General features: G+C 67.4%; 51 protein-coding genes and 1 tRNA gene (1 of these 52 only partly in view). 12 read left to right on the top strand and 40 right to left on the bottom strand.

The annotated features are described in order from the left end of the window. The 4 genes from AC3WQZ_RS08900 to AC3WQZ_RS08885 all read right to left on the bottom strand — a co-directional run. Positions 1 to 643: the 5' portion of a S49 family peptidase gene (locus AC3WQZ_RS08900; RefSeq protein WP_010814671.1), read on the bottom strand. 542 nt of this gene lie to the left of the window's left edge; only the first 643 of its 1,185 coding nucleotides appear in the window; the start codon lies at positions 641 to 643; its stop codon lies off the left edge, out of view. A gap of 79 nt (positions 644 to 722) precedes the next feature. Beyond that, positions 723 to 1,121, bottom strand: coding sequence for a Rieske (2Fe-2S) protein (locus AC3WQZ_RS08895; RefSeq protein WP_011615727.1), 399 nt, complete (start codon positions 1,119 to 1,121; stop codon positions 723 to 725). Next, positions 1,114 to 1,773, bottom strand: a complete 660-nt coding sequence (locus AC3WQZ_RS08890; protein WP_058698464.1) for an HAD-IA family hydrolase — start codon at positions 1,771 to 1,773, stop codon at positions 1,114 to 1,116. Before AC3WQZ_RS08890 ends, AC3WQZ_RS08895 begins: the two co-directional genes overlap by 8 nt. 30 nt (positions 1,774 to 1,803) lie before the next feature. Further along, complete coding sequence (locus AC3WQZ_RS08885) at positions 1,804 to 2,808, bottom strand: RluA family pseudouridine synthase (RefSeq protein ID WP_058698465.1); 1,005 nt, start codon at positions 2,806 to 2,808, stop codon at positions 1,804 to 1,806. A gap of 793 nt (positions 2,809 to 3,601) precedes the next feature. Here AC3WQZ_RS08885 and AC3WQZ_RS08880 point away from each other — a divergent pair. The 5 genes from AC3WQZ_RS08880 (at position 3,602) to AC3WQZ_RS08860 (ending at position 10,412) form a co-directional block, all read left to right on the top strand. Beyond that, the gene (locus AC3WQZ_RS08880; protein ID WP_492300358.1) at positions 3,602 to 6,676 is read left to right on the top strand and encodes an Rne/Rng family ribonuclease; all 3,075 of its coding nucleotides are present in this window, start codon (positions 3,602 to 3,604) and stop codon (positions 6,674 to 6,676) included. A gap of 220 nt (positions 6,677 to 6,896) precedes the next feature. Next, the gene (moaA, locus tag AC3WQZ_RS08875; protein ID WP_010814666.1) at positions 6,897 to 8,021 is read left to right on the top strand and encodes a GTP 3',8-cyclase MoaA; all 1,125 of its coding nucleotides are present in this window, start codon (positions 6,897 to 6,899) and stop codon (positions 8,019 to 8,021) included. 20 nt (positions 8,022 to 8,041) lie between these two features. Beyond that, the gene (mobA, locus tag AC3WQZ_RS08870) at positions 8,042 to 8,641 is read left to right on the top strand and encodes a molybdenum cofactor guanylyltransferase MobA (RefSeq protein WP_010814665.1); all 600 of its coding nucleotides are present in this window, start codon (positions 8,042 to 8,044) and stop codon (positions 8,639 to 8,641) included. 6 nt (positions 8,642 to 8,647) lie between these two features. Continuing rightward, positions 8,648 to 9,937, top strand: a complete 1,290-nt coding sequence (gene moeA, locus AC3WQZ_RS08865) for a molybdopterin molybdotransferase MoeA (RefSeq protein WP_058698467.1) — start codon at positions 8,648 to 8,650, stop codon at positions 9,935 to 9,937. Between the two features lie 193 nt (positions 9,938 to 10,130). Continuing rightward, positions 10,131 to 10,412: a hypothetical protein gene (locus AC3WQZ_RS08860; RefSeq protein WP_010814663.1), complete on the top strand. Its 282-nt coding sequence runs from the start codon at positions 10,131 to 10,133 to the stop codon at positions 10,410 to 10,412. A 78-nt stretch (positions 10,413 to 10,490) separates the two neighbouring features. Here the strand turns inward: AC3WQZ_RS08860 and AC3WQZ_RS08855 are convergent, their stop codons facing one another. The 6 genes from AC3WQZ_RS08855 to AC3WQZ_RS08830 form a co-directional block, all read right to left on the bottom strand. Continuing rightward, positions 10,491 to 11,978: a DNA recombination protein RmuC gene (locus AC3WQZ_RS08855; protein ID WP_010814662.1), complete on the bottom strand. Its 1,488-nt coding sequence runs from the start codon at positions 11,976 to 11,978 to the stop codon at positions 10,491 to 10,493. A gap of 27 nt (positions 11,979 to 12,005) precedes the next feature. Then, on the bottom strand, positions 12,006 to 13,001 hold the full coding sequence (locus AC3WQZ_RS08850) for a 2-hydroxyacid dehydrogenase (RefSeq protein ID WP_492300356.1): 996 nt from the start codon (positions 12,999 to 13,001) through the stop codon (positions 12,006 to 12,008). 4 nt (positions 13,002 to 13,005) lie between these two features. Beyond that, entirely contained in the window at positions 13,006 to 14,430 is a 1,425-nt protein-coding gene (locus AC3WQZ_RS08845; RefSeq protein ID WP_492300355.1) for a sodium:proton antiporter, read from the bottom strand. 157 nt (positions 14,431 to 14,587) lie between these two features. Next, positions 14,588 to 15,274 carry a LutC/YkgG family protein gene (locus tag AC3WQZ_RS08840; RefSeq protein ID WP_010814659.1) on the bottom strand — a complete coding sequence of 229 codons (687 nt, stop codon included), beginning with the start codon at positions 15,272 to 15,274 and terminating at the stop codon, positions 14,588 to 14,590. A 109-nt stretch (positions 15,275 to 15,383) separates the two neighbouring features. Continuing rightward, positions 15,384 to 16,562 carry a nicotinate phosphoribosyltransferase gene (gene pncB, locus AC3WQZ_RS08835; RefSeq protein ID WP_010814658.1) on the bottom strand — a complete coding sequence of 393 codons (1,179 nt, stop codon included), beginning with the start codon at positions 16,560 to 16,562 and terminating at the stop codon, positions 15,384 to 15,386. 75 nt (positions 16,563 to 16,637) lie between these two features. Then, complete coding sequence (locus AC3WQZ_RS08830; RefSeq protein ID WP_010814657.1) at positions 16,638 to 17,201, bottom strand: hypothetical protein; 564 nt, start codon at positions 17,199 to 17,201, stop codon at positions 16,638 to 16,640. Positions 17,202 to 17,513: 312 nt separating this feature from the next. Between AC3WQZ_RS08830 and fdxA the strand changes: the two genes are divergently transcribed. The 3 genes from fdxA to AC3WQZ_RS08815 all read left to right on the top strand — a co-directional run bounded on the left by fdxA (position 17,514) and on the right by AC3WQZ_RS08815 (position 19,342). After that, positions 17,514 to 17,837: a ferredoxin FdxA gene (gene fdxA / locus AC3WQZ_RS08825; protein WP_010814656.1), complete on the top strand. Its 324-nt coding sequence runs from the start codon at positions 17,514 to 17,516 to the stop codon at positions 17,835 to 17,837. A gap of 77 nt (positions 17,838 to 17,914) precedes the next feature. After that, a complete protein-coding gene (locus tag AC3WQZ_RS08820; protein ID WP_010814655.1) occupies positions 17,915 to 19,024 on the top strand; it encodes an NAD(P)/FAD-dependent oxidoreductase in 1,110 nt (369 codons plus the stop codon). Between the two features lie 242 nt (positions 19,025 to 19,266). Next, positions 19,267 to 19,342: transfer RNA gene (locus AC3WQZ_RS08815), tRNA-Asn, on the top strand. Between the two features lie 138 nt (positions 19,343 to 19,480). Here AC3WQZ_RS08815 and AC3WQZ_RS08810 read toward each other — a convergent pair. From AC3WQZ_RS08810 to AC3WQZ_RS08780, 7 genes are all read right to left on the bottom strand, one after another. Beyond that, positions 19,481 to 20,248, bottom strand: coding sequence for an IclR family transcriptional regulator (locus tag AC3WQZ_RS08810; protein WP_010814654.1), 768 nt, complete (start codon positions 20,246 to 20,248; stop codon positions 19,481 to 19,483). A 68-nt stretch (positions 20,249 to 20,316) separates the two neighbouring features. Then, positions 20,317 to 21,480, bottom strand: a complete 1,164-nt coding sequence (locus AC3WQZ_RS08805; protein WP_010814653.1) for a CaiB/BaiF CoA transferase family protein — start codon at positions 21,478 to 21,480, stop codon at positions 20,317 to 20,319. A gap of 12 nt (positions 21,481 to 21,492) precedes the next feature. After that, positions 21,493 to 22,659 carry an acyl-CoA dehydrogenase family protein gene (locus AC3WQZ_RS08800; protein ID WP_010814652.1) on the bottom strand — a complete coding sequence of 389 codons (1,167 nt, stop codon included), beginning with the start codon at positions 22,657 to 22,659 and terminating at the stop codon, positions 21,493 to 21,495. 59 nt (positions 22,660 to 22,718) lie between these two features. Continuing rightward, positions 22,719 to 23,696 carry a Bug family tripartite tricarboxylate transporter substrate binding protein gene (locus AC3WQZ_RS08795; RefSeq protein WP_010814651.1) on the bottom strand — a complete coding sequence of 326 codons (978 nt, stop codon included), beginning with the start codon at positions 23,694 to 23,696 and terminating at the stop codon, positions 22,719 to 22,721. A 50-nt stretch (positions 23,697 to 23,746) separates the two neighbouring features. After that, positions 23,747 to 24,136, bottom strand: coding sequence for a cupin domain-containing protein (locus AC3WQZ_RS08790; RefSeq protein ID WP_010814650.1), 390 nt, complete (start codon positions 24,134 to 24,136; stop codon positions 23,747 to 23,749). Positions 24,137 to 24,303: 167 nt separating this feature from the next. Further along, complete coding sequence (gene kdpE / locus AC3WQZ_RS08785; protein ID WP_010814649.1) at positions 24,304 to 24,999, bottom strand: two-component system response regulator KdpE; 696 nt, start codon at positions 24,997 to 24,999, stop codon at positions 24,304 to 24,306. 31 nt (positions 25,000 to 25,030) lie between these two features. Beyond that, positions 25,031 to 27,880, bottom strand: coding sequence for a DUF4118 domain-containing protein (locus AC3WQZ_RS08780; protein WP_492300353.1), 2,850 nt, complete (start codon positions 27,878 to 27,880; stop codon positions 25,031 to 25,033). Between the two features lie 388 nt (positions 27,881 to 28,268). Here AC3WQZ_RS08780 and rpsU point away from each other — a divergent pair, with 388 nt between their 5' ends. From rpsU to AC3WQZ_RS08765, 3 genes are all read left to right on the top strand, one after another. Further along, entirely contained in the window at positions 28,269 to 28,481 is a 213-nt protein-coding gene (rpsU, locus tag AC3WQZ_RS08775; RefSeq protein ID WP_010814647.1) for a 30S ribosomal protein S21, read from the top strand. A gap of 206 nt (positions 28,482 to 28,687) precedes the next feature. Continuing rightward, entirely contained in the window at positions 28,688 to 29,599 is a 912-nt protein-coding gene (gene nodI / locus AC3WQZ_RS08770; RefSeq protein ID WP_026200447.1) for a nodulation factor ABC transporter ATP-binding protein NodI, read from the top strand. Positions 29,600 to 29,613: 14 nt separating this feature from the next. Then, complete coding sequence (locus AC3WQZ_RS08765; protein ID WP_492300351.1) at positions 29,614 to 30,477, top strand: ABC transporter permease; 864 nt, start codon at positions 29,614 to 29,616, stop codon at positions 30,475 to 30,477. 19 nt (positions 30,478 to 30,496) lie between these two features. On the opposite strand, the gene sugE is transcribed toward AC3WQZ_RS08765, so the two are convergent. Then, a complete protein-coding gene (gene sugE / locus AC3WQZ_RS08760; protein ID WP_492300350.1) occupies positions 30,497 to 30,817 on the bottom strand; it encodes a quaternary ammonium compound efflux SMR transporter SugE in 321 nt (106 codons plus the stop codon). Here sugE and AC3WQZ_RS08755 point away from each other — a divergent pair. Next, positions 30,811 to 31,128: a hypothetical protein gene (locus AC3WQZ_RS08755; protein WP_414220945.1), complete on the top strand. Its 318-nt coding sequence runs from the start codon at positions 30,811 to 30,813 to the stop codon at positions 31,126 to 31,128. The two genes, sugE and AC3WQZ_RS08755, sit on opposite strands and share 7 nt — an antisense overlap. Positions 31,129 to 31,132: 4 nt before the next feature. Here AC3WQZ_RS08755 and AC3WQZ_RS08750 read toward each other — a convergent pair whose 3' ends face one another. The 22 genes from AC3WQZ_RS08750 to AC3WQZ_RS08645 form a co-directional block, all read right to left on the bottom strand. After that, positions 31,133 to 32,338: an O-succinylhomoserine sulfhydrylase gene (locus AC3WQZ_RS08750; RefSeq protein WP_492300348.1), complete on the bottom strand. Its 1,206-nt coding sequence runs from the start codon at positions 32,336 to 32,338 to the stop codon at positions 31,133 to 31,135. A gap of 340 nt (positions 32,339 to 32,678) precedes the next feature. Continuing rightward, complete coding sequence (gene purF / locus AC3WQZ_RS08745; RefSeq protein WP_010814641.1) at positions 32,679 to 34,208, bottom strand: amidophosphoribosyltransferase; 1,530 nt, start codon at positions 34,206 to 34,208, stop codon at positions 32,679 to 32,681. 104 nt (positions 34,209 to 34,312) lie between these two features. Further along, positions 34,313 to 34,810 (bottom strand): CvpA family protein, encoded by a 498-nt coding sequence (locus tag AC3WQZ_RS08740; RefSeq protein ID WP_010814640.1) that lies wholly within the window; start codon positions 34,808 to 34,810, stop codon positions 34,313 to 34,315. 42 nt (positions 34,811 to 34,852) lie between these two features. Then, the gene (locus AC3WQZ_RS08735; RefSeq protein WP_010814639.1) at positions 34,853 to 35,584 is read right to left on the bottom strand and encodes an SPOR domain-containing protein; all 732 of its coding nucleotides are present in this window, start codon (positions 35,582 to 35,584) and stop codon (positions 34,853 to 34,855) included. 108 nt (positions 35,585 to 35,692) lie between these two features. Then, the gene (gene folC / locus AC3WQZ_RS08730; protein ID WP_010814638.1) at positions 35,693 to 37,003 is read right to left on the bottom strand and encodes a bifunctional tetrahydrofolate synthase/dihydrofolate synthase; all 1,311 of its coding nucleotides are present in this window, start codon (positions 37,001 to 37,003) and stop codon (positions 35,693 to 35,695) included. Positions 37,004 to 37,159: 156 nt separating this feature from the next. Further along, positions 37,160 to 38,032, bottom strand: coding sequence for an acetyl-CoA carboxylase, carboxyltransferase subunit beta (accD, locus tag AC3WQZ_RS08725; protein WP_010814637.1), 873 nt, complete (start codon positions 38,030 to 38,032; stop codon positions 37,160 to 37,162). Between the two features lie 180 nt (positions 38,033 to 38,212). Continuing rightward, positions 38,213 to 39,010 (bottom strand): tryptophan synthase subunit alpha, encoded by a 798-nt coding sequence (gene trpA, locus AC3WQZ_RS08720; protein WP_492300346.1) that lies wholly within the window; start codon positions 39,008 to 39,010, stop codon positions 38,213 to 38,215. Position 39,011: 1 nt separating this feature from the next. Beyond that, on the bottom strand, positions 39,012 to 39,938 hold the full coding sequence (locus AC3WQZ_RS08715) for a DNA-methyltransferase (RefSeq protein WP_010814635.1): 927 nt from the start codon (positions 39,936 to 39,938) through the stop codon (positions 39,012 to 39,014). Then, on the bottom strand, positions 39,938 to 41,131 hold the full coding sequence (gene trpB / locus AC3WQZ_RS08710) for a tryptophan synthase subunit beta (RefSeq protein ID WP_010814634.1): 1,194 nt from the start codon (positions 41,129 to 41,131) through the stop codon (positions 39,938 to 39,940). The genes AC3WQZ_RS08715 and trpB overlap by 1 nt, the downstream gene beginning before the upstream one ends. A 124-nt stretch (positions 41,132 to 41,255) precedes the next feature. Then, positions 41,256 to 41,999, bottom strand: coding sequence for a phosphoribosylanthranilate isomerase (locus AC3WQZ_RS08705; RefSeq protein ID WP_010814633.1), 744 nt, complete (start codon positions 41,997 to 41,999; stop codon positions 41,256 to 41,258). Continuing rightward, the gene (gene truA, locus AC3WQZ_RS08700) at positions 41,986 to 42,804 is read right to left on the bottom strand and encodes a tRNA pseudouridine(38-40) synthase TruA (RefSeq protein ID WP_011615742.1); all 819 of its coding nucleotides are present in this window, start codon (positions 42,802 to 42,804) and stop codon (positions 41,986 to 41,988) included. Before truA ends, AC3WQZ_RS08705 begins: the two co-directional genes overlap by 14 nt. A 149-nt stretch (positions 42,805 to 42,953) precedes the next feature. Then, positions 42,954 to 45,809 carry a motility hub landmark protein FimV gene (locus tag AC3WQZ_RS08695; RefSeq protein WP_492300345.1) on the bottom strand — a complete coding sequence of 952 codons (2,856 nt, stop codon included), beginning with the start codon at positions 45,807 to 45,809 and terminating at the stop codon, positions 42,954 to 42,956. A 286-nt stretch (positions 45,810 to 46,095) separates the two neighbouring features. Beyond that, complete coding sequence (gene asd, locus AC3WQZ_RS08690; RefSeq protein ID WP_492300343.1) at positions 46,096 to 47,232, bottom strand: aspartate-semialdehyde dehydrogenase; 1,137 nt, start codon at positions 47,230 to 47,232, stop codon at positions 46,096 to 46,098. A gap of 90 nt (positions 47,233 to 47,322) precedes the next feature. Next, positions 47,323 to 47,454 (bottom strand): hypothetical protein, encoded by a 132-nt coding sequence (locus AC3WQZ_RS08685; protein ID WP_013957414.1) that lies wholly within the window; start codon positions 47,452 to 47,454, stop codon positions 47,323 to 47,325. A 114-nt stretch (positions 47,455 to 47,568) separates the two neighbouring features. Further along, the gene (gene leuB, locus AC3WQZ_RS08680; RefSeq protein ID WP_058698476.1) at positions 47,569 to 48,636 is read right to left on the bottom strand and encodes a 3-isopropylmalate dehydrogenase; all 1,068 of its coding nucleotides are present in this window, start codon (positions 48,634 to 48,636) and stop codon (positions 47,569 to 47,571) included. A 22-nt stretch (positions 48,637 to 48,658) separates the two neighbouring features. Next, positions 48,659 to 49,309, bottom strand: coding sequence for a 3-isopropylmalate dehydratase small subunit (gene leuD / locus AC3WQZ_RS08675; RefSeq protein WP_010814628.1), 651 nt, complete (start codon positions 49,307 to 49,309; stop codon positions 48,659 to 48,661). 19 nt (positions 49,310 to 49,328) lie between these two features. Continuing rightward, positions 49,329 to 50,738, bottom strand: coding sequence for a 3-isopropylmalate dehydratase large subunit (leuC, locus tag AC3WQZ_RS08670; protein ID WP_010814627.1), 1,410 nt, complete (start codon positions 50,736 to 50,738; stop codon positions 49,329 to 49,331). Between the two features lie 332 nt (positions 50,739 to 51,070). After that, positions 51,071 to 51,772 (bottom strand): ABC transporter ATP-binding protein, encoded by a 702-nt coding sequence (locus tag AC3WQZ_RS08665; protein WP_010814626.1) that lies wholly within the window; start codon positions 51,770 to 51,772, stop codon positions 51,071 to 51,073. Continuing rightward, positions 51,772 to 52,539, bottom strand: a complete 768-nt coding sequence (livG, locus tag AC3WQZ_RS08660; RefSeq protein WP_010814625.1) for a high-affinity branched-chain amino acid ABC transporter ATP-binding protein LivG — start codon at positions 52,537 to 52,539, stop codon at positions 51,772 to 51,774. The genes AC3WQZ_RS08665 and livG overlap by 1 nt, the downstream gene beginning before the upstream one ends. Further along, positions 52,536 to 53,819, bottom strand: a complete 1,284-nt coding sequence (locus AC3WQZ_RS08655; RefSeq protein WP_492300341.1) for a high-affinity branched-chain amino acid ABC transporter permease LivM — start codon at positions 53,817 to 53,819, stop codon at positions 52,536 to 52,538. The genes livG and AC3WQZ_RS08655 overlap by 4 nt, the downstream gene beginning before the upstream one ends. Positions 53,820 to 53,832: 13 nt before the next feature. Then, positions 53,833 to 54,759, bottom strand: coding sequence for a high-affinity branched-chain amino acid ABC transporter permease LivH (gene livH, locus AC3WQZ_RS08650; RefSeq protein WP_010814623.1), 927 nt, complete (start codon positions 54,757 to 54,759; stop codon positions 53,833 to 53,835). An 85-nt stretch (positions 54,760 to 54,844) separates the two neighbouring features. After that, a complete protein-coding gene (locus AC3WQZ_RS08645) occupies positions 54,845 to 55,960 on the bottom strand; it encodes a branched-chain amino acid ABC transporter substrate-binding protein (RefSeq protein ID WP_439668076.1) in 1,116 nt (371 codons plus the stop codon). Between the last annotated feature and the right edge of the window lie 266 nt (positions 55,961 to 56,226).

The raw sequence follows: 56,226 nt of genomic DNA, 5'->3' as shown, positions 1-56,226 counted from the left end.
CCACCACATAGAACGGCTTGGACGGATAAAGCGTGCGCAGCCGCTGGATCTCGTCGTTGATGATGCCCGCCTGCACCGGCGAGCCACCCGGAGAATTGATCTTCAGGATCACGCCGGCGGCATTGCCGTCAGCGAACGCCGCCTGCAACGAGGCATTGATCGATTCCGCGCTGGCCGGGGTGCCGGCGGCGATTTCGCCCTCCAGCGTGACCATGGCCGTATGGCGGCCCGAGGTGCTGATGGCGCCATCGCCCTTGAAGTCGAACAGCGTGACCAGGATCAGCGCCAGCAAAGCCAGTCCGACAAAGCGGAAGAAGATGCGCCAGCGCCGTGCCGCGCGCTGCTCGCGCAGCGATGCGGTCAGCACTTTTTCCAGCAGATCGCGCTCCCAGCCCGCGCCGCCGCCAACCGGGGGCCCCGCCGTGGCTCCAGCCATGCGCGCCTTGCGCTCGCGCGCTTCACGCCTTGCGGCGTCGTCGCCGGCGCGCAATTCGTCTTCCAGCGGGTAGTCGGCGCGCGGTGCGGTGACCAGGCGCTCGGACTCCGCCTGGGGCGCCCCTTCGCCCGGCGCACCGTCGCCGGCTGGCTTGTGCTCGTCCGGCTGACCCGATTCACCCGATGGCGGCTTCTGTTGTTCTGTCATGCAAATTGCTCGTGGAAACGCCTGGAACCCCAGGCCTGGAAATACAACGGCCGGCCTGACTGCCGGCTCTGCCCGTCATTCAGGCACCGCCCATGCGCGCAGCAATCCGGTATGGCGCTTCCGGTAGCCAGTAGACCTGGCCGTCGCGCTCCTCGATGCGCAGCTTGGCCAGCGATGCGCCGCGGCAGGGACCGCCGACGCACTCGCCGCTGTCCGGCGCATAAACCGCGCCATGTGTGGCGCACATCAAGTATAGGCCCGAGGCATCGAAGAACCGGCCTTCCTGCCAGTCCAGTTCCATCGGCACATGGGCGCACTGGTTCAGGTAGCCGTGCGCGGCGCCGTCGAAACGCACCACGAAGGCGCCGATCTCGCGCTGGTCCAGCGCCACCGAGAAGCGCACGCCCAGGCCGCCTTCCTCCAGGTCCTCGGCGGCGCACAGCCGCACCGGCGCCTGGCCGGCCGCTGCCTCAGGCATGGGCCAGCAGCCAGTCGGTCAGGTCGGGGATGGAAGTCGCGCAATGCACCGGCGCCATCGCGCGCAGCGAATCTGCGGGATGTGCGCCATAGCACACACCAATCCCCTTGGCGCCGGCATTGGCCGCCATCTGCAGGTCATGGGTGGTGTCGCCGACCATCACCGTGCGCTCAACGTCCTGGCCCAGTTCGCGGGTCAGTTCGTGCAGCATGGCCGGGTGCGGCTTGGAGAAGGTCTCGTCGGCACAGCGCGTGGCGTCGAACAGGCGGGTCAGACCGCTCGCGGCCAGCGCGCGCTGCAGGCCGACGCGGGTCTTGCCGGTGGCCACGCCAAGAAAATAATGTTCGCCGCGCAGGGCCTCCAGCATTTCGCGCACGCCGTCGAACAGCACCAGGTCGGCGTCGCGAGCGAGGAAGTGGTAGCGGTAGCGTTCGGCCAGGCGCGGGTAGTCGGCGGGGTCCAGCGTCGGCACCGCGTAAGACAGCGCATCCTTCAGGCCCAGCCCGATCACGTGGCTGGCGGCGCTGTCATCCGGCACCGGCAGGCCCAGGTCGCGGCTGGCAAGCTGGATGCACTTCGCGATGGTCGGGGTCGAGTCCATCAACGTCCCGTCCCAGTCGAAAACGATCAGGTCAAATTGTTGCCTGGCCATGGAAATCCTTGTGGCGTTTGATGCACTACCCTACTCCGGGGCATGCAGTTCACGCAATTGTTGCAGGAATCCGACGCACTCGTCGGGCAGCGGCGCTTCCACCGCCAGCGGCTCGCCCGTGGCCGGGTGGATAAACACCAGCCGGTGGGCATGCAGGAACATGCGCTTGAGGCCCGGCCTGGCGCCGGAACGCGCCAGTGCCTTGTTCAGCGAGAAGTCACCATATTTTTCGTCGCCGACGATCGGGAAACCCGAGTGGGCCAGGTGGACGCGGATCTGGTGGGTACGGCCGGTCTTCAGCTCGGCCTCCAGCAGGGTGAAGCCCTGGAAGGCCTCGACCCGGTTGAACACGGTGTGCGAGGCCAGCCCGTCGGCCTGCACCCGCACCCGGCGCTCGCCGTCCGGCGTGCTGTATTTATATAGCGGCAGCTTCACGTGCTGGCGCGCGTTCGGGAATTCGCCGGCCACGCAGGCGAAATAGCGCTTGTCCATCACGCTGCCGCGAATCTGCTCGTGCAGGTGGACCAGCGCCGAGCGCTTCTTGGCCAGCACCAGGATGCCGGAGGTCTCGCGGTCGAGCCGGTGTACCAGCTCCAGGAAGTTGGCCTCGGGCCGCGACCGGCGCAATTGCTCGATCACGCCGAAGGCCACGCCCGAGCCGCCGTGCACGGCCACGCCGGCCGGCTTGTTGATCACCAGCAGCTGGGCATCCTCAAACAGCACCGGGAACTCCCCCGCCGGCACATGCTGGGCATTGTCCGATTGCGCCGAATTCGCCACCCGCATTGGCGGAATGCGCACTACATCACCCGACTGCAGGCGATAAGTGGCATCGATCCGGCCCTTATTGACGCGAACTTCCCCCGAACGCAGCACCCGGTAGATATGGCTCTTGGGCACGCCCTTGGCCACCTTCAGCAGGAAGTTGTCAATGCGCTGACCTTCCGAGCCTTCGTCAATCGTGACATACGCCACCTGTGGGCTGGCCGGCGCAGCTTCGGCAGCCTTTTCAATTTGATGGCGTAACTCATTCATTTTCAATATAATTTCCTCGCTGTCCCGGCTTGTGGCCGGCAGCGCAAGACCTGTGTAAGCGATTAATCTTCGAGTTTTCCTGGATTTTTCGCATTCTACACTTGGGGTTGCCGCCAACCCCGCCCGTCTCCCGCAACTTTGCGTTCCGCCAAGCGCCAGACGGGCAAATGGCAGTAAAAAGCAGCACGCACGGTGCCGCCGGCATGCAGGAAGTCGCCCAAAGGAGGCTTCGGCGAGGCAGGCGGTGACGTGGGAACTGAGTGTTCAGGTAAAACAGAATTTAAAGGCGGATGCCACTGCCGGCATCCGCTTCGGTGAGAGAAGTCCTGCCCGCACCGGGAAACGGTGCCGGCCGGCAGGTTAGCCTGCCGCCTGACTGGAAATACCGGCGCCCGGTCGCAGAATTCCAAGAAGTAGTAGGTGCGCCCGCCAGGAGTAGTCAGGCAGCAACGGCAACCATGCCGTGTCCGAAAAATTTGCTCTTTGACGCGTCTAGGCCTTCCGCGGCCGGCCGCGATGCCGCCGGCGCCGGTTGCGCCGGCGTTCAGCATCGCCTCCGGCACGGGAACGCGCCGGATGTCTGCGCAAGAGCAGCCTCCGGTGTTCTCTCCTGCCCCGCGGACGTTACCCCGACGTCATCGCTCTCTTTCACCCGCGCCCAGCCGCTCGCCTATCCCGCGCAGCGGCGCTTTCCGGCAATTCTCGCGCCTCGCTCGCTCCCTCGCGTGCTCCATGGATCGCCGCGGACACCGCCCAGACGGTGCCACCCGCGACACTGGAGTGAGGTATTGCGATGAAACGCATGCTGTTCAACGCGACGCAACAGGAGGAATTGCGCGTCGCCATCGTCGACGGTCAGAAACTGATCGATATCGACATCGAGACTGCCGGGCGCGAACAGCGCAAGGGCAACATCTACAAGGGTGTCATCACCCGCATCGAACCCTCGCTGGAAGCCTGCTTCGTCAACTACGGCGAAGAGCGCCACGGCTTCCTGCCGTTCAAGGAAGTAGCCCGCGCCTTCTTCAAGGAAGGCATCGACGTGCGCAACGCGCGCATCCAGGATGCCCTGCATGAAGGCCAGGAACTGATCGTCCAGGTCGAGAAGGAAGAACGCGGCAACAAGGGCGCGGCCCTGACCACCTTCATCTCGCTGGCCGGCCGCTACCTGGTGCTGATGCCCAACAACCCGCGCGGCGGCGGCGTGTCGCGCCGCATCGAGGGCGAGGACCGCCAGGAACTGCGCGAGACCATGGCGCAGCTGACCGTGCCGGAAGGCATGAGCATCATCGCCCGGACTGCCGGCATCGGCCGCTCGGCCGAGGAACTGCAGTGGGACCTGAACTACCTGCTGCAACTGTGGAAGGCCATCGACGGCGCCGCCGGCGACAACAAGGCCCCGCTGCTGATCTACCTGGAATCGAGCCTGGTCATCCGCGCCATCCGCGACTACTTCCAGCCGGATATCGGCGAGATCCTGATCGACACCGACGAGATCTACGAACAGGCCCGCGCCTTCATGAGCGTGGTGATGCCTGACAACATGAACCGCGTGAAGAAGTACCGGGACGACGTGCCGCTCTTCTCGCGTTTCCAGATCGAGCACCAGATCGAGTCGGCCTACTCGCGCATGGTGATGCTGCCCTCGGGCGGCGCCATCGTGATCGACCACACCGAGGCGCTGGTCTCCGTGGACGTGAACTCGGCCCGCGCCACCAAGGGCGCCGACATCGAGGAAACCGCGCTGCGCACCAACCTCGAGGCCGCCGACGAGATCGCGCGCCAGCTGCGCCTGCGCGACCTGGGCGGCCTGATCGTGATCGACTTCATCGACATGGAGTCGGGCAAGGCCCAGAAGGACGTGGAAACGCGCCTGAAGGACGCGCTGCGCCACGACCGCGCGCGCGTGCAGATGGGCAAGATCAGCCGCTTCGGCCTGATGGAGCTGTCGCGCCAGCGCCTGCGGCCGTCGCTGTCGGAGGGCTCGCACATCACTTGCCCGCGCTGCAACGGCACCGGCCATATCCGCGATACGGAATCGTCCGCCCTGCAGGTGCTGCGCATCATCCAGGAAGAGGCGATGAAGGAAAACACCGCCGCCATCCACTGCCAGGTGCCGGTGGAAGTGGCCGCCTTCCTGCTGAACGAGAAGCGCCAGGAAATCAACCTGATCGAGCTGCGCTTCAAGGTCAATGTGCTGCTGATCCCCAACAAGCACCTGGAAACGCCGCATTACAAGCTGGAGCGCCTGCGCCACGACGACCCGCGCCTGGAAGAAAGCACCGCCAGCTATCGCATGGCCGAGGCCGCCGCCAAGGAACTGGAAGCCGACACCAGCTACAGCAGCCGCCGCAAGGAAGAAGCCAAGCCGCGCCAGGAAGCCGCGGTCAAGGGCATCACCCCGGAACAACCGGCCCCGGTGTCGGTGCCGCGCCCCGAGCGCGCACCCAAGCCGGAAGCCCCGGTCGCCCCGCCCGTGCCGGCCACCCAGCCGGTGGTCAGCGGCGGTTTTATCGCCTGGCTGAAGGGCCTGTTCGGTGCCCGTCCGGCAACCCCGCCGGTGGTGGAACCGGCCAAGCCGGCGGTTGCCACTGAGGCCCGCAGCGCCGAAGGCCGGCGCGAGCGCGGCCAGCGCGGCGAAGGCCGTGGCCTGCGTGGTGAGCGTGGCGACCGCGCCGAGCGTGGTGAGCGCGCGGAGCGTGTCGAGCGCCAGGGCCGCGGCCAGCGCGGCGACCGTGCCGAGCGCGCGGAACGTGGTGAACGCCAGGGTGCCGAGCGCGGCGAGCAACGCGAGGGCCGTGGCGAACGCCAGGGCCGCCAGCCGCGCCAGCAAGGTGAAGGCCAGGCCACCCCGGCCCTGGCACGCCAGGGCGAGGCGGTGCAAGCCGAGCGCGCCCAGGGCGAGCGCGTCGAGGGCCGTCAGGAAGGCCGCCGCGACCGCAACCAGGAACGCCGCGAGCGCCAGCGTGAACGCCAGCGCGAACGCAGCGAACTGCGCGAAGCCGAAGCCGGTGAAGCACCGCGGCCGGAAGCCGTCGCCGCCGCCCAGGCTCTGGGCGTGCTGCCGCAGGCCGTGACCGAAGAGACGCAAGCCGTCCGCGCCGAGTTGCCGGAAGGTGCCGAAAGCACCGCCGAGACCGCTGAGGGCGAAGAGCGCCGCCGCCGCAACCGCCGTGGCCGCAACCGCTATCGCCGCGAGCGCGACGAGTCGGTGCAAGTTGCCCAGGGCGAAGGCGACGAAGAGGCCGCCGCTGCTGAAGCCGTTGCCCCGGTACGTGCTGAAGCCCCCGTGCCGGCCGAGCCCGCACCGCAAGCTGCCGTGGCCGTGGCCGCTGCGGCCGAGGCCGTCGAAGCGATCCGCATCGCCGTGCCGGAAGATGTGACGCCCGCGCCGGTCGCCGAGGCAGCCCCGGTGACCGCGCCGGTTGCCGAGCCCGCGCCCCAGCAAGCTGCGCCGGTAGCCGTTGCCGTCACGGAAGCCATTGCCGCCGAAGCGATCGTCGAGACCACCGCAAGCGTGGCCGTCGAAGCGGCTCCGGTGGTGGCGGCACCTGCCGCTGCACCGGTCGCCGCCCCTGTCGCCGAGGCCGCACCGGCCGAAGTGTTCGCCCCGGCAGCCCCGGTCGTTGCTGCAGCGCCGGCCACCCCGGCAGCGCTGGAAAACCTGGAATCGATGCTGGCCACCGCCGGCCTTCAATGGGTCCATACCGACAGCGACAAGCTGCGTTCGGCCCAGGAAGCCGCCGCCCGCATCGCGCCCGCCCCGCGCGTGCAGCGCGAGCGCAAGGCGCTGCCGCCACTGCCCCACGGTCCGATGATCCTGGTGGAAACCGGTGGCCGCGAAGTGCAGATGGCATCGCAGCAGTAAGCGTTGCCGCTGCACCGCAGCCAAAGCAAGAAGGGGACGGCCACGCCGTCCCCTTTTTTCATGGGCAGCCGGCCGGATGAATCCCCGCCATCTCCGGGGGATGCGGGTGCCCCGCCCCCGCCTCGGCTAGAATGGCAGCAGAAGGCATCCGGCCCTCGAGCGCCCCTGATTTGGCCACGCCGCCAGGCCGCTCCCCGGACGCCGTGCCCACCCACAGGCCATGACCGAATCCGTCATTCCGATTTTCGACCTGCGCGACCATCGCTACCGCTCGATGACGCCCAGCATTCCCGGCAAGCTGGCTGCCCCCACCGGCCTGGTGGCCGACACCCGCGGCCGGCCGCTGCATGACCTGCGCATCTCGGTGACGGACCGCTGCAACTTCCGCTGCGTCTACTGCATGCCGAAGGAAGTCTTCGACAAGGACTACACCTTCCTGCCGCACTCCGAGCTGCTGAGCTTCGAGGAGATCGAGCGCACCGCGCGCCTGTTCGTCGCCCACGGCGTCGAGAAAATCCGCCTGACCGGCGGCGAGCCGCTGCTGCGCAAGAATATCGAGCACCTGGTGGAGATGCTGGCGAAGATCGAGACGGTCTCGGGCAAGCCGCTGGACCTGACGCTCACCACCAACGCCTCGCTGCTGGCGCGCAAGGCGCGCGCGCTGCGCGACGCGGGGCTGACTCGGGTCAGCGTCAGCCTGGACGCGATCGACGACGCCACCTTCCGCCGCATGAACGACGTGGACTTCGCCGTCGCCGACGTGCTGCACGGCATCGAGACCGCGCAGGCCGTGGGGCTGGCGCCGATCAAGGTCAACATGGTGGTCAAGCGCGGCACCAATGACCAGGAAATCGTGCCGATGGCGCGCCACTTCCGCAATAGCGGCATCATCCTGCGCTTTATCGAGTTCATGGACGTGGGCGCCAGCAACCACTGGCAGATGGATGAAGTGCTGCCGTCCGCCGAGGTGGTGAAGCGCATCGATGCGGAATTCCCGCTCGAACCGGTGCAGGCCAACTACTCCGGCGAAACCGCCGAGCGCTGGCGCTACCGCGACGGCAGCGGCGAGGTCGGCGTGATCTCCAGCGTCACCCACGCCTTCTGCGGCGACTGCAGCCGCATCCGGCTGTCCACCGAAGGCCGGCTCTACCTGTGCCTGTTCGCCACCGAGGGCTTCGACCTGCGCGCGCTGCTGCGCGGCGGCTACAGCGACCTGGAAATCTCCAATGCGATTGCGCAGGTGTGGCAGGGCCGCACCGACAATTATTCCGAGCAGCGCAGCGACCCGACGGTGCGCGCCAGGCGTGCCGAGCGCAAGATCGAGATGTCCTATATCGGCGGCTGACCCCGCCGCACACACAATCCATGATTGCACGCGACGACATCACCGGCCTGATCCTCGCAGGCGGCAGGGGCAGCCGCATGGGCGGCACCGACAAGGGCCTGCAGCCGCTGCACGGCACACCGATGGCCATGCACACGATGATGCGGCTTACCCCCCAGGTGGGCGGGCTGATGATCAATGCCAACCGCAACCTGGCCGCCTATGAGTCGTTCGGCGTACCGGTCTACACCGATACCGTGCCCGACTTCGCCGGTCCGCTGGCGGGGATGCTGGCCGGCCTGGAGCAATGCGCCACGCCGTGGATGGTGACCGCCCCTTGCGATTCGCCGTTCCTGCCGACCGACCTGGTGGCGCGCCTGGCGCAGGCGATCGAGGCCGAAGGCGCGGACCTGGCGATCCCCGTCACGCTGGACGAAGACGGCCGGCGCCAGACCCAACCTGTGTTCTGCCTGATGCCGGTCAGTGCGCTCGACAGCCTGGTGGCTTATCTTTCCGGCGGCGGCCGCAAGATCGAGACCTGGGCCGCCTCGCACCGCCTGGCCGAAGTGCTGTTCGACGACGCCGCGGCCTTTGCCAATATCAACACCCTGGACGAACTGCGCACGCACGAAACGCGCTGAGCCACCATGCCCACCCTGCAATCCGTCATCTCCTGCCTTTCCGACTACGACCCCACCGCCCTGCCGGTGGACCAGGCCAACCGCATCATCGGCGAGGTAGTCGAGCCGGTGCGCGGCGTCGAGCAGTTGCCGATCCGCAGCGCCCTGGACCGCGTGCTGGCCGAGGACATCGTCTCGCCCATCGACGTGCCGGCGCATGACAACTCGGCGATGGACGGCTATGCCTTCCAGGGTGCCGCGCTGGCAGCCGCGCAGACCGCCACGGTCGAGCTGGAAGTCATCGGCAGCGCCTTCGCCGGCGGCGCCCGCGCGCTGGCGCCCACGGCGGCGCAGGCGGTGCGCATCATGACCGGCGCGGTGATGCCGGCCGGCTGCGACACCGTGGTGCCGCAGGAGTTCGTGGAAGCCGTGGACGACGGCGCGCGCATCCGCTTTGCCGCCGACTGCGTGCGCACCGGCGACAACCGGCGCCTGCGCGGCGAAGACCTGGCGCGCGGCCAGGCCGCGCTGCAGGCCGGACGCATCCTCCAGCCGGCCGACCTGGGCCTGCTGGCTTCGCTGGGCGTGGCCGAGGTGCGCGTGCGCCGGCGCCTGCGCGTGGCGTTCTTCTCCACCGGAGACGAGCTGCGCTCGATCGGCGAGCCGCTCGATCCCGGCTGCGTCTACGACTCCAACCGCTACACGCTGCACGGCATGCTGCGCCGGATGAACGTCGACCTGCTCGACATGGGCGTGGTGCGCGACGACCCCGAGGCGCTCGAAGCCGCCTTCCGCACCGCCTGCGAGACCGCCGACGCGGTCATCACCTCCGGCGGCGTCTCGGTCGGCGAGGCCGACTACACCAAGCAGATCATGGCGCGCCTGGGCGATGTCACGTTCTGGAAGATCGCGATGCGCCCGGGCCGGCCGATGGCCTTCGGCCGCATCAATTCCAACGGCCGCGACGCGCTCCTGTTCGGCCTGCCGGGCAACCCGGTGGCGGTGATGGTCACCTTCTACCACTTCGTGCGCGCCGCGCTGCAGCGGCTGATGGGCGCCAGCGTGGCACCGCTGCCGCTGCTGCGCGTGCGCAGCGCGCAAGCCATCCGCAAGAAGCCCGGCCGCACCGAGTACCAGCGCGGCATCCTGGCGCGCGCCGGCGACGGCCAGTGGGAAGTGCGCATCACCGGCCAGCAGGGCTCGGGCGTGCTGCGCTCGATGAGCGAGGCCAACTGCTTTATCGTGCTCGGTCATGAACAGGACTCGGTCAAGGCCGGCGATGCGGTCGAGGTGATGCTGTTCGACGGACTGGTCTAGCCGGACCGGCAGGCGCTACACGCAAGCGCTTGCCACACGCCGGAGCAATGTGTCGTTTTTGTGCCGCACATTTGCGGCCATAGCACAGCCGGCACGGGGCTTTCGCCTGCCCCCGCCGCCGGCGGGCTATGCTTGGCATCGGCCAATCGCTACACTTGGCGCACGATTCAGAACCATTCGAGTATCCCCCGTCATGAATCAGGAGATCGCCTACCTCCACCCCGTCAAGACCGCCCGCGCGCTGGTGCTGGTCTACTTGTGCTTCTCGCTGCCGATCGTGTCGCTGGGCCTGTTTGTCACCTTCGTCCGCTACGGTGACCTGCCCGCCATCACGGTCTTCAGCGCAATCATCCTGAATGCGCTGATCGGCTTTGGCCTGCTGTGGCTGGCCTGCAAGGCCTACAACTGGGTGGCCGCCCGCTTCGGCGGCATTGAAGTCCACGTGCGCGAACTGGCGCCCGAAGACGAGCGCTGAGCAGCGCGCCGGCGCCCAGGCCGGCAGCAATCCGCAAGCCCCCGCGGCGGCTTGCCCTGACCCTTCCCTGCCGCGCGTTCAGCCGCCGTTGTCTTCGGCGGCCTCCGGCGCGTCCGCCGCTGCTGCCGCATTGAGGCCAAGCACCTGCTGCGCGGCCTCGCCCGGCAGCGCTTCCACCGTGCGCAGCTTGCGCGCCATCTGGCGCGTGCGCACTTCGGCCTGCTCGATATTGCGCGCGGCGCGCTCCAGCGTATCGCGGGTCTTGGCCAGCACGTCGCCGAACTTGCCGAACTCGGTCTTGACCGCGCCCAGCACCTCCCACACCTCGCTTGAGCGCTTTTCCAGCGCCAGCGTGCGGAAACCCATCTGCAGGCTGTTCAGCAACGCGGTCAGCGTGGTCGGCCCGGCCACGGTCACACGGTAGTCGCGCTGCATCAGGTCGGTCAGGCCCGGGCGCCGCAGCACCTCGGCGTACAACCCCTCGGTCGGCAGGAACAGGATGGCGAAATCCGTGGTCTGGGGCGGCGACAGGTATTTCTCGGCAATGGTCTGGGCCTCGCGCCGCAGCGCCACTTCCAGTTCGCGGCCAAAAGCGAGCACGCCATCCGGGTCGCCCCGCTCCTGCGCGTCCACCAGGCGCTCGTACTGTTCCTTGGGAAACTTGGCGTCGACCGGCAGCCAGACCGGCGCATTGTCGCCACCCGCGGCCTTGCCCGGCAGCCGGATCGCGAACTCCACCCGCGCGCCCGAGTTGCGCACGGTCTCGACATTCTTGCCGTACTGCTCCGGCGTCAGCATCTGCTCCAGCAGCATTTCCAGCTGGACTTCGCCCCAGGTGCCACGCGACTTCACATTGGTCAGCACCTTTTTCAGGTCGCCCACGCCCTGCGCCAGCACCTGCATCTCGCCCAGCCCCCGGTGCACCTGCTCGAGCCGGTCCGACACCAGCCGGAAGGACTCGCCCAGGCGCTGCTCCAGCGTGGCATGCAGCTTCTCGTCGACAGTGCGGCGCATTTCCTCCAGCTTGGCGGCGTTGTTGGCCTCGATGTCCTGCAGCTTCTTCTCCAGCGTGGCGCGCACTTCGGCCAGGCGCCGCTCGTTGGCTTCGGACATCTGCGCCAGCTGCTGCTGCAGCCCGTCGCCGAAGCGGCGCAGCGTGCCGGCCTGCTCGTCGCGCGCCTGCTGGCCCTGCAGCATCAGGTGCTGGCGCACCTGCTCGAGCTGCTGGGTGTTGGTCTCGGTCAGCTTGGCCAGTTGCTGCGCGAAGGTGTCGATCTGGTTGTTCTGCAGCGTGGCGATGCCCGTCAGCTGCGACGACAGCGCCTGCTGGAAGCGCAGCATCTGCTGGGCCGACTCGTCGCGGCTGCCGCGCGCGGCGTCGGCCACGTCGGTGCGCAACTCCCGCTCCAGCCGCTCCATGCCGCGCGCGCTTTCCGCGCGCATGTCGGCCAGTTGCCGGCCAAGCTCGGCCCCCGGCGAGGCAGCCTGCTGGCGCAGCAGGACGATGACCAGCAGGACGACCGCGAGCAGCGCCACGGCCAGCGTCAGGAACGGAATCAGGGTCATGCAGCAGGAAACAGGTAGATGGCAGGCTTAGCGGCGCCGCGACATGACGTCGGGGTTGATCACGGTGGGTGGATGGCCGGCCTGCGGGCCCTGGTCGAGCGCGGCGATCAGGTTGTCGGCGGCCAGCATCGCCATCGCACGGCGGGTCTTCTCGGAGGCGCTGGCGATATGCGGCGTGAGCACGACGTTGGGCACCGTCAGCAGGTCCGGATGGACGCTGGGCTCGCCCTCGAACACATCCAGGCCGGCGCCGAAGATGCGCTTGTCGCGCAGCGCCTGCGCCAGCGCGGCATCGTCGACGATGCCGCCGCGCGCCAGGTTCACCAGCGTCGCGGTCGGCTTCATCAGCGCCAGCTCGGCCGCGCCGATGGCGTGGTGGCTCTGCGGGCCATAGGGCAGCACCAGCAGCAGGTGGTCGGACTGGCGCAGCAGGTCTTCCTTGCTGACATAGCGCGCGCTCAGCGCGCGCTCGGTGTCCGCCGGCAGCTGGCTGCGGTTGTGGTACAGCACGCTCATGCCAAACCCGCTCGCGCGGCGCGCCAGCGCCTGGCCGATGCGGCCCATGCCGAGGATGCCGAGCGTGCTGCCGTACAGGTCCATGCCTACCAGCATGTCATAGCTCCAGCGCTGCCACTTGCCGGCGCGCAGGTAGTGCTCGGCCTCGGTCACGCGGCGCGCGGTGGCCATCAGCAGGGCCCAGCCGAAGTCGGCGGTGGTCTCGGTCAGCACGTCCGGCGTATTGGTGGCGATGATGCCGGCGGCCGTCAGCGCCGGCACGTCCAGGTTGTTGTAGCCGACCGCCATGTTGCACACCGCGCGCAGCGCCGGCAGCCCGGCGACCACGTCGCCGTCGATGCGGTCGGCGGCGTTGGCCAGCACGCCGGCCTTGCCCGCCAGGCGCGCCTTCAGTGCGGCGGCATCCAGCACCGCGTCCTGCTGGTTGTCGTCGACATCGAAGTACTGCGCCAGGTGCGCGATGACTTCGGGATAGATGGCGCGGGTGACAAGGACAGACGGCTTCATGGCATCAAACGTGGAAGAAGAGGAAGGTCATGATGACAAACAGCGGCACCAGGAAGGTGCCCGAGTACAGCATGTAGCCGAAGAAGCTCGGCATGCGCACGCCGCGGTTCTCGGCAATGGCCTTGACCATCAGGTTGGGGGCATTGCCGATATAGGTATTGGCGCCCATGAACACGGCCCCGGCCGAGATCGCGGCCAGCGTCGAGGCATCGCGCGTCATCAGCGTGGCCGCGTCGCCACCGGCGGTGTTGAAGAACACCAGGTAGGTCGGCGCGTTGTCCAGGAACGAGGACAGCAGGCCGGTGGCCCAGAAGTACATGCCGTCGACCGGCTGGCCGTTGCTGTCGCTGACCGCGCGGATCACCCCGGAGAAAGCGCCGTCGGTGCCGGCCTTGAGCATGGCAATGACCGGGATGATGGTGAGGAAGATGCCGGCAAAGAGCTTGCCGACTTCCAGGATCGGCTCCCAGTTGAATTCATTGCCGGCACGCGCCGCTTGCGGCGTCACCAGCAGCGACACCACCGCCACCACCACCAGCAGCGCATCGCGCACCGCGGCCTGCAGCGGCACCTCGGTGCCCAGGACGTCGAATGCGATGCCCGGCTGCCACAGCCCGCTCATCAGCACCAGGCCGATCACGGCCAGCAGCAGCACGAAGTTGAACTTGCCCTCGATGGCGATGCCGCCCGAGTCCGGCGTGGGGTCGCTGCGCGGTGGCAGCTCCTCTTCCTTGTTCTGGTAGTAGTGACGGTCGACCAGGTAGAACAGCACCAGCAGCACCACGCAGATAAAGACCGTCTCCGGGAAGATGTTGCGCATGGTCCAGAAGAAGTCCACGCCTTTCAGGAAGCCCAGGAACAGCGGCGGATCGCCCAGCGGCGTCAGCGAGCCACCGGCATTGGCCACCAGGAAGATAAAGAACACCACCACGTGCGCCACGTGGCGGCGGTTGTCATTGGCGCGCAGCAGCGGCCGGATCAGCAGCATGGCCGCGCCGGTGGTGCCCATGAAGCTGGCCAGCAGCGTGCCCAGCGCCAGGATGCCGGTATTGAGCCCGGGCGTGCCGTGCAGGTTGCCGCGCACGCAGATGCCGCCGGCCACGATATACAGCGAGGCGATCAGAACGATGAACGGGATGTACTCGGCCAGCAGCGCGTGCACCGCGCTGGCCGCGGCCGCATGCGTGCCGAACGCTGCCGCGAACGGCAGCAGGAACAGCAGCCCCCAGCCCGCGGCGATCTTGCCGTAGTGGTGGTGCCAGAACCTGGGCGCAACCAGCGGCCACACCGCGATCGACAGCAGGATGCCAGCGAACGGCAGCCCCCACAGCGAGGACAGCGACGCCCCGTCAAGGTCCGCGGCACGGCCGACGGCGGGAAATGCGGCCAGCACGGCCAGCAGCGGCAACAGCACGGAGGCACGTCGCATCAGGCAGGATCTCCTCGGGAATGCAGCATTCATTGGCGCACCGCCGGCACGAAGCCGCGGCACGCAGGCAAGCCTGCAAGTGTAATTCAAGCACCTCTTGCCCCGGGGCTTCCGGCATGGGTGGTGCATCGCATTCCGTGCGGCAAAAGCCGCGGGTTCAGGCCTCGTCGACCAGGATCACATGCACGCGGTACGGGCCATGGGCGCCGAGCACGATGGTCTGCTCGATATCGCCCGTGCGCGAAGGCCCGCTGATGATATTGGTGGCGCGCGGCAGTTCGCCGCGCTCGCTGCGCACCAGCGCAAAGGCGTCTTCCAGGCCGGCGACGATGCGCGAGCGCGGCACTACCGCCACGTGGGTCTCGGGCAGCAGCGCGGCCGAGGCAAAGGTGGCCGGGCCCGACAGCAGCATCAGCGAGCCGGTCTCGGCAATCGCGCAGAAGCAGCCGGTGATGCCGACCAGGTCGCCATGATCGTGGTCGGCCTCGACCTCGCGCACCGGCGGGCGGCATTCCACCGCCAGCCCCGCGGCCTGCCACGGCAGCGGGCCCAGCGCGTCCCACGCCACGGCACGGTGGACCAGGTTCAGGTTGTCCAGAAAGCGCACGGTGGCGGCGGGCACCTCGTCCATCCTCGCCACGCGGTCGACGGTCGAGGCCATGCGCTGGGCCTGCGCCAGGAAGGCCTCGGCCAGGTCGACGGCCACCGCCGGGCGCGGGCCCTGCGGGTGACGCGCCAGGTAGTCGGCCACGGCCTCGCGCTCGCCCGCGCTCGGCCGGGTCGGCCTGCCCTGGGCAGCACGGATGCGGGCAAAGATGCGGTCGCGGGCGTCGTTGGTTTCCATAAGGCCTGGCTGGAGAAGCGCAAAGCGCGGCGAACGCGCGATGCGCCGATTATAGTGGCGCCCGCCGCATGCAGAGCATGCGATGGCCGGCGCAAGGTGTTGAATTTTGCTACGCCGCGGGCTGAACCGAGTACACCTGGCGCAGGTAGGACAGGTAGCCGGGATCGTCGCACATGGTCTTTTCCGGCGTGTCCGACAGCTTGGCCACCGGCTGCCCGTTGCAGCGCACCATCTTGATCACGATCTGCAGCGGGGTATAGCCGAGGTCGTTGGTCAGGTTGGTGCCGACGCCAAAGGCGAGCCGGCAGCGGCCATGGAAGCGCTCGTACAGTTCGATCACGCGCGGGATGTCGAGGCTGTCGCTGAAGATCAGCGTCTTGGTGCGCGGGTCGACGCGGTTGGCGGCATAGTGGGCGACCATGCGCTCGCCCCACAGCATCGGGTCGCCGGAATCATGGCGCACGCCATCGAAGAGCTTGCAGAAATACAGGTCGAAGTCGCGCAGGAAGGCATCGAAGCCGTAGGTATCCGACAGCGCGATGCCCAGGTCACCGCGGTACTCGCGCGCCCAGCGCTCCAGTGCGTACACCTGCGAATCGCGCAGCCGCGGGCCCAGCGCCTGGCAGGCCTGCAGGTATTCATGCGCCATCGTGCCCAGCGGCACCATATTGTGCAGACGGGCAAAGTGGACGTTGCTGGTGCCGGCCAGCTGCGGCCCGAGCAGGCGCCGCATGGTCAGCAGCACCTCTTCCTGCCATTCGCGCGAAAAGCGCCGGCGCGTGCCGTAGTCGGCGATCACGCAATCGGCCAGCTCGGGTGTCTTCAGCAAGGCCAGCTTCTGGTCCAGCCGGCGGCGGCCTTCGGCCAGGTCGGGCCTGGGCTGGGTGCGGCGGAAATAGACCTCGTTGACGATCGCCAGGACCGGCACTTCGAACAGGATGGTATGCAGCCACGGGCCGATGATCGAGATCTCGATCTCGCCATTGCCCTGCGGGGACGGCCGCACCGAGACATATTTCTCGTTCAGGTGGAACAGGCCGAGGAAGTCGACGAAATCGCTCTTGATAAAGCGCAGCCCGCGCAGGTAGGCGAGCTCGTCGTCGGTGAAGCGCAACTGGCACAGGTGTGCCACCTCGGCGCGGATCTCATCGATATAGGGCGTCAGGTCGACGCCCGCGTTGCGGCACTTGAAGCGGTATTCCACTTGCGCCTGCGGGAACTGATGCAGCACCACCTGCATCATCGTGAATTTGTACAGGTCGGTGTCGAGCAGGGACGGGATGATCATAGCGGGCCAGACGGCGATGCCGGGTCAGTACGTCATGCTAACCGAAGTCTGGCCGCACCCGGCCACTCTTGCCGCTCAACCACCATCAAGGAAGGGCTGTGGCTGCCGCGGCGCCTCCCTGCCCCGGGCCTTGCCCTGCAGGCACCACAACTGGCGGCCGTCGGTAGCGGGGCACGACACCAGCGTGGCGGCGGCGCGCGGCACCCGCTGCGGCAGCGGCTCGGCAAAGGCGCCGTCGCCGGCCATGATGCGCTCGGCGTAGACCTGGGTCCCGGCGCGCTCGAAGCGCAGCACCTGGACCCGGTCGCCCGGCTGCGGCTGCAACTGCGGCCCGCACGGCATCAGGCCGGCCCGGCCGCAATGGGCGATGGCGTCGCCCGCGGGCGAATCGGTCACGCTGAAGTGGTCCCACTCGAACGCGGTCAGCGCCGGCAGCGCGACCGGCGCATCGGTGCGCGCGCGCCACGCCACCAGGCGCGATACCACGCTGTCGGCCATGCCCGGCGACTGGGCCAGGGTCTGGGCGGCAACCGACCCGATCGGCGCCAGAAATGCCGTCAGCAGCACAACAATGGGTGCGAAGATCCGGCGCATCGCGGCATCGTGCCGCAGGCTGGCAAGGCAAGGCTGGCGTGGCATACGGGTCTCCCGGCACGGATGCAAGTGACTGTTGGCGGCCTCATCATGCCCGCTGGCGGGCCGACATGCCAGCAGGCCGCCATGCGTTAAATCAAAAGTACATAAAGAAATAAGAAAACTATCTGATCCGGCTATATAGACCCGCTATTCTTGCCAGAAGCCTCGGCTACAATATCGCTTTCCGAAAGGCCTCGGCCGGCGCTCGCCCAGCCCATGCTGCCATGCGGCACCATGCGGTGGATGCGGCGTCCGCCGGCAAGAAGCGGCCCCACAGTTTCCCATTAAAAGCCGACCTGTTTTCCTGGAACCGAAATGACTCACGTTGTCACCGAATCCTGCATCCGTTGCCGCTACACAGACTGCGTTGACGTGTGTCCGGTCGATTGTTTCCGCGAAGGCCCCAACTTCCTGGCTATCGACCCGGATGAGTGCATCGACTGCGCCGTGTGCGTGGCCGAATGCCCGGTGAACGCCATTTACGCCGAGGAAGACGTGCCGGGCGACCAGCAGCAGTTCATCGACCTGAACGCCGAGCTGGCCCGCAACTGGCCCTCCATCACCAAGACCAAGGCCCCGCTGGCCGAGGCCGAGGAATGGAAGGACGCCACTGACAAGCTGCAGTACCTGCAGCGCTGACAGAACAAGAAAGCCGTCCCCACGCGCTTTCCGCAACACCGGGCACAAGCGGCCCACGCAAACGTATCAGGACGAATATGGACTTGAGCATTCCAAATCCCGTCGCCGACACGACCAAGCAGGTCGACGGCGGCAGCCCTGCAGGCGGCCAGCCGCAGGAGATCGATGCGCTGATCGTCGGTGCCGGCCCGGTGGGCCTGTTCCAGGTCTTTGAACTGGGCCTGCTCGAAATCAAGGCACATGTCATCGATTCCCTGAAGGTGGTCGGCGGCCAGTGCGTGGAGCTCTATCCGGACAAGCCCATCTACGACATCCCGGCGGTGCCCATCTGCACCGGCCAGGAACTGACCGACAACCTGCTCAAGCAGATCGAGCCGTTCGAGCCCACCTTCCACCTGGGCCAGGAAGTCGCCGTCGTGGAGCGCCGCGAGGACGGCCGCTTCTTCGTCGAGACCTCGCTCGGAACCCGCTTCATCACCAAGACCATCTTTATCGCCGCCGGCGTGGGTTCGTTCCAGCCGCGCACGCTGAAGGTCGAGGGCATCGACAAGTTCGACGGCAAGCAGCTGTTCTACCGCGTCAAGGACCCGAGCCGCTTCCATGGCCGCAACCTGGTGATCATCGGCGGCGGTGACTCGGCGCTGGACTGGACGCTGGACCTGGTCGGCAAGGCCGAGTCGGTGGTGATGATCCACCGCCGCGACGGCTTCCGCGCCGCGCCGGCCTCGGTCGCCAAGATGAAGGAACTGTGCGAGCAAATGGAAATGCAGTTCCTGGTCGGCCAGGTCGGCGGCTATGAAGAGAAGGACGGCGTGCTCACCGAGATCAAGGTGACCGGCGCCGACGGCGTGACCCGCCGCCTGCCGGTGGATGACCTGCTGGTGTTCTTCGGCCTGTCGCCCAAGCTCGGCCCGATCGCCGAGTGGGGCCTGGACCTGGAGCGCAAGCAGATCAAGGTGGACACCGAGAAGTTCGAGACCAATATCCCGGGCATCTTCGCGGTGGGCGACATCAACACCTACCCCGGCAAGAAGAAGCTGATCCTGTCGGGCTTCCACGAGGCCGCGCTGGCCGCGTTCGGTGCCGCGCCGTATATCTTCCCCGAGAAGAAAATCCACATGCAGTACACCACCACCTCGCCGAAGCTGCACAAGATCCTCGGCGTGGATTCGCCGGTGTTCGACTGAGCCGGGCGAGTGCCGCAGAAAAAAACCGCCGCGAGGCGGTTTTTTTCTGGCACAAACCAAAAACCATAGCTATAATGCGGCCTCGCTGTTCGACACGACGGCACGAAGCCAGCAGAGATGCCCTTCGCACCGTACGGCAGGCAGCAAGCCGGAAGCTTCCAGACACCTTCTGACAAGAACAAAATGTCGAAAAGGTGTTGACGAAGAAAAGAGAAACTGGCTATAATTTCTTTCTCAGCTGTTCCCCGATAGCTCAGTCGGTAGAGCGACGGACTGTTAATCCGCAGGTCCCTGGTTCGAGCCCAGGTCGGGGAGCCAACCGATACGGAAGCCCGGTGCAAACGCACCGGGCTTTTTCGTTTTGGGCTTCGGTTCGCGCAACGCGCTTCGATCTTGTCCGGCCTCGACAGCCGTCACGACAGCCTGCGGGCCGCCGCAACGCCTGCCCTCTCCCACTTATCCCTGCAGCGAACCGCCAGCGGCCTTCAGCGCCACGACAATGGCGTCGGCATTGGCCTCGATCCGATGCAGCGGCCCCGCCACGGACATGCCATAGGTCACGCCCCCGATGGCCACCGGGAAGGCGATCGCGCCGAGATCAGGAAACGACTCGCCAAAGTTCGGATACCAGCCTTGCGCCTGCCATTGCTGCATGGCGGCTTCGAAAACGCGCAGCGAGTCCACCGTGCGCCCCGTGCGCGAGGCAAACGACACGCCGGCCAGCAGTTCGGCGCGGCTGTCCGCCGGCATCGTGCCAAGGATGGCGCGGCCGATCGAGTTCACGTGCGCATCGCGCAGCTCGCCCGGCGCGGCGATATAGCGCACCGGATTGCCGGACTCCCGCACCTCCAGGTACAGCACGCGGCCGTCATCCTGAAGCTTGCCGAAGATCACGGTTTCGCCGGTGGTGTCGCGCAGCGATTCCAGCACCGGCTGCACGCGTTCGAGCAGCGGGTCGTTGCGGGCGATGCGCTGGGCAATGTCGAGCAGCCGGCGCGTCGGGTAGTAGCCCTGGCGGCGGCCGGTCTCGTACAGGTAGCCGAGCGAGGCCAGCGTGCGGATCAGCCCCAGGCAGCTCGACATCGGCGCGCCCAGCAGCCTAGCCAGCTCGGTCAGCGTCAGCGAGCGCCCTTCGCGCGCATAGATCTCCATGATCTCAATCACGCGCAGCGCGGTCTTGACGCTGGCGTGACCCGATTTTTCTGCCGGTTCCTGTTCTGCCATCGTTGGCTTCCTCGACTTCAATATCTGTTGGCCGGGATTGTACGCGGCGGAGTCGGCCGGCAAGGGTGTCAGCCGCCCTCCGCGCCGCCTGGCCCGGGCAACGCCTGCGGCCAGCTGCGGATATTGCCGGGCGTGCGCGAGAAGCGCGTCGGGATGCCCACGCCACGCAGCCGGCCTTCGCTGGGATGGTCGTATTCGAACATCATGCCGGTGGCGCGCAGGTGCGGGTCGTCGGCCAGGCTCTCGAAATGCGGCACTTCGCTGTGCGGGATATCGGCATCACGCAGCAGGTCGAGCCATTCCGCAGTGCTGCGCTGCGCGACGATCTCGGCCAGTGTGGCGTAGAGCGCGTCGATATTGGCGCTGCGCGCGGCCGGGGTGGCATAGCGCCGATCCTGCGCCAGCTCCGCATGGCCTGACACATCGAAAAAACGCAGCCATTGGGCGCTTGTATAGGGCAGCAGCGCAATATGGCCGTCGCGCGTGCGATAGGGCTTGCGGTGCGCCGACATCACGCGCGGATAGCCGGCCTGCCCGAGCGGCGGGATGAAGGTCTGCCCGGCCAATTGCTCGGTGGCCAGGAAGGACACCAGCGTCTCGAACATCGGCACCTCGATGGCCTGGCCCTGGCCGGAACGCTCGCGCTCGTACAGCGCCATCGGGATCGCGTAGGCCACGGTCAGCCCGGCCACCTTGTCGGCCAGGATGGTGTTGACGTACTGCGGGCCTTCGTTCGAGTTCGCACCCTGGAACTGCGCCATGCCGCTGCGCGCCTGGATGATGTCGTCGAAGGCCGGCGCGCCCGCGTAGGGACCCTCTTCCGAATAGCCATAAGCGCCGCAGTAGATCAGCCGCGGATGGTCCGCGCGCAGCGACGCATAGTCCAGCCCAAGCTTGCGCAGCGACTGCGGCCGCACGTTGGAGACAAAGACATCGGCCGTGGCGATCAGGGCTTTCAGCGCGGCGAGGTCATCGGGCTGCTTCACGTCCAGCACCACGAACTGCTTGTTGCGGTTCAGGTTCAGGAAGCTGGCGCCCATGGCCGCGTGCCGCGCCGGCTCGGCGTGGCGGAACACATCGCCGGCGGGCGGCTCGACCTTGATGACTTCAGCCCCCATGTCGCCGAGGATCTGGGTGGCATACGGCCCCATCGCGACCGCGGTCATGTCGATCACGCGGATGCCGGCCAGCGGCCCGGTGGCCGCGCTCGCCTGCGCTTGCTCGTCTGGCATCGTCGCTCCCTCTCAGTACGACTTGGGCAAACCCAGCACGCGCTCGGCGATAAAGCACATGATCAGCTGCGGGCTGACCGGCGCGATGCGCGGGATATAGGACTCGCGCAGCAGCCGCTCGACGCGGTACTCGCGCGAGTAGCCCATGCCGCCCAGCGTCAGGATCGCGGTCTGGCACGCGTTATGGCCGGCCTCGGCGGCGAGGTACTTTGCCGTGTTGGCCTCGGCGCCGCAGGACTGCCCGGCGTCATAGCGCGCGGCGGCCTTGAGCATCATCAGGTTGGCCGACTCCAGCTGCATCCAGGCCTGCGCCAGCGGATGCTGCACGCCCTGGTTCATGCCGATGGGGCGGCCGAACACCACGCGCTCCTTGGCGTACTGCGTGGCAATGGCCAGCGCCGCGCGGCCCAGGCCGATGGCCTCCGCCGCGATCAGGATGCGCTCCGGGTTAAGTCCGTGCAGGATGTACTCAAAGCCCCTGCCCTCTTCGCCGATGCGGTCTTCCTCCGGGATGAACAGGTCGTCGATAAACAGCATGTTGGTATCGACGGCGGCGCGGCCCATCTTGTCGATCTCGCGGATCTCGATCTTGCTGCGGTCGACTTTGGTGTAGAACAGCGACAGCCCTTCGGTCGACTTCTTCACCGACTCCAGCGGCGTGGTGCGCGCCAGCAGCAGCATGCGGTCGGCCACCTGCGCGGTCGAGATCCAGATCTTGCGCCCGCTCACCGAATAGCCGCCCGGCACCTTGCGCGCAAAGGTCTTGAGCTTGGTGGTGTCCAGGCCCGCGTCGGGCTCGGTCACGCCGAAGCAGGCCTTCTCCTGGCCGGCGATCAGCGGCGGCAGAAAGCGGCCCTTCTGTTCGTCGGTGCCGAACACCACCACCGGGTTCAGGCCGAACACATTCATATGCACCGCCGAGGCGCCGGTCATGCCAGCGCCCGACTGCGAGATGGTCTGCATCACCAGCGCCGCTTCCAGGATGCCCAGGCCCGCGCCACCGAAGGCCTCGGGCATCGCCACGCCCAGCCAGCCGCCTTCGCACAGCGTCTTGTAGAACTCGTGCGGATAGGTGCCGGACTTGTCCAGGCGATCCCAGTACTCCATGTCGAACTGCGTGCAGACCTGCTGCACGGCCTCGACGATGGATGCCTGTTCTTCGGAGAGGTCGAAATTCATAGCGTTACCTGCCTGATGTCGTTGTCTTGTTGGTTGTCTGATGGTTGCCCGAAGAGCGCCTATTCCGGCTGGATGCCAGCGTCTTTCACCAGCCGCGACCACTTCTGCAGCTCGGCCACGACAAACTGGCTGAGCTCGGCCGGCGTGCTGCCGAATGGCTCGAAGCCCAGCGCGTGGAACCGCGGCGCATGCTGCTTGCTGGTGGCGATGGCGACCAGTTCACGATTGAGCCGCTGCACCACCGGCGCCGGCACCCCGGCCGGCGCGAACACGCCGTTCCATGAGGTCACGTCGAAACCCTTCAGCTCCGGCACGCTCGCCAGCGGCGGCAGGTCGGGCAGCAGTTCGCTGCGCTGCGCGGTGGTCACCGCCAGCGCGCGCAGCTTGCCGGCGCGCACGTTGGCGATGCCTGCGGCAAAGTCGACGAACATCGCCTGCACCTGGCCACCCATCACATCGGTCATCGCCGGCGGCGTGCTCTTGTATGGCACGTGCAGCATGTTCAGCCCGGCCATCTTCGACAGCGTGGCGCCCGAGACGATGCCGGTGCTGTTGCCGCTGGCATAGCTCAGGCCCGGATGCGCCCTGGCATAGTCGATGAACTCACGCAGCGTCTTCACCGGCAGCGCCGGGTTGACCACCAGCATGAACGGCAGGTTGCCCATGCGCGAGACCGGCGTGAAATCCTTGACCGGGTCATAGCGCAGCTGCTTCATCAGCGACGGGTTGGCCGAATGCGTGGTGTTGGTGGTCATGAACAGCGTGTAGCCATCGGCCGGGGCCTTGGCCACGAACTCGGCGGCAATGGTGCCGTTGGCGCCGGGCTTGTTGTCCACCACCACCGGCTGCTGCAGCGCCTCGCCCAGGTATTTGGCAGTCAGGCGGGCCACGGCATCGGTGCCGCTGCCGGCAGCGAACGGCACCACCAGGCGCAGCGGCCTGGACGGGAATTCATCGGCCGACAGCGCCGGGGTGGCGGCCAGCGCCGCGGTGCACCCGAGCACCAGGCTGGCAAAGGCATTGCTGAAGGACTTCACGGTAGTTGTCTCCTGTAGTTGTTCAATCCCTTGCCGTGACCAGCCGCGTCTTATGCGGGCCGTATCACGCGCTCGGGGGATTCCTCATATGGCGGGGAATAGATGACCAGAATCTTGGCCGGCTCGTCGCTGACCACGGTGAACACATGCATCTGGTCCGGCGGGAAGAAGCAGCAGTCGCCAGGGCCCAGTTCCTTTCGCTGGCCGCCGACCTCGGCCACGGCGCGGCCTTCCAGCACGTAGCAGACCTGCTCGATGCCGGGATGCGCGTGCGGCAGCGCGCCCTTGCCCTTCTCGATGGTGCCGTGGATCACTTCCAGATGCCGCGATCCGACGGTCTCTGGGCCGATCAGCCGGCGATTGAGGGTGCCGACATGGTTGGCGGGGTGGTAGCCCTCGACCTCGTCGGTCGAGATGAAATAGACGGGTTGGTCCTGCATGCGGTGCTCCTGCCTTAATTCATATCTATGAATAACAGTTTATGCTCTTGAATTTATCCGTCAAACAATTTCGACATCGCTGCGGGTTTACCGGGAGTGCAAGGAGCGAGCGCCAGCCTCACGCGGCGCGTGATCGGCAAGAAAGTGTTGTGGGAGTTACCCGGCGCTCAGCCGGCGAAGCGGTAGCCCACGCCGATCTCGGTCAGCAGGTAGGCAGGCCGGGCCGGGTCGGCTTCCAGCTTGTGCCGCAGGTGCCCCATGTAGACGCGCAGGTACTGGCTGCTGTCGGCATGCGACGGCCCCCACACCTCGCGCAGCAGTTCGCGGTGGGTCATGACCTTGCCGCGATGCGCCAGCAGCACCGCCAGCAGCCGGAACTCGATCGGCGTCAGGTGCACCGGCTCCCCCGCGCGCGTGACCTGGCGGTTGGCCAGGTCCACGGCGATCTCGCCGAACGCCACCTGCGCCCGCCCCTGCGCGCCGGCACGCACATGGCGGCGCTGCAGCACGCGCAGGCGCGCCACCAGCTCGCCCACGCCGAAGGGCTTGGTCAGGTAGTCGTCGGCGCCGGCGTCGAGCGCGCGGATCTTCTCGGCCTCGCCGGTGCGCGCCGACAGCACCAGCACCGGCACTTCGGTCCAGGTGCGCAGGTCGCCGATCATCGATACGCCGTCGCCATCGGGCAGCCCCAGGTCCAGGATCACCAGGTCCGGCTGGCGCGTGCCGGCCTCGATCAGTCCGCGCTGCAGCGATTCGGCCTCGTGCACGGTGCAGCCCTCGTCCTGCAGCGCCGCGCGCACGAAGCGGCGGATATGGGGCTCGTCTTCCACCAGCAGCACCGTGGGCGAAAACTCGAATGGCATAACGCGTCAGATCCTTGAAAGGTTGTCGGGTTCAGGCCGGCAAGCCGGCCGCTTCCGGTTCCAGCACTGGAGGGTTGCCGCGCGGCAGCGTGACCACGAAGCGCGCGCCGGTGCCTTCGCCCTGCGCCCGAGCATGCACCGGCTCGACGCGGATGCTGCCGCCGTGCGCCTGCACGATGGCCTCGCACACGGCCAGCCCCAGGCCCACCCCGGTGGTGGCGGACTCGCGCTCGCCGCGGGTGAATTTCTCGAACACCTGCCGCGCCATCGCCGCCGGCACGCCGGGGCCGTCGTCCTCGACGACGAGGTGCACGGCGTCGTCGGAGAGCTCGCCGCGCACGCGGATCTCGGTACCCGGCGCGGTGTACTTGGCCGCATTCTCCAGCAGGTTGCACAGCACGCGCTCCATCAGCACGCCATCGCATTCCACCAGCGGCAGTGCCGACAGGTCGGCCACCACCACGCGGTGCCGCGCCAGCGCATCGCGCAGCGACGCCAGCGCCGCGCCGGCCAGTTCTTCGAACGACTGCCATTCCTTGCGCAGCGCCACATTGCGGCTTTGCAGCCGCGCCATGTCGAGCAGGTTGGCCACCATCGCGTGCATGCGGCGCGCCTGGTCGCGCATGGCGCCGACGGTCTCGGCCACCTCCGGCGCCAGCGGCGTCGTGCCGCGCTGCAGGGTCTCGGCCATGCCGATCAGGCTGGTCAGCGGCGTGCGCAGGTCGTGAGACACCGCCGCCAGCAGCGAGCTGCGCAGGCGCTCGGACTCCATCGCCAGCAGCGCCTGCTGCGCCACCTCGACATAGTGCAGCCGCTCGATCGCAATCGCGATCAGCGTGGCAAAGACATCGACCTGGCGCCGCAGCGCGGGCTGAGCAAATGCGCGCCAGGTGCGCGGCTCCACTGCCAGCACGCCGCGCACCTGCATCGGCGCCTTCAGCGGCAGGTACAGCACCGTGCCGGAAGGCAGCGTGTCGGTGCCGGTGCCGGCCGGCTGGCCGTGGTTGAAGACCCATTGCGCCAGCACGTGGTCGACGGCATCGCTCTGTGCCGCGCCGCCGGCCTCGGGAGCCGTGGCCGCGGGCAGCAGCCGGCCGTCCGCGCCGACCAGGAAAAACGCGGCACGCGCATCGAACGCCGCGCGCAGGAAGCGGCTGCCGATACCGACGATCTGCGCGTCGGTCAGCGCCGCCGACAGCTCGCGCGCCAGCTCGTACAGCGTGCGCGCATCGGTCTCGCGCTGCACCGATACCTGGGCCTGCTCGCGCAGTCCGGCCGTCAGCTGTCCAATCACCAGCCCGACTGCCAGCATCACCAGGAAGGTCACCAGGTATTGCACGTCGGTGACCGCAAACGACAGCTGCGGCGGCACGAAGAAGAAATCAAACGCCCCCACCGCCACCAGCGCGGCGAACGCCCCCGCGGTACGTCCGTGGCGCAGCGCCACGCCGGCCACCGCCAGCAGGAACAGCATGGCGATATTGACCAGGTCGAACCATGGCCGCGCCAGCGCCGACAGCGCGGTGGCGCCGGCGCACCAGGCCACCGCCCACAGCAGGCCCGGCCACTGCGCAGGCCGGGCGTCTGCCTGCGGCGGCTCGGTGCCGGGCAGCACGGGCGCATCAGCGGGGGTCTCCTGTCGGACGCTGTCGTCCGCCACGCGGATCACGTCGATCTCGGGACACGCCGCAGCCAGCGCATCGGCAAAACTGGTGCGCCCGAACAGCCACGCGCGCGCGCCCAGCCATGGCGCCAGCGCGCGCGCCAGCAGCGCGTGCATGCGGCCGGACAATGAAGCCCCGCCATCGGCCCAGCGCGCCGGCGTGCGGCCGATCAAGACCTTGGTCAGATTGTGCCGCCGCACATAGCCGGCCACCGCCGCCACCATGTCGCTGCCGGCCAGCGTTTCGGTACGCGCGCCCAGCGCCTCGGCCAGCCGCATGGCCTGGTCGAGCTGCTCGCGCTGGGCGTCGGGCACGGGTGCCAGGCGCGGCACCGACACCGTCACCACATGGCAGTCGCAATCGAGCTGCCCGGCCAGCCGGCGCGCGCTGCGCACCACCTGCGCAGCATCGCTGCCGTGGCCGACACAGGCCAGCACCGCTTCACGCGTGCGCCAGACCGGTTCGATCGAGGCTTCCTGCCGGTAGGCGCGCACGTCGTCGTCGACGCGGTCGGCAGTGCGGCGCAGCGCCAGCTCGCGCAGCGCAATCAGGTTGCCCTTGCGGAAGAAATGCTGCACGGCATGGCGGGCCTGCTCGGGCACGTACACGCGCCCTTCGCGCAGGCGGCGCAGCAGCTCGTCGGCGGGCAGGTCGACCAGCACCACCTCGCCGGCATCGTCGAAGACCGCGTCGGGCACGGTCTCGCGCACGCGGATGCCGGTGATGCCGGCCACCGCCTGGTTCAGGCTGTCCAGGTGCTGGACGTTGACCGTGGTCCAGACATCGATGCCGGCCGACAGCAGTTCGGCGATGTCCTGCCAGCGCTTGGGGTGGCGGCTGCCGGGCGCGTTGCTGTGCGCCAGCTCATCCACCAGGATCAGCGCAGGCCGGCGTGCCAGGGCCGCATCGAGATCGAATTCCTGCAGCGTGCGGCCGCGGTAGTCGACGCGGCGCAATGGCACGCGCTCGATGCCTTCGGCCAGCGCCTCGGTTTCGGCGCGGCCATGGGTTTCGACCACGCCCACCACCACGTCGCCGCCCTGCTCGCGCTGCGCGCGCGCCGCGGCCAGCATGGCGAAGGTCTTGCCGACGCCGGCCGAAGCGCCGAAATAGATGCGCAGGCACCCGCGCGCGGCGCGTTCGCCGGCGGCCTGCATGCGCTGCAGCAGGTGGTCGGGGTCGGGGCGGGGATCGTCGGGTTGGCGCGGCTCAGGCATGGTGGTCGCGCTTGCCTCGCAGCGGCGGGAGCGCAGCCAGATTGTGCCACGCAGGCGCCGGCGTAAAGTGCGCCAAGGTAGACTAGCGGCGATTTCCGACGCTGCGCCCGCGCGCGCATTGCACTACATTCTTGACAGTGCAGTCGTATACATGCCATAGTTACGGGCGTATAGCATTCATGGAAACCGGTACTGTCAGCTCCAGTTGTATAGGACCTGGCGCTATCACCCCTGACACTGGTTGCACGGACTGAAACGTCCACATCTTTCAGGTTCGCGGGGGCGCACCAGGGCATTAGCCCGGCGTGCAATACCAGTCGCTCCGGCGACCGCAGTTTCCCCCCGTGTGAACCAGCCGCTCCTTGCGGCAATCCCCTAAAGGACTGAATTGACTAAGATCGTCTTGAAACCCGGTGAGCCCGTTGAAGTTGCAATGCGGCGCTTCCGTCGCGCCATTCTGCAGACTGGCCTGATCGTTGAACTCAAGAGCCGCACCGCTTACGAGAAGCCGACGACCGAGCGCAAGCGCAAGAAGAAGGCCGCCGAAGCACGTCTGCGCAAGCGCCTGCGCATGCAGATGCTGCCGAAGAAGATGTACTGATCCGGTACGCTTCGCCGCCTGGCACCGCCGCCGGGCATAAAAAAACCGCCAGTTCGCTGGCGGTTTTTTTTATGCCTCGCGCCCAGGCCGGCCCCCACTGCGCCTTGCCGCCGCGGCTTTTGCTGCACTGCGCCACCTGAGCATTGCGCCGATGACCGGCATAATGGCGGATATTGCGCCCGTGCGGCGCCACACCGGACCCTGCCTTGACTGCCATCCTAGAGTTGCGCAAGGTGCGCAAGCAATACGGCGACACGGTCGTGGTCGACGACCTCGATCTCCAGGTATTTCGCGGCCAGTGCTTCGGCCTGCTGGGGCCCAACGGCGCCGGCAAGACCACCACGCTGCGCCTGCTGCTGGGCCTGACCACGCCCATGGCCGGCACGCTCACGCTGTGCGGCGAGCCCATCCCCGAGCGCGCGCCGCAGGCGCGCATGCGCGTGGGCGTGGTGCCGCAGTTCGACAACCTCGACCCGGATTTCTCGGTGATCGAGAACCTGCGCATCTTCGGGCGCTACTTCGGACTGTCGTCGGCCGAGATCGAGCGGCGCGTGCCGATGCTGCTGGAATTCGCCCGGCTGGAAAACCGCGCCGATGCGCAGGTGCGCGACCTCTCCGGCGGCATGCGCCGGCGCCTGACGGTGGCACGCGCGCTGATCAACGACCCTGACCTGCTGGTGATGGACGAGCCCACCACCGGCCTGGACCCGCAGGCGCGCCACCTGATCTGGGAGCGCCTGAAGTCGCTGATGGCCAGCGGCAAGACCATCCTGCTGACCACGCACTTCATGGAAGAGGCCGAACGGCTGTGCAACTACCTGTGCGTGATCGACGGCGGCCGCAAGATTGCCGAAGGCAAGCCGCACGAGCTGATCGACAGCCAGATCGGCTGCGACGTGGTCGAGGTCTATGGCGATGAACTGGACACGCTGCGCGGCAGCCTGACGCCGCTGGCGCAACGTACTGAAATGAGCGGCGAGACGCTGTTCTGCTATGTGCGCGAGCCCGCCCCGCTGCTGGCGGCGCTGCACGGCAGGAACGGCGTGCGCTACCTGCACCGCCCGGCCAACCTGGAGGACGTGTTCCTCAAGCTGACCGGCCGCGAGATGCGGGACTGAACCGAGGGACTGACATGAGCGAACAGGATCCCCGCGCGGATACCACCACTGCCCCCGCGGCCGCTGGCGGCCACGCCGCCGCGACGCCGCGCCAGCGCTATCCGCAGCCGCTGCTGCCGCGCAACCTGCGCAACTGGATGATGGTCTGGTACCGCAACTACATGGTGTGGAAGAAGCTGGCCATCCCGTCGATGATCGGCAACCTCGCCGACCCGATGATCTACCTGTTCGGCCTCGGCCTCGGGCTGGGGCTGATGGTGGGCGAGGTCGACGGCGTGTCGTATATCGCCTTCCTGGCCGCCGGCACCACCGCGTCCAGCGTGATGATGTCGGCCAGCTTCGAGTCGATGTATTCGGCGTTCTCGCGCATGCACGTGCAGCGCACCTGGGAGGCGATCATGCATGCCCCGCTGACGCTGGGCGACGTGGTGCTGGGCGAGATCGCCTGGGCGGCCAGCAAGGCGGTGCTGTCCGGGCTGGCCATCATGCTGGTGGCGGGCGCGCTCGGCTATGCGCAGATGCCCGGCGCGCTGCTGGCGCTGCCGGTGATCGTGCTGGCCGGCATTGCCTTTGCCGCGCTGGCGATGATTGTCACCGCGCTGGCGCCCAGCTACGACTTCTTCATGTTCTACCAGACCCTGGTGATGACGCCGATGCTGCTGCTGTCGGGCGTGTTCTTCCCGCTGGAACAGTTGCCCGAAGGCGTGCAGGCAGCCACCAAGGTACTGCCGCTGGCGCATGCGGTGGCGCTGATCCGGCCGCTGATGCTGGGCCGTCCGTCGGAGGATGTCGGCCTGCACCTGGCGGTACTGGGCGCCTATGCAATGGTGGCGCTGGTAGTGTGCCTGGTGCTGCTGCGCCGCCGGCTGCTGCGCTAAGACTGCCGCATGCCGGGCCTCAGGCGCTGCCCACGAGCTTGAGCCCGCCAATACCGCACACGATCAGGCCGATGCAGGCCAGCCGCGCCGCAGTGGCGGGCTCATTGAAGAGTATGATGCCGAGGATCGCGGTGCCGACCGCGCCAATCCCGGTCCAGACAGCATAGCCGGTCCCGACCGGGATATGCCGCAGGGCCAGCGCCAGCAGCAGCACGCTGATGGCCATGCCGATCAGCGTGATGACGCTGGGCACCAGCCGCGTAAAACCTTCGGTGTACTTCAGCCCGATCGCCCACACCACCTCGAACAGCCCTGCCAGGGCCAGCAGTGTCCATGCCATATCGATTTCTCGGATTGCGTCGCAACGTGCGCAACGATAGCGGAGATTCCGCCACCTTGCAGCGCACCGTCCTGGCGCTGGCGGCCGCATGCGCCACGGCGTCACTGGCCGGGTGCATGGTGATGGCCGTGGGTAGTGCCGCGGTGTCGACGGTGGCTACCGTCGGATCGGCCGCCGTCAGCGTGGCGACAACCGCGGTCAGCACCACCTACGACGTCACGGCCGCAGGCGTGAAGGCCGTGGCCGGCAGCGACGAACCCGCGCCGCCCCCGTCGCCACAACCTGCACAGCCGCCACAGCCGGCGCAGTAAGCCCTCAGTCGCCCAGGCCGCGCAGCAGGTCGGCCTTCAGGTCATCGACCGACTCCAGCCCCACCGCCAGCCGGATCAGCCCTTCGCCGACGCCCGCGGCCGCCTTGGCCTCGGGGCTCACGCGCGCGTGCGTGGTGGTGTACGGGTGCGTGATGGTGGTGCGGGTGTCGCCCAGGTTGCCGGTGATCGAGCACAGCCGGGTGTTGTCGATCACGCGCCAGGCATTGGCCCGCTGCTGCTCGGGCGTGGCGCCCTTCAGCTCGAACGACACGATCGCGCCGCCGCCGCTTTGCTGGCGCATGGCGATCGCGTGCTGCGGGTGCGACTTCAGCGCCGGGTGGAACACGCGCGCCACCGCCGGATGCGATTCCAGGAACTGCGCCAGCGCCAGCGCGCTGGCCGAATGGCGTTCCATGCGGATCGCCAGCGTCTCCATGCCCTTGAGCAGCACCCAGGCGTTGAACGCCGACAGTGTCGGGCCCGCGGTGCGAACGAACGGGAACACCTTGCCCATGATGAAGTCGTGCGAGCCCAGCACCGCGCCGCCCAGCACGCGGCCCTGGCCGTCGATATGCTTGGTGGCCGAATGCACCACGATGTCGGCGCCGAACTTCATCGGCTGCTGCAGCGCCGGCGAACAGAAGCAGTTGTCGACCACCAGCAGCGCGCCGGCGTCGTGGGCGATGTCGGCCACGGCGGCGATATCGGCCACTTCGGTCAGCGGGTTCGACGGCGTTTCCAGGAAGAGCAGCTTGGTGTTCGGGCGCACCGCGGCGCGCCATGCGTTCAGGTCGCTCGGGTCGACGAAGGTGGTCTCGACGCCGAACTTCGAGAAGATATTGCCGAACAGCGTCATGGTCGAGCCGAAGATCGCGCGCGAGCTGACCAGGTGGTCGCCCGCCTGCATCGACGACAGCACCACCGACAGGATCGCGCTCATGCCCGAGGCGGTCGCCATGCAGGCCTGCGCGCCTTCCAGCGCGGCCAGGCGCGACTGGAACATCGACACGGTCGGGTTGGTGAAGCGCGAGTAGGTGAAGCCCTCTTCCGAGTTGGCGAAGCGTTCGGCGGCCTCGGCGGCGCTGTTGAAGCAGAAGCTCGAGGTCAGGTAAATGGCTTCGGAGTGCTCCATGAATTCGCTGCGCAGCGTGCCGGCGCGCACGCCGAGGGTGTCGATGCCGAGCGATTCGGGGTTGAGCGGTTCGTTCATGCTGGTGGAGCGCGGTCGTACCCGCGCGAATGCGATGGTTTCGACGAGCCGGCGCCGGCCAGGTGGACCGGCGCGCGGCCATGAAAAAAGCCCGTGCGATCGGGTGGTCGGATCGACGGGCTTGCTGTTCTGCGAATGGCCTTCGGCTTCAGGCTGTGGCGGCCGGCTTCCGGAAATCGCTGCGCCGCGAAGGCACTGCGCATCGGGAATCGTTGCTGACCGCCATCTCTTTAGCTGTTTCGGGCTGGACCCGCGTCCGCAAGCTGACTATCAAATCGACGCCCGGCCATGTTACGGCCGGGCTCCGCATTCGTCAACGCGCGGACAGCGGCGGCACGGCTTACTCGTTGCCGCCGGAGCGCTGCAGGTGCAGTTGCGAGCGCTCGGTGTCGCCATTGGTGCCGTCGCGGTCGGCCTGGCTGCGCGCCGTTTCCAGGCGGTTCAGGTAGGCCTCGTCGATATCGCCGGTGATGTAGCGGCCATCGAAGCACGAAGCATCGAAGTCCTTCAGCGCCGGGTTGATGTCGCGCACGGCCTGCTTCATCGCTTCCACGTCCTGGTACACCAGCTTGTCCGCGCCGATGATCTTCGCAATCTCTTCGTGGGTGCGGTTATGGGCCACCAGCTCGCTGCGGGTCGGCATGTCGATGCCATACACGTTGGGGTACTTCACCGGCGGCGCGGCCGAGGCGAAGATCACCTTGTTGGCGCCGGCATCGCGCGCCATCTGCACGATCTCGAACGAGGTGGTGCCGCGCACGATCGAGTCATCGACGATCAGCACGTTCTTGCCCTTGAACTCCACGCCCATGGCATTGAGCTTCTGGCGCACCGACTTCTTGCGCACCGCCTGGCCGGGCATGATGAAGGTGCGGCCGACGTAGCGGTTCTTGAAGAAGCCTTCGCGGTAGTTCACGCCCAGGCGGTTGGCCACCTGCATCGCGGCCGGACGGCTGGAATCGGGAATCGGCATGACCACGTCGACATCGCCGGCTGACACTTCCTGGCGGATCTTCTCGGCCAGGTAGTCGCCCATGCGCAGGCGCGCGTCATAGACCGGCACGCCGTCGATGCACGAATCCGGGCGGGCCAGGTAGACGTACTCGAAAATGCACGGCGTCAGCACCGCGTTCTCGGCGCACTGCTTGCTGTAGAGCTTGCCGTCCAGGTCGATGAAGATGGCCTCGCCCGGCGCCACGTCGCGCTCGAGCTTGTAGCCGATGCCTTCCAGCGCCACGGACTCGGATGCCACCATCCATTCCTTGCCGGTGGGGGTCTCGACGCTGCCCAGGCACAGCGGGCGGATGCCGAACGGGTCGCGCACCGCCAGCATGCCGTAGCCGGCGATCTGCGCGGCAATGGCATACGAGCCGCGTACGCGGCGGTGCAGGCCGCTGACCGCCGTGAAGATGGTGTCCGGGTCCAGCGCCATGCCGTTGCTGGCGCGCTGCAGCTCGTCGGCCAGCACGTTCAGCAGCACTTCGGTGTCCGAATGCGTGTTGATGTGGCGGCGGTCGCGGCGGAACATCTCCTCGCGCAGCTGCTCCCAGTTGGTCAGGTTGCCGTTATGCGCCAGGATCACGCCATAGGGCGCGTTCACGTAGAACGGCTGCGCTTCTTCCTCGCTGGATGCCGAGCCAGCGGTCGGATAGCGCACCTGGCCGATACCGGCGGCGCCGGGCAGGCTGCGCATATTGCGGGTGCGGAAGACATCGCGCACCAGGCCGTTGGCCTTGTGCATGTGGAAAGTACTGCCGTTGGCGGTGGCGATGCCGGCAGCATCCTGTCCGCGATGTTGCAACAACAGCAGGCTGTCGTAAATCAATTGGTTGACAGGCGTGGCTGAAACCACGCCGACGATACCGCACATTGCCAAGCTCCCAGGAAAGGCTTTGAATCAGGGGGCGCAGCCTGGTCCGGAAATCCCCCGGACCCAAAGGCCTGCGTACTACCGACCGGGCACCATGCCCGGCTTCATGTCTTGACGTACTTCGCCAGCTCCGGCGGCAGCCATGGCTTCACCGATTCCATGGCCTGCATCACATAAGGGCGGCTTACCGCGTCGCGCCAGAACGGTTCTTCCGGCAATTTGGTCAGGCTGGCCAGCGTGACCATCACCATCACCAGCAGCACGCCGCGCAGCAGGCCGAACATCAGTCCCAGCCCGCGGTCGGCGGGCTTGAGCCCGGTGCTCTCCAGCAGCTGCCCGACCACCATGCCGGCCAGCGAGGCGCCCAGCACGGTGCCGATCAGCAGCACCACGAAACCCAGCGCATGGCGCGCCAGCTCGCCGCCAGGCATCGATTCAGGCATCCAGCCCGCGGCCACCGCGCCATAGCGGAACGCCACCCAGAACGCCACCACCCAGCCGATCAGCGAGAGCACCTCGCGCACCAGGCCGCGCAGCACGCCGAGCACGCCCGAGGCCAGCAGGATGAAGACCACGGCATAGTCGAAGAAAGTCGGCTGCATCATTGCTTGCGGCCGGGCACAGGCGCCGGCCGTGCTTGCCCCTTACTGTTCCACGACCTTCGAGGTCAGCCCCACCGCGCGCACACGCTTGTCGGCGGCGTCGGCGGCGTCACGGTCGCTGAAGGGGCCGGCACGCAGCAGGATGCGCTCGCCATCGGCCAGCATTTTCTTTTCGACATAGGCCGGGACCTTGCTCGCCTTGAGCTTGGCCAGCCAGCCCTTGGCGCGCTCTTCGGAAGAGAAGGCGCCGATCAGGATCAGGTACTTGCCGCTGCCCGGCTTGGCTTCGGGCTTGGCTTCAGCCCGTTGCGCCGGCTTGTCCGCAGCGGCTGCGGCGGCTGCGGCGGCCGCGGGCTTGGGCGCGCTGACGATTTCCTCGCCGGCGTCGAGCGCCTCGGCATCATTGCGCGCCGCCGGCGTGGGCGGCAGCGGGTCGGCCTTGCGCGGCTCGACGCGGGGCTTCTGCGCCCCCTGCGCGCCCGTGACCCCGTTTGCGACCTTTACCGAGACGTCATCGGACACCGGCCGCGGCTTGGTCTCGAACACGATCGGCAGCACGATCACGGCGGCCACCATCAGCACCACGGCGCCGATCAGGCGGCGGCGCGCGCGCTGCTTCTGCGGGAATTCGGGGTCGAGCGTATCGTCGGCATAGTCATCGGCCAGACGGCGCGACGAGGCGATGCCTGCACCCGTGTCGGTGCGCTGGCGCCGCGCACGCTCGGGTGCCGGGTCGTTGCCCTTGCGGGAAGAAAACAGCGAAAGCAGGCCCATAGATTGGTTCGGTGATACGGCCTTGTGGGGCCGCTCGTTGCGTTTGCCGCTCATTGATCGGCCAAGGCCGCCGGGGTTGCCAGGTCAGCGGGCGCCGGGGCGCCTGCTTCAGTTAGCCTGCGTGGCACGATACGCCATCACGCCGGCGACGGTATAGAACGATCCGAAGACCAGAATTCTATCATTCTCGGTGGCTCGCTCGATGGCATCGCGGAATGCCGCCTCGGGGCTGGAGAAGCAGGCCGCGGTGGCGTCCGGGCCGGGGCGGAATCCGCCCGCCTCCAGCTTGGCGAGCAGGTCCGCGGCCCTGGCGGCGCGCTCGGTCGGCAGGTCGCACAGGCACCAGTGGTCGACCTTGTCGGCCACGTGCTGCAGCACCCCGGCGATGTCCTTGTCCTGCATCGCGCCGAACACCGCGTAGGTGTAGCGGAAGAACCCCATGTTCTCCAGGTTCTGCCCCAGCGTGGCCGCCGCATGCGGATTGTGCGCCACGTCCAGGATCACGGCCGGGCGGCCTGGCAGCACCTGGAAGCGGCCCGGCAGCTCAACAAAAGCCAGGCCGTTGCGCACTTCCTGTGCGCTGACCGGCAGGCGCGGGCGCATGGCCTGCAGCGCGGCCAGCGCCGCCGCCGCGTTGAGCAGCTGGTTGGCGCCGCGCAGCGCCGGGTAGCCCAGGCCGTTAAGCTTGCGCCCGCCGCCGCTCCAGTCCCATTGCTGGCGCTCCTGGCCCTTGGCGGCGTGGAAATGGTAGTCGCGCCCCACCAGCCACAACTCGGCGCCGACGGCCTCGGCGTGCGCCACCAGCGACTTGGGCGGCATCGGGTCGCCACAGATCGCGGGCACGCCCGGGCGGAAGATGCCGGCCTTCTCGAAGCCGATCTCCTCGCGCGTATGGCCCAGGTACTGGGTATGGTCGATATCGACGCTGGTGACGATGGCGCAGTCGGTATCGATCACGTTGACCGCGTCCAGGCGCCCGCCCAGGCCCACTTCCAGGATGATCGCGTCCAGCCCGGCCGCGGCGAAGGCATGGATGATCGCCAGCGTGGTGAACTCGAAGTAGGTCAGGCTGACCGGGTCGGCAAAGCTGTTGCGCGCGCGCTCGACCGCCTCGAAATGCGGCAGCAGCTGCGCATCGGTGGCGATCTCGCCATTGATGCGGGCGCGCTCGTTGAACGAGATCAGGTGCGGCGAGGTATGGCAGCCCACCTTGTAGCCGGCCTCCAGCAGGATGCGCTCGAGCATCGCGCAGGTAGAGCCCTTGCCGTTGGTGCCGCCCACCGTGAACACCACGGCGTCGATGCGCAGCCCGAGGGCCTCCTTCACGCGCGTGATGCGCGCCAGGCCCATGTCGATGCCCACGGGATGGGCGGTTTCGAGATGGGCAAGCCATTCGGGGAGCGTATGGAAGACAGGCATGTGGGGTGCGAGGAAAAGCTGTTGCTACCAGATTTGGCCAGCCAGCGGCAAAGTCAAGGCCGGGCTTGCACCCGGCCCGACATAGCCACCGGGGCGGCCAGGAAAAGCGAAAGGCGCGTCAACCACCCGCGCCCTTGATCTGCCATGCAGACGTTGTTATGCCACCGCGTCGGCCGGCTGCTTCTGCAGCAGCGCCAGCAGCTGCGCCAGTTCCGCGCGCATCTTGCGGCGGTCGACGATCATGTCGATGGCGCCCTTCTGGATCAGGAACTCCGAGCGCTGGAAGCCTTCAGGCAGCTTCTCGCGCACGGTCTGCTCGATCACGCGCGGGCCGGCAAAGCCGATCAGCGCCTTGGGCTCGGCGATCACCACGTCGCCCAGGAAGGCGAAGCTGGCCGACACGCCGCCCATGGTCGGGTCGGTCAGCACGCTGATGAACGGCAGCTTGGCCGCGCTCAGCTGGTTCAGCATCGAGGTGGTCTTGGCCATCTGCAGCAGCGACAGCAGGCTTTCCTGCATGCGCGCGCCGCCGGTGGCGGTAAAGCAGATGAACGGCACCTTCTGCTCCAGCGCAGCCTGCGCGCCGCGCACGAAGCGCTCACCCACCACCGAGCCCATCGAACCGCCCATGAACTCGAACTCGAAGCAGCTGACCACCACCGGGATGGTGTGGATGGCACCGCCCATCACCACCATGGCATCGGTCTCGCCGGTGTCATCCATGGCGGCCTTGATGCGGTCCGGGTACTTCTTGGAATCCTTGAACTTGAGGGCGTCGACCGGCACGATCTCCTGGCCGATCTCATAGCGGCCTTCGGCGTCCAGCAGCCCGTCCAGGCGCGCCCGCGCGCTGATGCGCATATGGTGGTCGCACTTGGGGCAGACGTGCAGGTTGGCCTCGACGTCGGTCCGGTACAGGGTGGACTCGCACGACGGGCACTTGACCCACAATCCCTCAGGGATGCCCTTGCGGGTGCTGGGGTCGGTCTGTTGAATCTTGGGGGGCAGGAGTTTATCCAACCAGCTCATGAAAGCTCCTTTCGGATGACTGCGGTCCGCCGGCAAGCCCGGTGTCGGGACGCCTGTTGGCAGATGGCAGGGAATCAACCCGCGAATTTACCATGCCGGCCCGGTGACCTCGAAGCGCAACGCGCGATTTGCGCACATTGAAGCACTTAAAAATGATCATCAGGCCGACATTAGATCACTTCAACTATCCAGCGCCTGGCGGATCTCGGCGATAAACACCTGCAGCGTCGCCACCGCCTGTTCGCGCGGGGTGTCCTCCAGCAGCTGCACCAGGCGGCTGCCGATCACCACGGCATCGGCCACGCTGCCGATCGCGCGCGCGGTCTGCGCGTCGCGGATGCCGAAGCCCACGCCCACCGGCAGGTTGGCATGCTGCTTGATCAGCGGCAAGCGCGCCGCCACGCTGTCCAGGTCGATCGCGGCCGAGCCGGTCACGCCCTTGAGCGACACGTAGTACAGGTAGCCGCTGGCCACGCGCGCCACGGCCTCGATGCGGGCATCGGTCGAAGTCGGCGCCAGCAGGAAGATCGGGTCCATGCCGTTGTCGCGCATCAGCGTGGCGAACGACTCGCACTCCTCGGGCGGATAGTCGACCACCAGCACGCCGTCGACGCCGGCTTCGCGCGCGGCGGCGGCAAAGACCTGCTCGCCCATGCACTCGATCGGATTGGCGTAGCCCATCAGCACCACCGGGGTATCGGCATTGGTCTGGCGGAACTCGCGCACCCACTGCAGCACCTGGGTCAGCGACACGCCCTGCGCCAGCGCGCGCTCGGAGGCGCGCTGGATCACCGGGCCGTCGGCCATCGGGTCGGAGAACGGCACGCCCAGCTCGATCACGTCAGCGCCGCCCGCCACCAGCGCATGCATCAGCGCCACGGTCAGGCCGGGCTCGGGATCGCCGGCGGTGATAAACGGAATCAGGCCCTTCTTCTGCTGCGCGGCCAGCGCCGCGAACGTCTTCTGGATACGGGACATATCAGGGAATCAGGTGAGGCCGCGGCGCCGGCGAGACATCGTCGTTGGCGGCGGCCAGGGTTGGGGTGGCGGCAGGCTCGGCGGCTGCATTCGTGACGGCAAGGGCTGCAGCGGCGGCAGACACGCGATCGCATGCCACCTGCACATACTCCGGGTTGATCTCGAAGCCGGCAAAGCGCCGTCCGTGGCGCAGGCAGGCCACCGCGGTGGTGCCGCTGCCGGCGAACGGATCCAGCACCAGGCCGCCCGGCGGGCAGCTTGACAGCACCATGCGCTCGACGATTTCCAGCGGCTTCTGCGTCGGGTGGTTGGCGCGCTCCGGGTCCTGGCGGTGGATGCGCGAGACGCTCCACAGGTCCTTCGGGTTGTAGCCCACCTCCAGCCACTTCTTGCCTTCGAAACGCGGACGGCTGCGCGCCTTCTTGGTCTCGGGGTCGTAGGGAATGCGGACCGGGTCGAGATCGAAGTAGTAGTCGCGCGCGCGGGCAAAAAAGCCGATGTTGTCGTGCACCGACGAGAACTTGCGCGTGGTGCCGCCCATGCTGGGCACGCGGCGATCCCAGATGATCTCGTTGATCATGGTCAGGCGCCGCTTGAGCATCACGAACAGCTCTGGCGAATACTGCCAGGTGCAGAACAGGTAGAGCGTTCCCTTGGGCGCGAGCTTGGGCACGACCGCGTTCATCCAGCGCTCGGACCAGTCCAGATACTCCTGGCCCGACAGCAGGTCGGAATCGTTGCCGTAGTCCTTGCCCAGCCCGTAGGGCGGATCGGCGACGATCAGGTCGACCGAGCCGTCCGGCAGGCGGGCAATGCCCTCGAACATGTCTTCCTGGAACAGGCGCAGCTGGGCGGAATCGGGCGCTCCGGACGCATCCGGCGCCCCCGCGCCGCCCACGGCAAGTCCGGTCGGAGGCAGCGCGCGCATCAGAGCTTGAGCCCCGCGCGCTCGGCCACGGTGTGCATGTCCTTGTCGCCGCGGCCGGACAGGTTCACCAGCAGCAGCTTGTCCTTGGGCAGCGTCGGCGCCAGCTTGCAGGCATAGGCGATGGCGTGGCTCGATTCCAGCGCCGGGATGATGCCCTCGATGCGGCAGCAGTCGTGGAAGGCCTTGAGCGCTTCTTCATCCGTGATCGGCACGTACTGCGCGCGACCGCTGTCCTTGAGCCACGCATGCTCGGGGCCCACGCCCGGGTAGTCCAGGCCGGCCGACACCGAATGGGTCTCGATGATCTGGCCGTTGGCGTCCTGCAGCAGGTAGGTGCGGTTGCCGTGCAGCACGCCCGGCGTGCCGCCGGTCAGCGAGGCCGCGTGGCGGCCGGTGTCGAGGCCGTCGCCGGCGGCTTCCACACCGATCAGCTGCACGTCCTGGTGCTCGATATACGGGTAGAAGATGCCCATGGCATTGGAGCCGCCGCCGACGCAGGCGATCACGGCATCCGGCTGGCGGCCCGTCATCTCCGGCATCTGCACCTTGGCTTCCTCGCCGATCACGCACTGGAAGTCGCGCACCATCATCGGGTACGGATGCGGGCCGGCCACGGTGCCGATGATGTAGAAGGTGTTCTCGACGTTGGTGACCCAGTCGCGCATGGCTTCATTGAGCGCGTCCTTGAGCGTGCGCGAGCCGCTTTCCACCGGCACCACGGTGGCGCCCAGCAGCTTCATGCGGTAGACGTTGGCGGCCTGGCGCTTGACGTCCTCGGCCCCCATGTAGACCACGCACTCCATGCCGAAGCGCGCGGCAATGGTGGCGGTGGCCACGCCGTGCTGCCCTGCCCCGGTCTCGGCGATCACGCGCGGCTTGCCCATGCGCTTGGCCAGCAGCGCCTGGCCGATCACGTTGTTGATCTTGTGCGCGCCGGTGTGGTTCAGGTCTTCGCGCTTGAAGTAGATCTGCGCGCCACCGAGCGTCTCGCTCCAGCGCTGCGCGTGGTAGATCGGCGACGGGCGGCCGACAAAGTGCTTCAGTTCGCGGCGGTATTCGGCATCGAACTCCGGATCCTTCTGGTAGTGCGCATAGGCCTCGCGCAGCTCGTCGAGCGCGTGGACCAGCGTTTCCGACACGAAGGTGCCGCCATAGGGGCCGAAATGGCCACGGGAATCGGGCAAGTCGTACATGTCTAGACTCTTCGGAACAGCGGCCTTGCCTCATCCGGCAAGGGCGCATGGTTGACTGCGATGCGTGTGCGCGCATGCGGCAGGCCACGGGCGGCATGGGGAAAGACGCGGGAGACGGCCCGGCTCATCCTGCCTCGGCACTGCGCACAGCGCGCACGAACGCGGCGATGCGGGCGTGGTCCTTCACGCCCTTGGCGGCCTCTACCCCGCTGCTGACGTCCACAGCGTAGGGCCGCACGCGTTCAATCGCGCCAGCGACGTTTTGCGCGTTCAACCCACCACTCAAAACGATGCGAGGAGCGCCGCTTGCGTTCGGGTTGCCGGTAGCTGGTACCGGAGGAGTAGGCGGAAGCCATGCCGGGGGAATCAGGGTCCAGTCGAAGACGTGGCCGCCACCACCGTAGCCTTCGACGAAGGCATCGAGCAGCAAGGCAGCGGCATCACGGTATTGATCGGCAAATTCTACCAAATCAAGCCCCGGGCGCACACGGGCGGCGCGCATGAAGGGCAGCCGGCAGCGCTGCGCCGCCTGCGTGCAGAACTGCGGGGTCTCGTCGCCGTGCAGTTGCAGCAGCGTCAGCGGCACGCGCTCGGCCACATGGGCGATGTCTTCCAGGTCGGCATTGACGAACAGCCCGGTGATCGCCACGAACGGCCCGGCGGCCTCGGCCAGCGCCGCGGCGCGCGCCACGTCGACGCAGCGCGGGCTGTTCGGGTAGAACACCAGCCCGATGGCATCGGCGCCGGCGTCCACGGCGGCGCGCACGTCGTCCTCGCGCGTCAGGCCGCAGATCTTGATGCGGGTGCGGGCCGGCATGTGCACTGTGCTGCCCGCCGTGCTGCCTTCAGCGGCCTCAGGCTGCGTCATCGAACACTCCATGGAACAGGCTCGCGGACGGATCGGCCGCGGGGATCTGGTAAGGATCAGGATACTTGACGCCGACCAGGTAGAGGCCGTCCGGCATGAAGGTCGGCGCCGCCAGCTTGCGCTCGCGCCCGGCCAGCACCTGCGCCAGCCAGTGCGCGGGGTAGCGTCCGCGCCCCACCGCCACCAGGCAGCCCATCAGGTTGCGCACCATGTGGTGCAGGAAGGCGCTGGCGCGAAAGCGCAGGAACACCCAGTTGCCGTCATCCCTGATGGTGACGTCGTACATGGTCTTGACCGGCGACTTGGCCTGGCATTCGGCGGCGCGGAAGGCAGAGAAATCATGCTCGCCGAGCAGGCATGCGGCGGCCTCGCGCATGGCGTCGACGTCGAGCCGCTGGCCCGGCGGCAGCATCTGGTAGCCGGCGCGGCCGTGCACCAGCGGCACGCGGTGTGGCCCGGTGTAGAGCGCGTAGTAATACATGCGCTCGAACGCCAGGAAACGCGCGTGGAAACCCTGGTCCACCGGCAGCGCCCATTGCAGCGCGATCGACGGCGGCAGGAAGGCGTTGACGCCGCGCACCCAGGAAAATGGCTCGCGCTCGAGCGCGGTGTCCAGGTGGATGACCTGGCCGAGCGCATGCACGCCGGTATCGGTGCGCCCCGCCACGGTGGTCAGCAGGCGCACCCCGGCAAAGCGCTCGATGGCGTTTTCCAGGTGATCCTGCACGGTATTGCGGTGCGGCTGCGACTGCCAGCCGGAAAAGGCGGCGCCGTCGTAGTGCAGGCCAAGAGCGATGCGGTTCATGTCAGGGGATCGGGCAAGGCGGCGGGTACGTCCGGGCGCAGTGGTTCACGCCAGGTCCGCCGAAAAAGCAAATGCGCCGGAAGGGACGCTTCCGGCGCATCGCTTCAGGCTGCGGCAGCGCGTGCCGCGGCCGGACCGTCAATGATAGCTCAGGCCACTTCCTGCAGCAGCGAACGGGCCTCCGCCTGCAGCGGATCCTGCGACTGCTCGACCACTTCCTGCAGCAGTTCGCGCGCCCCTTCCTTGTCGCCGATCTCGATATAGGCACGAGCCAGGTCAAGCTTGATCTGCATGTCCCGCCCGCCGTCCACGCCGTCGACCGACAGCGTGCTCGGCGAACCCCCGTGCGTGAGGTCGCCGCCGGTTTCAGGCGCCACGCGCGACAGGTCGATCGGCTCGGCCAGCTTGCCGTCGCGCAGCATGGTGGTGGCGGGCAGCGGCATGGTGGCCTCGTCCAGCACATCCTTGCCGCGGGCGTCGGCTTGCGCGGCGCTGCCCAGGTCAAGCGACAGCCCGGACATGTCGAACTCCAGCGGACGGCTGCGGGTCGGCGTGTCGAGGGTGGGCACGTCATCGGCAAGCGGGTCGGCGCCGGTGCGAGGCAGGCCGAGATCCAGCCGTACCGGCTCGCCGGCGTCGTGCGCGTCAGCGCCAAACACCATCGCCGCGGAAGCAGGCGCCACGATCGGCTCGCCGGCCGCCGGGGCCGGGAAGGCATCCAGCGGCAGCGCCAGGTCACCCAGCGACGGCTCCAGCCGCGGGATCGAGGCCGGATTCTGCGACGGGTCCTGGGTGCGCCACTGGTCGGTTGCCGGCGAGGTCGTATCCGGCCCCGCCGCTTCGGGCGTCACCGCCAGGAAGAGCGCGTTGCCCGGTTCGAGCGCGCGCCCCATTTCTGCTGCCTTCAGCCATTCCGCCCCGTGTCCGCCGGTCTGGGCGAACATTTCTTCTGCAATCACGCGGAAACCTTCCACATCCTGTCTGTTGCTGTAAATCTCCAGGAGCTTGAGCCGCACCGGCTGCTGCTCCGGGTTCTTCTCCAGGGCTTCGCGCAGGATTTCCTCCGCCTGCACATCGCGCCCATAGGCGATATAGACCTCGGCCTCGGCGATCGGGTCAACCTCGTTGGCTTCCGGCGTGTTGTTGCCGATGCGGAAGTCCGCGCCAAACACGCTGTGCTGCGAGGTGTCGACGCTCTGCCCCCCGGCCGTGCCGAACAGCGAATTGGCACCGGCCATCACCGTGCTTTCCTGCGACAGGATGCTGTCGCCGAAGCCGGTCGCCTCGCCCGCCTTCTGCTGCTGGCGGCGGCGATAGATCGCATAGACGCCGAGCAGCGCCACCAGCAGGCCACCGCCGGGCAGCAGCATGGGGTTGGCCAGCAGGCCATCGATGAACGACGGTTCGGGCACCGGCTCGGGCTGGGCCGCCACCACCGGCGGGCGCTTGGCCGCGGGGGCCGATGCGGCGGCGGCGGCCTGCGTTGCACTGGCAACGGCGGCAGCCGGCTGCGAAGCGGGCGCCGCTGCCACGGCTGAGACTGCCGCAGGCGCCACGGCGTCCGCGGCGCTGGCGCCGGCCGCTGCCGGGGCGCTGGCTGCGGTCGCTGCGGTTGCGGCAGCCGTCGCGGCGGCCGCAACCGGGGCCGGGGCCACGGCATCGGCCTTCGGCGGCTGGGCCGCCACCACGGTCGGCGCCGCCGCCGCAGCCTTGGCCGCAGCCTCAGCCTTTTCCTTCTCGGCCAGCACCGCCTGGTTGGCCTGGCTCAGCTTGGCGATCTCGGCGTTCTTCAGCTCGAGCAGCTTCTGCATGTCGCCGACGTTCTTTTCCAGCTGCGCCAGGCGGGCCTGCGCCTCCTTGAGCTCACGCTCGCGCGCGACGCCGGCTTCGGCCTTGGCCGCGGCGTCGGCCTGCGCGCCGCGCGCGGCCTTGCTGAGCTTCAGTTCATCGCGCGGGCCGTCGGTCGGGGCCGCCTGCTCCTGCACCCGGGCGGTCACGTTGCCGGACTGCTGGCGGCCGCTGTCGGGCTCGACCGACTTGGCCGCGGCAGCGCTGGCCAGCCGGCCGCGGTAGGCATCGAAGCCCTGCGTGCGCGCCACCACCTCGCGGCGGGCGGCCTTGGGTGCAACGGCTTGCGCCTGCTGCTGGGTCGGGACCTGCAGCACCGCGCCGCTGCGCAGCCGGTTCATGTTGCCGCCGATAAAGGCGTTGGGATTGTTGCGGTAGAGCGCCACCAGCATCTGGTCCAGCGAGACCGATTCCTGGCCTTGCACGGCCTCGCCGGCAATGGCGTAGAGCGTGTCGCCGCGCTGCACGGTGTAGCCGCCGCCGGGTGCCATTTCGGTGCCGCCGCTGGCGGCCGGTGCCGGCGCCCGCTTTGCGCTCTGGCGGGCCGGGCGCGCGGGCGCGGCTGGCTTGACTGCCTCGGCAGCCGCGGCGGGCGCGGCTTCCTGGGCCGGCGCAGGCTGCGGCGCGGCGGCAGGTGCCGGTGCCGCTACGGGCGGCGCATCCGGCGTCGCCGCCTGCACCACCGTCGCCGGCGAGAAGGTCTGGTTCGAAGGCTTGGCCCCGGCGGGGTCAAGCAGGAAGGTATAGGCGCGCGAGACCTTGCCGCTGGCCCAGCTCATGTCGACCAGGATGTCGACAAAGGGCTCGCTGATCGGCTGGTTGGAGCGGACCCGGGCCACATAGCTGCCGTTCGGGCGGCGCTCCACCTCCAGCCGCAGGCTGCTGACGGCCGGCAGGTAGGTCAGCCCGGCCGCGGCATACGCCGCTGGCGACGCCAGCTTGACACTGAGCCCGGCGGCCTCTTCGGCACTGACCCCACTGATGTCGATCTCAGCCTGCAGCGGCTGACCCAGATTCGACTGAACCCGCAATTGCCCGAACCCCGCGGCATATGCGGCCGGCTGCGCAAGCAGCAGACCCAGTGCCGTGACGGCCAGCGTTGACCAGCGCTGACGGACAGTAGGCGCATCTTTCCGGCGATGTTGGCTCACACTCACCTTATGCTCCGTTATGTTTTAGTAGCGATATGAATCGACAGACCGACCCCAAAACCAGGTCCGGCAGGCTGGCGGGGCGTTCTCGGCGCACCCCTTCTCCAGCCGCGCGCAGACGCCAAACCCTGCCTGGCGCGAAGCGCATGCCGGCGTATTGTGACGCATCACCAGGGAAAATAGGCGTCCGGATACAACAACGCCGCGCACGGGCGCGGCGTTGTCTGCAAAGCGGTCCATTCTGTTGCCTGGCTGCAACGGACGCAACCAGGCAACAGGCGGGAGCACCGGATCAGGACTCGATCAGGATACGCAGCATGCGGCGCAGCGGCTCGGCCGCGCCCCACAGCAGCTGGTCGCCGACCGTGAAGGCAGACAGGTACTCGCCGCCCATCTGCATCTTGCGCAGGCGGCCGACCGGGATGTTCAGCGTGCCGGTCACTGCTGCGGGCGTCAGGTCGGTCATGCTGGCGTCGCGCGTGTTCGGCACCACCTTGGCCCACGGGTTGTGGGCGGCGAGCATGCCTTCGATCTCATCGAGCGGCACATCCTTGCGCAGCTTGATGGTCAGCGCCTGCGAGTGGCAGCGCATGGCGCCGATGCGCACGCACAGGCCGTCGACGGCGATCGGCGTGGCGCCGGTCGCACCCAGGAAGCCTTCACCGCGGCCCAGGATCTTGTTGGTCTCGGCGCCGCCCTTCCATTCTTCCCTGGACTGGCCGTTGCCCAGGTCCTTGTCGATCCAGGGGATCAGGTTGCCGGCCAATGGCACGCCGAACTGCTTGGTTTCCTCGGCGGACAGGCCGTGCTGGGTCGCCAGGATGGTGCGGTCGATTTCCAGGATGGCCGAGGCCGGGTTGTCCAGCAGCGGCTTGACCGACGCGTTCAGCGTGCCGAACTGCGTCAGCAGCTCGCGCATATGCTGCGCACCGCCGCCGGAAGCGGCCTGGTACGTCATCGACGTCATCCACTCGATCAGGTCGGCCTGGAACAGGCCACCGAGGCCCATCAGCATGCAGCTGACCGTGCAGTTGCCACCGATGAAATTCTTGACGCCCTTGGACAGCGCGTCCTTGATCACACCCTGGTTGACCGGATCCAGCACGATGATGGCATCGTCCTTCATGCGCAGCGAGGAGGCCGCGTCGATCCAGTAGCCCTTCCAGCCGGCCGCGCGCAGCTTGGGGAAGACCTCGTTGGTGTAGTCGCCGCCCTGGGCGGTCAGCACCACGTCGCACTTCTTCAGCGTTTCGATGTCATTGGCATCTTTCAGCGTGGTTTCGTTCTTCGCCATGGCGGGCGCCTTGCCGCCGGCATTGGACGTGCTGAAGAAGACGGGCTCGATCTGGTCGAAATCACGCTCTTCCTGCATGCGCTGCATCAGGACGCTGCCGACCATTCCCCGCCAACCGACGAGACCTACAATCATGATTTACCTCGGATGTGATTTTTACTTCCCCGCCATTTTCCTCGCCCGGCGTGGCTGCGCGGGGAAGACGGGCAGGCACGACGAACGGATCTAGGCGATCGCGGTTTTAATAATGGTTTTAATCGTCGTTGCGGTCTGGCCGAGCGAAATCGTGCCGACCGGGCCGCGGGTAGCGGTCAGGGCAGCAACAGCAGTCAGGGTGGACTGGGAAAATCGGGCCATCGGCAGAGTCTACACGATTTTGCGGCGCTGCCGCAGCGTGCAGATAGGGGAAATAACGGGGACAAATCAGACAAAGGGGGCATTACTCGCGCAGTGCCCCCCTTCCGGTGTGACTTACAGTGCCGCCAGCACAGCGTCACCCATCTCGCGGGTGCCGACCTGCTTGCAACCCGGCGTCAGGATATCGCCGGTGCGGTAGCCCTGGGCCAGCACCTTTTTGACGGCGTTCTCGATGCGGTCGGCCTGCCCGGCGCGGTTCAGCGAGTAGCGCAGCATCATCGCCGCCGACAGGATCGTCGCCAGCGGGTTGGCCACGCCCTTGCCGGCGATGTCCGGCGCCGAGCCGTGCGACGGTTCGTACAGGCCCTTGTTGTTGGCATCCAGCGACGCCGACGGCAGCATGCCGATCGAGCCGGTCAGCATGGCGGCCTCGTCCGACAGGATGTCGCCGAACATATTGCCGGTGACGATCACGTCGAAGCTCTTGGGCGCCTTGACCAGCTGCATGGCCGCGTTGTCGACGTACATGTGCGACAGCTCGACCTCCGGGTACTCCTTGTGCACCTCGATCACGATGTCCTTCCAGAACTGGAAGGTCTCGAGCACGTTGGCCTTGTCGACGCTGCACAGCTTCTTGCCGCGCTTGGCCGCGGCCTGGAACGCCACATGGGCGATGCGGCGGATCTCCGGCTCGCTGTAGCGCATGGTGTCGAAGCCTTCGCGCGCGCCCTTGAACAGGCCGTCCGGCGCTTCGCGCACGCCACGCGGCTGGCCGAAGTAGATGTCGCCGTTCAGTTCGCGCACGATCAGGATGTCGAGGCCGGCCACCAGCTCGGGCTTCAGGCTCGAAGCGCCGGTCAGCTCCGGATAGCAGATTGCCGGGCGGAAGTTGGCGAACAGCTGCAGGTGCTTGCGCAGGCCCAGGATGGCCTGCTCCGGGCGCAGCGGACGATCCAGGCTGTCGTACTTCCAGTCGCCGACGGCACCGAACAGGATGGCGTCGGCTTCCTTGGCCAGCTTCAGGGTGTTTTCCGGCAGCGGATGGCCTTCGGCCTCGTAGCCGGCGCCGCCCACCGGGGCGGTTTCCAGTTCGAACTTCTCGTCGAGCGCGTTCAGGACCTTGACGGCCTCTGCAACGATTTCGGGACCGATGCCGTCACCCGGCAGGACTGCGATCTTCATTGTTGTCTTTCCTCGTTGAGTCTTATCCGACCAGGCGGTTGTTCAGCCACGGCATCTTGGCCACGCGCTCGGCCTCATAGGCCTTGATCTTGTCGGCATGGCGCAGCGTCAGGCCGATATCGTCGAAGCCGTTCAGCATGCAGTACTTGCGGAACGGCGCGATGTCGAACTCATACGCCTGGCCGCCCGCCGTCAGCACCACCTGCTTGTCCAGGTCGATGGTCAGCTTGTAGCCGTTGAAGGCGTTGGTCTCGTTGAACAGGTGGTCGACCTGCTGTTCAGTCAGCACCACCGGCAACAGGCCGTTCTTGTAGCAGTTGTTGAAGAAGATGTCGGCAAAGCTGGGCGCGATCACGGCGCGGAAGCCGTATTGCGTCAGCGCCCACGGTGCGTGCTCGCGCGAGCTGCCGCAGCCGAAGTTGCGGCGCGCCAGCAGGATCGACGCGCCCTGATAGCGCGGCTGGTTCAGCACGAAGTCCGGGTTCAGCGGACGCTTGCTGTTGTCCATGCCGGGCTCGCCGACGTCCTTGTAGCGCCACTCGTCGAACAGGTTGGGGCCGAAGCCGGTGCGCTTGATCGACTTCAGGAACTGCTTCGGGATGATGGCGTCGGTATCGACGTTCTCGCGGTCGAGCGGGGCTACGAGGCCGCTATGTACGGTGAACTTGTCCATGTTCTCTTTCCTTGCTTCTTCAGCCCAGCTTGCGGATATCGACGAAATGGCCTTCGATGGCTGCGGCCGCTGCCATCGCCGGGCTCACCAGGTGGGTGCGCCCGCCCGCGCCCTGGCGGCCTTCGAAGTTGCGGTTCGAGGTCGACGCGCAACGCTCGCCAGGATCGAGGCGGTCGGCATTCATGGCCAGGCACATCGAGCAGCCCGGCTCGCGCCATTCAAAGCCCGCGGCCTTGAAGATCTTGTCCAGGCCTTCGCGCTCGGCCTGTTCCTTGACCAGGCCCGAGCCCGGCACCACCATCGCCAGCTTCACGTTGCCGGCGACCTTGCGGCCGAGCTTCTGCACCACCCACGCGGCGGCGCGCATGTCTTCGATGCGGCTGTTGGTGCACGAACCGATGAAGACCTTGTCGATATTGATGCTCTCGACCGGCACGTTGGGCTGCAGGCCCATGTATTCGAGCGCGCGCTCCATCGCGTTGCGCTTGTTCGGGTCCTTCTCCTTCTCGGGATCCGGCACGCGGTCTTCGATGCTGATCACCATTTCGGGCGAGGTACCCCAGGTCACCTGCGGACGGACGTCCTCGGCGCGCAGCTCGACCACCTGGTCGAACTTGGCCCCGGCATCCGAATGCAGCGTGCGCCAGTAGGCCACGGCCTGCTCCCACTCCACGCCCTGCGGCGCGTAGGGGCGGCCCTTCACGTATTCGAGCGTGACGTCGTCCACCGCCACCAGGCCGGCGCGCGCGCCCGCCTCGATGGCCATGTTGCAGACCGTCATGCGGCCTTCCATGGTCAGGTCGCGGATGGCCGAGCCGGCGAACTCGATGGTGTAGCCGGTGCCGCCCGCGGTGCCGATCTTGCCGATCACGGCCAGCACGATGTCCTTGGCGGTGCAGCCGCGCGGCAGCTTGCCTTCCACCTTGACCAGCATGTTCCTGGCCTTCTTGCCCAACAGCGTCTGGGTAGCCAGCACATGCTCAACTTCCGAGGTGCCGATGCCATGCGCGAGCGCGCCAAACGCGCCATGCGTGCTGGTATGCGAGTCCCCGCACACCACCGTCATGCCCGGCAGCGTGGCGCCCTGCTCCGGCCCGATCACGTGCACGATGCCCTGGCGGTGGTCGTTCATCTTGAACTGGGTGATGCCGTAGCTGTCGCAGTTGGCATCCAGCGTATCGACCTGCAGCTTCGACACCGGATCGGCAATGCCGTGGCTGCGGTCGGTGGTCGGCACGTTGTGGTCCGACACGGCCAGGTTGGCGCTGATGCGCCATACCGGACGCTCCGCCAGCTTCAGCCCTTCGAACGCCTGCGGGCTGGTCACTTCATGCAGCAGGTGGCGGTCGATATAGAGCAGCGTGGTGCCGTCTTCCTCGACGTGGACGGTGTGGTCATCCCAAAGTTTGTCGTAGAGCGTCTTGGCCATGATGCGATGGCGGGCCGGAAGACCGATCCTTTGCAGGAGTGGTCCGCGGTGACCGCGCGGTAGTTTGCAGGGGTATTATTCGCTTCGGTCGCGGTGGCGAGCGGGTGGCGATAGCGATAATCGCGCCGGAAGCCGCCCGAAGCGAGCGTTATTTCAAGCGTTGCCGCAATGCTTGACTTGGCAATTGATTATGCCACAGGGGGTGTGGCGGTCAGCCCCCTGCCCGGCCCGGGCAGCGGCTGCAATGTAATGTGATTGGCGAAAGGGGGATTTCGCGGATGGCGAAAAGGAAAAGGCCGCGGCCCGCCGGGGGGGGCCGCGGCCTCTTGGGATCAGCCGCCCAGGTAGGCGGCCTTGATCCGGTCGTTGGCCAGCAGGTTGGCGCCGGTATCGGCCAGCACCACCTTGCCGGTTTCGAGCACATAGCCGCGGTCCGCGACCTGCAGTGCCTTGTTGGCGTTCTGCTCGACCAGGAACACAGTGACGCCTTCGTCACGAATGGTGCGGATGATGTCGAAGATCTGCGCGATGATTAGCGGCGCCAGACCGAGCGTGGGCTCGTCCAGCAGCAGCAGGCGCGGCCGGCTCATCAGCGCGCGGCCGATCGCCAGCATCTGCTGCTCGCCGCCCGACATGGTGCCGGCCCGCTGGCTGGCGCGCTGGTTCAGGCGCGGGAACAGCTTGAACACGTGCTCGATGCCCGCCTCGATCTCGTCGCGCCTGGCGAAGAACGCGCCCATCTTCAGGTTCTCCAGCACCGTCAGGCTCGGGAACACGCGCCGGCCCTCGGGCGAGATCGCGAGCCCCAAGCGCATGATCTCGTGCGTGGACCGGTTGGTGATGTCCTGCCCTTCGAACGTCACGCGCCCGCTGGACGCGCGCGGCGTGCCGCACACGGTCATCATCAGCGTCGTCTTGCCGGCGCCGTTGCTGCCGATCAGGGTGACGATCTCCCCCTTGTTGACTTCGATCGATACGCCCGACAGCGCCTCGACGGCGCCGTAGTGGGTATGGACCTGTTCCAGCTTCAGCATCAGTCCTCTCCCAGGTAGGCCTTGATCACGCGCGGGTCGTTGCGCACTTCCTCAGGCGCGGCCGTAACGATCGGCTTGCCGTGCTCCATCACCAGGATGCGGTCGGACACGCCCATCACCAGGCTCATGTCGTGCTCGATCAGCAGCACGGCAATGCCGAACTCGCGCCGCAGCTGGTCGATCAGCTGCTGCAGCTCGATCTTCTCCTGCGGGTTCAGGCCGGCCGCCGGCTCGTCCAGCATCAACAGGCGCGGCTTGGTGATCATGCAGCGCGCGATCTCCAGCCGGCGCTGGTGGCCGTACGACAGCGTGCCCGCCTCGCGGTTGGCCACCGAGGTCAGCCCCATGCGTTCAAGCCAGACTGCGGCGCGCTCCAGCGCCTCGCGCTCGGCGCGGCGGTAGGCCGGCGTGGCGAACAGGCCGCGCAGGATGCCCGCCTGCACTTGGCGGTGCTGCGCCACCAGCAGGTTTTCCACCACCGTCAGCGACTTGAACAGGCGGATGTTCTGGAAGGTCCGCACCAGGCCCTTGCGCGCTACCTGGTGGCTGGGCAGGCCGGCGATGGCGTGGCCGTCCAGCGTGACCTCGCCCGCGGTGGGCTTGTAGAAGCCGCCCACGCAGTTGAACACCGTGGTCTTGCCAGCGCCATTAGGGCCGATGATGGCGAAGACCTCGTCGCTGCGCACATTGAAATCAATACCGTCCACGGCCAGCAAGCCGCCGAAGCGCATCTGCAGGCCGGAGACTTTCAGCAAATCCGCGCTCATTTCGGCAACTCCACGTGGGGACGGCTCGCGGGCAGCAGGCCCTGCGGACGCCACATCATCATCAGCACCATCACCAGGCCGAAGATCAGCATGCGATATTCAGCAAAACCGCGCGCCACCTCGGGCAGCACCGTCAGCAGGATCGCCGCCAGGATCACGCCCAGCTGCGAACCCATGCCGCCCAGCACCACCACGGCGAGGATCAGCGCCGACTCGATGAAGGTGAACGATTCCGGATTGACCAGGCCCTGGCGCGCCGCGAAGAAAGCGCCGCCGATGCCGGCGAACGAAGCTCCCAGCGTGAACGCCGACAGCTTGATGCGGGTCGGGTTCAGGCCCAGCGAGCGGCACGCGATCTCGTCGTCGCGCAGCGCTTCCCAGGCGCGGCCCATCGGCATGCGGATCAGGCGGCTGGTGACGAACAGCGTGAAGCCCACCAGCAGCAGCGCCAGCAGGTACAGGAAGATCACCATGTGCTGGCCGCTGTAGTCCCAGCCCAGCAGGTCATGAAAGGTCTTGGCGCCCTCCACGCTCGCGCTGCGCGCCATCTCGATGCCGAACACGGTCGGCTTCGGGATGCCGGACACGCCATCCGGGCCGCCGGTCAGGCTGGTCAGGTTGTTGGCCAGCAGGCGGATGATCTCGCCGAAGCCAAGTGTCACGATGGCCAGGTAGTCGCCGCGCAAACGCAGCACCGGGAAACCCAGCAGGAAGCCGAAGGTGGCCGACATCGCGGCGGCGATCGGCAGGCATTCCCAGAAGCCCAGCCCGAAATACTGGTTGAGCAGCGCGTAGGTGTAGCCGCCGATGGCGTAGAAGCCGACATAGCCCAGGTCGAGCAGGCCGGCATAGCCCACCACGATATTCAGGCCCAGGCCCAGGATCACGTAGATCAGCGCCAGCGTGGCCACGTCGACCGCGCCGCGCGAGCCGAAGAACGGCCACACCAGCCCGACCGCCAGCAGCACCCATACCGCCACGCGCTGCTGCCGGGCGCCCAGCTCCGGCACCGCCGGCAGGCGCACCGCGCTGCCGGCGCGCGACAGCAGCGGCTTGAACAGCTGGAACAGGAAGACCGCCGCCACGGCGATCCACACCGGCCGCCAGTGCGGCTCCAGCACGACCTTGTAGCCTTCCAGCTTGAGTTGCAGGCCCAGGATGGGAATGGTCAGGATGGCCGTCATCAAGGCGGCCGTGATCGCATTCTTGAGCGATTGTCCCGGTGCGGTGCCGCGTGCGGCGGCCTTGCCCGCGGGCATCGCGGAAACGTTGTTGGTCATGTCTCGTCCTCCCTCAGACCTTTTCGACGTCAGGCTTGCCGAGCAGCCCGGTCGGACGGAACAGCAGCACCAGCACCAGCAAGCTGAACGCAACCACGTCCTTGTACTCGGCCGGCATATAGCCCGAGGCGAAGGTCTCCGCCAGGCCCAGCAGCACGCCGCCGAGCATCGCGCCCGGGATGCTGCCGATGCCGCCCAGCACCGCCGCGGTAAAGGCCTTGATGCCGGCGATAAAGCCGATAAAGGGATTGAGCTTGCCGATGGTCAGCCCGATCAGCACGCCGCCCACCGCCGCCAGCATCGCACCCAGCACGAAGGTGAACGAGATCACCTTGTTGGTGTCGATGCCGAGCAGGTTGGCCATGCGCATGTCTTCGGCGCAGGCTCGGCAGGCACGGCCCATGCGCGAACGGCCGATAAACAGCGTCAGCGCGATCATCAGCACCAGCGTCACGCCGACGATCAGCAGGCGCGAGTACGGCACCGTCACGGTGAAGTCACTGCCCATCTGGAACTCGATGGCGCCCGAGATCAGCACCGGCACCGACACGTCGCGTGCGCCCTGCCCGATCTGGACATAGTTCTGCAGGAAGATCGACATGCCGATGGCCGAGATCAGCGGCACCAGCCGCGGTCCGCCGCGCAAGGGCCGGTATGCCACCCGCTCGACCGCATAGCCGTACACCCCAGTGACCAGCACCGAGACCAGCAAGGCGGCGCCCAGCACCAGCGGCAGGGGGTAGCCTGCCTGGGCGCCGATCGCGGTGAGCGTGACCAGGCCGACATAGGCACCGATCATGTAAATCTCGCCGTGCGCGAAATTGATCATGCCGATGATGCCGTAGACCATTGTGTAGCCGATGGCGATCAGCGCATAGATCGCACCCAGCGTCAGGCCGTTGACCAGCTGCTGGGTGAACTGTGGAAGGAATTCATTCATTGGGGAAGCCTCAGGAACTTGAAGCCCGATACCAGAACGCCCCGCCCGGGGTCCGGGCGGGGCGTGTGCGTGGAAAAGCTCCGGCTTAGTTGGCGGCCGTCTTGCTGGCGTCCTTGTGCCAGGTGTAGACCACGAACCTGAAGGACTTCAGGTCGCCCTTGTCGTCGTACTCGACCTTGCCGATCGGGGTGGTGAAGGCGTTCTTGTGCATGTACGCCGCGACCTTGGTCGGGTCGGTGCTCCTGGCGCCGGCAATGGCGTCGCCGATGATCTTGACGGCGGCATAGGCCGGCATCTGGAACGGACCGTTGGCGTCACGCTTCTTGTCGGCAAAGGCCTTCACCAGCGCGGCGTTGGCCGGGTCGGCCGAGAAGTCTGCCGGCAGCGTCACCAGCATGCCTTCCGAGGACGGGCCGGCGATCGCCGTCACGTCCTTGTTGCCCACGCCCTCGGGGCCCATGAACGCGGCCTTCACGCCCTGCTCGCGCGCCTGGCGCAGCAGCAGGCCCATTTCCGGGTGGTAGCCGCCGAAGTAGACGAAGTCCACGCCCTGCGACTTGAGCTTGGTGATGACGGCGGAGTAGTCCGAATCGCCGGCGTTGATGCCTTCGAACACGGCGACCGGGATCTTGGCGGCTTCCAGGTCCTTCTTCACCGAGCTGGCGATGCCCTGGCCGTACGACTGCTTGTCGTGCAGCACCGCGACCTTCTTCGGCTTGACCTTGCCGATGATGTACTGGGCGGCGGCCGGGCCCTGCTGGTCGTCGCGGCCGATGGTGCGGAAGATGTACTTGCGCTTCTTGGTCTCGGTCAGCTGCGGTGCGGTCGCCGACGGCGTGACCATGACGATCCCTTCGTTCTCGTAGATGTCCGAAGCCGGGATGGTCGAGCCCGAGCACACATGGCCGATCACGTACTTGATGTTCTGGCTGACGATCTTGTTGGCAACTGCCACGGCCTGCTTCGGCTCGCAGGCGTCGTCCATCATCACCACTTCGAACTTGTTGCCGCCGGCGCCGCCGTTGGCATTGAGTTGTTCGATCGCGGTCAGCGCACCGGCCTTGACCATGTCGCCATACTGCGCCACCGAGCCGCTCATCGGGCCGGCAATGGCGATCTTCACGGTTTCGGCGTTGGCAGCGGCGCCAAGGGTGGCCAGCACGGCGGCCAGCGAGATGGACGTAAGACGGGACAGCGTCATCAGGAGCTCCTCGATTTATGTTTGGGTCAACCGGGCAGAAACGGTGTGACCTGCGCAATCGAACAACACCCGCGGACTACGAATAAAGACGCCCGAGACGCGGAAGACGGGCCTGCAAGGGAGAGACAGCTTATGCGGGGCCCGGCATGTGTCAGTCCCGCTGAGGTACGGGGACCAAGGTTCGGAAAGACAACGTTTGATGCGTTCTCTATTGCGCAAGCGATTCGCCTGCCCCGCTTGCCGCACCGCACGCCGGAAGGGTGGCC

It is taken from the genome of Cupriavidus sp. FW305-26, assembly GCF_058787975.1.
The sequence above is the reverse complement of the archived record's forward strand: the minus strand, read 5'-3'. Positions and strand labels throughout refer to the sequence as shown.

Bases quoted from the DNA above. Each gene is read 5' to 3' on its own strand.
- AC3WQZ_RS08895 (WP_011615727.1), bottom strand. From the start codon at position 1,121: ATGCCTGAGGCAGCGGCCGGCCAGGCGCCGGTGCGGCTGTGCGCCGCC.
- AC3WQZ_RS08890 (WP_058698464.1), bottom strand. From the start codon at position 1,773: ATGGCCAGGCAACAATTTGACCTGATCGTTTTCGACTGGGACGGGACG.
- AC3WQZ_RS08885 (WP_058698465.1), bottom strand. From the start codon at position 2,808: ATGAATGAGTTACGCCATCAAATTGAAAAGGCTGCCGAAGCTGCGCCG.
- AC3WQZ_RS08880 (WP_492300358.1), top strand. From the start codon at position 3,602: ATGAAACGCATGCTGTTCAACGCGACGCAACAGGAGGAATTGCGCGTC.
- moaA (WP_010814666.1), top strand. From the start codon at position 6,897: ATGACCGAATCCGTCATTCCGATTTTCGACCTGCGCGACCATCGCTAC.
- mobA (WP_010814665.1), top strand. From the start codon at position 8,042: ATGATTGCACGCGACGACATCACCGGCCTGATCCTCGCAGGCGGCAGG.
- moeA (WP_058698467.1), top strand. From the start codon at position 8,648: ATGCCCACCCTGCAATCCGTCATCTCCTGCCTTTCCGACTACGACCCC.
- AC3WQZ_RS08860 (WP_010814663.1), top strand. From the start codon at position 10,131: ATGAATCAGGAGATCGCCTACCTCCACCCCGTCAAGACCGCCCGCGCG.
- AC3WQZ_RS08855 (WP_010814662.1), bottom strand. From the start codon at position 11,978: ATGACCCTGATTCCGTTCCTGACGCTGGCCGTGGCGCTGCTCGCGGTC.
- AC3WQZ_RS08850 (WP_492300356.1), bottom strand. From the start codon at position 13,001: ATGAAGCCGTCTGTCCTTGTCACCCGCGCCATCTATCCCGAAGTCATC.
- AC3WQZ_RS08845 (WP_492300355.1), bottom strand. From the start codon at position 14,430: ATGCGACGTGCCTCCGTGCTGTTGCCGCTGCTGGCCGTGCTGGCCGCA.
- AC3WQZ_RS08840 (WP_010814659.1), bottom strand. From the start codon at position 15,274: ATGGAAACCAACGACGCCCGCGACCGCATCTTTGCCCGCATCCGTGCT.
- pncB (WP_010814658.1), bottom strand. From the start codon at position 16,562: ATGATCATCCCGTCCCTGCTCGACACCGACCTGTACAAATTCACGATG.
- AC3WQZ_RS08830 (WP_010814657.1), bottom strand. From the start codon at position 17,201: ATGCCACGCCAGCCTTGCCTTGCCAGCCTGCGGCACGATGCCGCGATG.
- fdxA (WP_010814656.1), top strand. From the start codon at position 17,514: ATGACTCACGTTGTCACCGAATCCTGCATCCGTTGCCGCTACACAGAC.
- AC3WQZ_RS08820 (WP_010814655.1), top strand. From the start codon at position 17,915: ATGGACTTGAGCATTCCAAATCCCGTCGCCGACACGACCAAGCAGGTC.
- AC3WQZ_RS08810 (WP_010814654.1), bottom strand. From the start codon at position 20,248: ATGGCAGAACAGGAACCGGCAGAAAAATCGGGTCACGCCAGCGTCAAG.
- AC3WQZ_RS08805 (WP_010814653.1), bottom strand. From the start codon at position 21,480: ATGCCAGACGAGCAAGCGCAGGCGAGCGCGGCCACCGGGCCGCTGGCC.
- AC3WQZ_RS08800 (WP_010814652.1), bottom strand. From the start codon at position 22,659: ATGAATTTCGACCTCTCCGAAGAACAGGCATCCATCGTCGAGGCCGTG.
- AC3WQZ_RS08790 (WP_010814650.1), bottom strand. From the start codon at position 24,136: ATGCAGGACCAACCCGTCTATTTCATCTCGACCGACGAGGTCGAGGGC.
- kdpE (WP_010814649.1), bottom strand. From the start codon at position 24,999: ATGCCATTCGAGTTTTCGCCCACGGTGCTGCTGGTGGAAGACGAGCCC.
- AC3WQZ_RS08780 (WP_492300353.1), bottom strand. From the start codon at position 27,880: ATGCCTGAGCCGCGCCAACCCGACGATCCCCGCCCCGACCCCGACCAC.
- AC3WQZ_RS08765 (WP_492300351.1), top strand. From the start codon at position 29,614: ATGAGCGAACAGGATCCCCGCGCGGATACCACCACTGCCCCCGCGGCC.
- AC3WQZ_RS08755 (WP_414220945.1), top strand. From the start codon at position 30,811: ATGCCATATCGATTTCTCGGATTGCGTCGCAACGTGCGCAACGATAGC.
- sugE (WP_492300350.1), bottom strand. From the start codon at position 30,817: ATGGCATGGACACTGCTGGCCCTGGCAGGGCTGTTCGAGGTGGTGTGG.
- AC3WQZ_RS08750 (WP_492300348.1), bottom strand. From the start codon at position 32,338: ATGAACGAACCGCTCAACCCCGAATCGCTCGGCATCGACACCCTCGGC.
- purF (WP_010814641.1), bottom strand. From the start codon at position 34,208: ATGTGCGGTATCGTCGGCGTGGTTTCAGCCACGCCTGTCAACCAATTG.
- AC3WQZ_RS08740 (WP_010814640.1), bottom strand. From the start codon at position 34,810: ATGCAGCCGACTTTCTTCGACTATGCCGTGGTCTTCATCCTGCTGGCC.
- AC3WQZ_RS08735 (WP_010814639.1), bottom strand. From the start codon at position 35,584: ATGGGCCTGCTTTCGCTGTTTTCTTCCCGCAAGGGCAACGACCCGGCA.
- folC (WP_010814638.1), bottom strand. From the start codon at position 37,003: ATGCCTGTCTTCCATACGCTCCCCGAATGGCTTGCCCATCTCGAAACC.
- accD (WP_010814637.1), bottom strand. From the start codon at position 38,032: ATGAGCTGGTTGGATAAACTCCTGCCCCCCAAGATTCAACAGACCGAC.
- trpA (WP_492300346.1), bottom strand. From the start codon at position 39,010: ATGTCCCGTATCCAGAAGACGTTCGCGGCGCTGGCCGCGCAGCAGAAG.
- AC3WQZ_RS08715 (WP_010814635.1), bottom strand. From the start codon at position 39,938: ATGCGCGCGCTGCCTCCGACCGGACTTGCCGTGGGCGGCGCGGGGGCG.
- trpB (WP_010814634.1), bottom strand. From the start codon at position 41,131: ATGTACGACTTGCCCGATTCCCGTGGCCATTTCGGCCCCTATGGCGGC.
- AC3WQZ_RS08705 (WP_010814633.1), bottom strand. From the start codon at position 41,999: ATGACGCAGCCTGAGGCCGCTGAAGGCAGCACGGCGGGCAGCACAGTG.
- truA (WP_011615742.1), bottom strand. From the start codon at position 42,804: ATGAACCGCATCGCTCTTGGCCTGCACTACGACGGCGCCGCCTTTTCC.
- asd (WP_492300343.1), bottom strand. From the start codon at position 47,232: ATGATTGTAGGTCTCGTCGGTTGGCGGGGAATGGTCGGCAGCGTCCTG.
- AC3WQZ_RS08685 (WP_013957414.1), bottom strand. From the start codon at position 47,454: ATGGCCCGATTTTCCCAGTCCACCCTGACTGCTGTTGCTGCCCTGACC.
- leuB (WP_058698476.1), bottom strand. From the start codon at position 48,636: ATGAAGATCGCAGTCCTGCCGGGTGACGGCATCGGTCCCGAAATCGTT.
- leuD (WP_010814628.1), bottom strand. From the start codon at position 49,309: ATGGACAAGTTCACCGTACATAGCGGCCTCGTAGCCCCGCTCGACCGC.
- leuC (WP_010814627.1), bottom strand. From the start codon at position 50,738: ATGGCCAAGACGCTCTACGACAAACTTTGGGATGACCACACCGTCCAC.
- AC3WQZ_RS08665 (WP_010814626.1), bottom strand. From the start codon at position 51,772: ATGCTGAAGCTGGAACAGGTCCATACCCACTACGGCGCCGTCGAGGCG.
- livG (WP_010814625.1), bottom strand. From the start codon at position 52,539: ATGAGCGCGGATTTGCTGAAAGTCTCCGGCCTGCAGATGCGCTTCGGC.
- AC3WQZ_RS08655 (WP_492300341.1), bottom strand. From the start codon at position 53,819: ATGACCAACAACGTTTCCGCGATGCCCGCGGGCAAGGCCGCCGCACGC.
- livH (WP_010814623.1), bottom strand. From the start codon at position 54,759: ATGAATGAATTCCTTCCACAGTTCACCCAGCAGCTGGTCAACGGCCTG.
- AC3WQZ_RS08645 (WP_439668076.1), bottom strand. From the start codon at position 55,960: ATGACGCTGTCCCGTCTTACGTCCATCTCGCTGGCCGCCGTGCTGGCC.